Below are 57,671 nucleotides of genomic sequence, written 5' to 3'. Positions count from 1 at the left end.
GCACTTTGAACGCACGATTACTCAAGCAGATATTATCGAAACTTATTCTGGGGTTCGACCCTTATGTGATGATGAGTCAGATCAACCCTCAGCAGTGACCCGAGATTATACTTTGGCAATGACGATGCTGAATGAGACGGTGCCGTTGCTATCGGTATTTGGGGGTAAGTTAACCACCTATCGAAAACTTGCTGAATCTGCACTGGATGAATTAACCCCTTTTTTCCCTGAGTTACAGACTGCGTGGACTGAATATGAGCCATTACCAGGAGGGGAGTATTTTAAAAGTTTAGATGGGTTAATACGAGGGATTCAGCTCAGAATTAAACATATTCCAATCGAAATTGCGACACGTTGGGCGAGTAGTTATGGCACTCGTGTCTGGCAGTTGCTCAGAGAAGTCTATACTTTGGAGGACTTTGGCATATATTTTGGGCACGGGCTCTATCAACTTGAAGTCGATTACTTGACCAAAGTGGAATGGGCACAATCAGTAGATGATATTCTATGGCGGCGTAGTAAACTGGGATTAAAATTTGGTAAAGCTGATATGACATTATTGGATGATTATCTTCAAAGCGTTCTAGGTCATCAGCACAGCAAGATTGCTTAATATCAATAAAAGCTACATAAAGTCAATTTATGCAGCTATAAAACAATTGATCGACGTTTAGATTTCCTTACCGCCTAAACTTTGACAATCTACATTCGGTGCATTCCATCTGACTGCTGTTCCTGTTGCTACAGGACGAACGATACGCCATGGCCAAAAGCCAAAACGTTGACTCGCATTATAATCCACAATCGCATTGGCATTCAGTTTTTGCGCAGCATTGCCTAATTTTGGATAGAGTTCTTCAACACTTCCATAGGTGCCTTTTGCAACTTTTACACGTTTAACGACCACATATTGCTGCGATGGAACACCACTAATAAGACATACCCCGAAATGATTCTTCGCTTTTTCATTTGCTGTTACCTCATTTGCATGGGTGATGTTGCAAAGAACAAGTAAAGACAAAGTACAAAGAACAAGTTTTTTCATTGTTTGTTTCTCTTTGGTTGTAAAAAAATAAAATTTATCAGTATATTAAAGATTATTTGCCGATATTTCTTAGCATATTGCACATAATAAAACAGGCCATTTAAATGGCCTGTTTTATGATGCGATTAACTGATTTAGTGGTTTTTAACCGCATTTAATAACGCTTCTTGGCGTTCTTTTAATGCTTGTGGTAAACGATCACCAAGTTTGGTAAACAATTCTGTGTGACTTTCGATTTCAGTAATCCACTGATCTTTGTCTTGTGCAGTGATCAGATCAAATTCTTCTTTAGAAAAATCTGTACCTGCCCAGTTAAGATCGTCATAAGTTGGAACATAACCAATTGGTGTTTCAACTGCATTGGCACGACCTTCAACACGGTCAATCATCCACTCAAGCACACGCATATTTTGACCAAAACCAGGCCATACAAAGTTACCTTCAGCATCACGACGGAACCAGTTGACGTTGAAGATTTTTGGTAATTTATTGCCCGCAGCTTCAGCTTTTTCACCGACTTGCTGACCCACTTCTAACCAGTGTTGGAAGTAATCTGCCATGTTGTAACCAGTAAACGGCAACATAGCAAATGGGTCACGACGTACTACGCCTTGTTGACCAACAGCCGCCGCAGTAGTTTCAGAACCCATGGTTGCTGCTTTATAAACACCATCAACCCAGTCAAATGCTTCTGATACTAAAGGAACCGTATCGGCACGACGACCACCGAAGATAAATGCAGAAATTGGAACACCTGCTGGATTTTCCCAGTCAGCATCAATAGAAGGACATTGGCCTGCTGAAACAGTAAAACGTGCATTTGGATGTGCTGCTTTTTCACCATTTACATGAGGTTGACCTTTCCAGTTGGTCAAGTTTGCTGGAACTTCTTTAGATAGACCTTCCCACCATACTTCACCGTTATCAGTCACAGCAACGTTAGTATAAATTACGTCTTTGTGTAGGGTTGCCATACAGTTCGGGTTGGTTTTGGTGTTTGTACCAGGCGCAACACCGAAGAAACCAGCTTCAGGGTTGATTGCATACAGACGACCATCTTCACCTGGTTTGATCCAAGCGATATCATCACCAACAGTTTCAATTTTCCAGCCTTCATAGCCTACTGGTGGAATCAACATTGCAAAGTTGGTTTTACCACAAGCAGATGGGAATGCTGCTGCGATGTAGTGCTTTTCACCTTGTGGGTTAGTGACACCTAAAATCAGCATGTGTTCAGCGAGCCAGCCTTGTTCGCGACCCATTGCAGAAGCGATACGAAGGGCTAAACATTTTTTACCGAGTAATGCGTTGCCGCCGTAACCTGAACCGTAAGACCAGATTTCACGCGTTTCTGGGTAGTGAACAATATATTTTTCAGGATTGCATGGCCATGCAACATCTTTTTCGCCTTCAGCAAGAGGCGCACCAACTGTGTGAACACAGGGTACAAATTCGCCATCGGTGCCAAGAACGTCATAAACCGCTTTGCCCATGCGAGCCATTTTACGCATGCTGACAGCAACGTATGGAGAATCAGTTAATTCGATACCAATCTGTGCAATGTGGCTGCCCAAAGGACCCATTGAGAATGGAACCACATACATGGTACGACCTTGCATTGCGCCATCAAACAAACCGTTGAGTTTTGCGCGCATCGCTGCTGGCGCTTCCCAGTTGTTTGTCGCACCCGCATCTTCCTGTTTTTCAGAACAGATGAACGTACGGTCTTCAACACGCGCAACGTCAGAAGGGTCAGAGTTTGCAAGATAAGAACCTGGATGTTTTTCTTGGTTGAGTGTTTGCATTGTGCCGTTGGCGATCATCAAGTCAATCAGACGTTGATATTCTTCTTCGCTACCGTCACACCACTCGATTTTTGCAGGTTTGGTTAATTTTGCAATTTCTTCAACCCATGCAATAAGCTTAGGATGACGAACGAATTCTGGTGCGTTCACTTGGGTCATGGTGAGGCCTATTTAAAAAACGTACTAAAGTACAAATCTAAATGCTGAGATACAGCAAGTAGATGAAGTAAAAAAAAGTGGCGCTATTAAAGCATAAAATGACAAAAAAAATAAGACTAAAGACTAAATTAGAGTAGTAGGTCGAAAAATAGTTTAACTCTATATAAATCATTAATTTAATATAATTATGAGGCATTAAATATATGTATTAAGATATGTAATATATGTTATTTTTTAATTAAATGTTTATAAAAAACAAAGTCTTGATTCTAAAATAAATTTGAGAACAATTATCGATTAAATAAATGATCATCATTTAAATTTTACATAAAGCGTATTTTATTTGTCTAATTCTTGGACAAAAATAGGATAAATCATCAGCTTAGAACGATAAATATGCCAACACTTCGACCTTTATCCCTTATTTATAATGAAAAATCTGGATTCCATGCATCCAATAAAGAAGGCGTATATGAGCAAATCATGACGATTTTTACGCAGCATGATTTTGAGATTCAGGTCTTTGAATTGAGTGTTGAGGATAATTTCGACGATTTTATGCAGCAAGTTCTTGTGCGTCATCATGGCGATGATCATGGTGTGGTGGTTGCAGCAGGTGGGGATGGGACATTAAATGCAGTGGCTTCTAAGCTCAAATACACAGATATTCCGATGGGGATTTTGCCTTTAGGCACGTTTAACTATGTGGCGCGCGTTTTAAATATCCCCCAAGATTTGCTTCAAGCGGCTGAGGTGATTGCAACGGGAACACCTAAAAATGTTCACTTGGGAACGATCAACGACAGAATTTATTTAAATAATGCCAGCTTGGGTCTCTATCCTTTATTTATTCAAAAACGAGAGCAATATAATCAACGTTTGGGTCGACATACTTTAAATGCATATACATCGGGGCTTGATGTCTTAATTCGTGATCATAAAGAATTAAAACTTTCATTAACTGTTGATGGGCAAGTTTATCCTGTTAAAACATCGCTGGTCTTTTTTGGCAATAATAAATTGCAATTACAAGAAATGAATCTAAATATTGCTGAATGTGCTGAAGAAGGTCATGTGGCAGGTATTGTGGTCGCCAAAAGCGATAAATTGAGTTTATTTCGCATGTTATTTCAATTGATCAAAGGGGATCTCGAACATGCCAAAGATGTCTATAGTTTTGCTGCTGATCAGGTAGTGGTTGATTCAAAAAGTAAAACTTTAACGGTTGCTGTAGATGGCGAAATCGAAGAGTTGAAGACGCCTTTGACACTTGCTGTGGCAAAAAATGCATTAAGTATCATGGTGCCTGTCGATGCTACTTCATCTGTCTGATTTGCATTTTGGTACGGAAAAGCCAGAATGTCTGATTGCAATCGAAAAATTTTGTCAGGAACATCAACCTGAACTGATTGTGGTGAGTGGGGACTTAACCCAACGTGCAAAATTTATTCAGTTTTACAATTGTCGGCAGTTTTTGGATTCTCTTAAAATTCCCTATATTGTGGTGCCAGGGAATCATGATATTTCTTTGTATAATTTATGGAATCGTTTTTTTTCTCCATTTGCACGTTATCAGTTCTTTTTTGGTGAATTAGAGCCAACTTTGCAAACTGAACATTTTTTTATTGTTGGAGTGAATAGTATTCGTCGGCGTTACCATACGCGGGGATATATTTCACTGGAGCAAATTCAGAGAACCAATGAAACCTTAAAACACGCGCCTGATGATAAGTTGAAACTGGTGGTATTACATCAACCTTTTTATACTTCTCCAGATGATCCACATGGAATAAAAGATTGTCCAGTACTAGGAAGAATGGCACTTGAGAATTGGAGTCGAAGTGGTCTATTTGGGGTATTGCATGGGCATTTACATAAAACTGCGGTCTATAACTTAACTCAAATCTATAATTTGAAAATTGATCATCCTGTTTATGATATTCATGCGGGTACAGCGACCTCTTATCGTTTACATAAAGGCTTGCCGAATAGTTTTAATACAATTTCAAATGATGGACTGATTCAGCACTTTTGGTTCGATGAAAGGACAAAATCCTTTGTTTTGCACAATTAATCTGAAGCTAAAAACAAGCAAAGTGTTTGAGTGTTTAAAAAAGACACAAAAAATAGCATTTTTTTTGATTTTTCCCCTTGAAGCGTTTTTTTCCATCCCCACAAAAGTGTCATCAAATTCATTTTGGTGCTTGCTAAAGCAATAATCATGGTAAGCATCATTTATCAAATCATAGACTTAGTCTGATGGAGTTATTTATGAGCAACATTCGTCCATTACATGACCGTGTAGTAATTCGTCGTGTTGAAGAAGAAACAAAAACGGCTGGCGGAATTTTATTGCCAGGTTCTGCTGCTGAAAAGCCTGCTCAAGGTGAAGTAATTGCAGTTGGTAATGGTCAAATCACCGACAACGGCGTTCGTGCACTAGACGTTAAAGTGGGTGATAAAGTGTTATTTGGTACTTATGCAGGTACTACTGTCAAAGTAAATGGTGATGAATTCTTAATTATGAAAGAATCTGACATTTTAGCTGTACTTGAAGGCTAAATTTTTACTTAACTCATTGATAAATCAGATCAAGCATATATAAAATTTGGAGTAAATAATGTCAGCTAAAGACGTTAAATTCGGTGATTCAGCGCGTTCAAAAATGATCGCAGGTGTCAATGTTCTTGCAGATGCAGTGAAAGTGACTTTAGGCCCTAAAGGTCGTAATGTCGTGATTGATCGTTCTTTTGGTGCACCGCATATCACTAAAGATGGTGTGACGGTTGCCAAAGAAATCACGCTAAAAGATAAGTTTGAAAACATGGGTGCGCAGCTTGTACGTGAAGTATCAAGCAAGACCAATGATATTGCGGGTGATGGTACTACGACTGCGACTGTACTTGCTCAAGCTATTTTAAATGAAGGGATTAAATCAGTCACTGCTGGTATGAACCCAATGGATCTTAAACGTGGTATAGATATCGCGGTTAAAGCAGCTGTAGAAAACATTCGTGCAACAGCGAAACCTGCTGATGACTTTAAAGCGATTGAGCAAGTCGGTTCAATTTCTGCAAACTCTGACGAAACTGTGGGTAAATTGATCGCTCAAGCCATGGAACGCGTGGGTAAAGAAGGCGTGATTACCGTTGAAGAAGGTTCAGGCTTTGAAGATGCGCTTGATGTTGTAGAAGGTATGCAGTTTGACCGCGGTTATATCTCACCATATTTCGCAAACAAGCAAGATACTTTAACTGCTGAACTTGAAAATCCGTTCATTTTGTTGGTTGATAAAAAAATCAGCAATATTCGTGAATTGATTACAGTTTTAGAAGCGGTTGCAAAAACTGGTAAGCCACTTCTTATTATTGCTGAAGATGTTGAAGGCGAAGCGCTTGCTACACTTGTTGTGAACAACATGCGCGGTATCATCAAAGTATGTGCAGTTAAAGCACCTGGTTTTGGTGATCGTCGTAAAGCAATGCTTCAAGACATCGCGATCTTGACTGGCGCAACAGTGATTTCAGAAGAAGTAGGCATGTCACTTGAACAAGCTTCTCTTCAAGATTTAGGTACAGCGCATAAAATCACAGTTTCTAAAGAAAATACAGTGATTGTCGATGGTGCTGGTGATGCCAATGCGATTGCTGAGCGTGTTCAACAGATCCGTGCTCAAATCGAAGAGTCAACCTCTGAATACGACAAAGAAAAACTTCAAGAGCGCGTTGCTAAATTAGCAGGCGGTGTTGCAGTCATCAAAATTGGTGCAGCAACTGAAGTTGAAATGAAAGAGAAGAAAGACCGTGTTGACGATGCGCTTCATGCAACGCGTGCTGCGGTTGAAGAAGGTGTGGTTGCTGGTGGTGGTGTTGCACTGGTACGTGCTGTAAATGCACTCGACGGTTTAACAGGCGCCAATGATGACCAAACTGTGGGTATCAATATTTTACGCCGTGCAATCGAAGCACCACTTCGTCAAATCGTATCAAACGCGGGTGATGAACCTTCAGTCGTGATCAATGCTGTGAAAGCGGGCGAAGGTAACTATGGTTACAACGCTGCGACAGGTGTATATGGCGACATGCTTGAAATGGGTATTCTTGATCCAGCGAAAGTAACACGTTCTGCACTTGAGCATGCAGCTTCTGTTGCAGGTTTAATGTTGACTACTGAAGCGATGATTACTGATATCCCAGAAGACAAACCAGCTATGCCAGATATGGGCGGCATGGGTGGTATGGGCGGCATGATGTAAACCGCTCAACGATAACTTAAACTTACTCAAATTTGAGTTCGTTGAAAAAGGTCACAAATTTTATTTGTGACCTTTTTTATTGTGGCTGTTATTCTGGCGAAGATATTTATTATTGACTTTCCTAAAACACGTTATTGTCTATACAAATCCTGCGTAAATACACACTATTCGATGTTAGTCAGCTCTTGATAATTCACTCTTATCCATCATCTCTTGTAATTTGAATTACAGATAAAAAATTGATATGAAAAGGGCAAGAGCAATCAGTTGAGTGAGCCACAAAAACTGATGACGCTAAGCAGAATTCAGGTTAAGAAAAAAGCTGCAAAAGCAGCTTTTTTCTTATAACTCTTATAGATTTAGTAACCACGTTTATTTCGACTGAGCTGATGTAAAACCGAGATCATTAAGTCAATTTCTTCAGTGGTGTTATAAAAAGCCAGCGATGGACGTACCGTTTGTTCAACCCCAAAACGGCGTAGAATAGGCTGTGCACAGTGATGTCCAGAACGCACAGCGATGCCATGCTGATTCAGGGCTTTGCCCACTTGTTCCGTAGAATACCCATCCAGAACAAAGGACATCACGCTGGCCTTGTTTTTTGCTGTTCCAATAGGGCTTAAACCAGTTACGCTACTCAAGGCATGTTGACCATATTCAAGTAAATCATGCTCGTAACGGGCAATGTTCTGAATGCCAATGCGTTCTACATACTCAAGTGCAGCTCCAAGACCCACCGCATCTGCAATATTACCTGTACCCGCTTCAAACTTATTTGGCGCAGGTTGATAGATCACTTGTTCAAAAGTCACATCTTCAATCATATTGCCACCGCCTTCCCAGACGGGCATGCTCTCCAGAATTTCAGGCTTGGCATAAACAACGCCAATGCCTGTTGGTCCAAATACCTTATGACCTGAAAATACAAAGAAGTCAGCATCAATGGCTTGAACATTGGTTGGCATATGTGAAACGGACTGTGCGCCATCGACCAATACACGAACCCCTTTGCTGTGCGCAATTTTAATGACTTCAGCAACAGGTGTGACTGTTCCCAAGGCATTGGAAACTTGTGTGATGGAGATGATCTTGGTATGTTCATTGATGAGTTTAGGTAATTCCTCAAGCCGGATCTGACCGCTATCATCAACAGGAATCACCCGTAATTTGGCTCCAGTCTTTTTGGTGAGTTGATACCAGGGCACAATATTGGCATGGTGTTCCAGATGCGACACAATGATTTCATCACCTTCACCAATATTTTGTTCACCCCAGGTTTTGGCAATTAAATTAATGCCTTCCGTGGTTCCACGAACAAAAATGATTTCCTTGGAAGACGATGCGCCAATAAATCTGGCAACGACATTACGGGCATGTTCATAGGCATCTGTTGCACGTGCCGCAAGTTCATGCGCCGCGCGATGGATGTTAGAATTTTCATGCTGATAAAAATAAGCAATCCGATCAATCACTGCTTGTGGCTTTTGAGTCGTGGCTGCATTATCAAACCAGACCAGAGGCCGCCCATTCACCCGTTCCTGAAGAATCGGGAAATCTCGGCGTATCGCTTGTACATCGAGGGGTTGAGCACTGTTGGTCAGAAATGTGGATTGAGAGGGCACATAGTTTTGATAGGGCTGATCAACTTTGGGAATATCAAGAAAGTAAAATCCTGATGACGGCGTATGTGGTTGATTTGCCGCTGCAACCTTTGAATTGTCCTCTCGTAACAGCGCGTTGAGTGTTTCCCCTTGGGGTAACTGAAATGATTGTGGTGTGGTATGACTTGCCACATCAAAATCTGAACTCGAGGTGGTTGGGGCAGAAAAATCATTTAAAAAATAAAAAGGAGAGGATTCACTGTTGGATGGCACACTTGGGCTTAGCAAAGGGACATTTGGCTCCTGATGAATCACTTGTGGAAAATGAGGTTCAATCGGTGGACGTGGTAAATGAGCTCCTCCAATCACAGGAGAAGAGGCGATCGCACGCCGTTCAGGATAATCCGGATAATTAGGGATATGTTCAGGATATTCTGGATTCAGGCTTTTCTGGTAAGCAATATTAGGTGCACGTCCACTCAATGCTGCCACAGGTTCAATGGGCTGCGGCGCATGGGGTGGCGTACCGACATTGGGCAAGTCCAGATTAAGACCTGATGAGTGACCACCAGAACTTGGCAATGCGGCAAAAAATTCGCTTGCCAGACGTGAAAGGGTGGCTTCATCAGGAAAGTGGGCTGGAGGTGAGATTCCAGCCACTTCACTGTTTGGACTACCCGCAATATTATTTGTAGTTAACTGGGTAGTCATGATATTTATCGACCTCCACATCATCCAATACAGCCAAAGCATCTTCGGTTAATACTGCAAGTGAGCAGTACAGAGAAATCAGATAGGATGCAATCGCATTACGGTTAATTCCCATAAAGCGAACGGACAAGCCAGGGGATTGTTCGCCTGCAAGACCCGGCTGAAATAGTCCCACAATCCCTTGACGTTTTTCCCCCACCCTAAGCAGTAAAATTTTGGTTTTACCATCTTCAACTGGGATTTTATTTGAAGGAATCAGTGGAATCCCGCGCCATGTGATGAACTGTGAACCAAACAGGCTGACGGTTGGTGGTGGTACACCACGGCGGGTACATTCACGACCAAATGCTGCAATTGCATCTGGGTGCGCAAGGAAGAATCCAGGTTCTTTCCATACTTTACGCAGCAAATCATCCAGATCATCTGGTGTAGGGGGACCATTCAGTGTTGAAATACGTTGTTCATCTGAAACACTGGCCAATAAACCGTATTCAGGGTTATTGATCAATTCGCTTTCTTGACGTTCTTTAATGGTTTCAATCGTTAAACGCAGTTGTTCTTTAATCTGGTCATGCGGACTACTATAAAGATCAGCGACACGGGTATGAATATCCAGAACAGTAGAAACACCATTCAGAAAATATTCTCTTGGCTGAGGGTCATAATCGACAAAGGTCTGTGGGAGGGTGGCTTCATCGCGTTGTGTACAGGCAACCTGAATATCATCGGTGTTACTGACCCTGTTGACCCGATAGATACCTGCCTCAACAGGAATCCATTGTAGGAGATGAGTCAACCAGCGTGGTGTAATTGTTGAAAGTTGGGGAACAGTTTTAGTGGCATTTGCGAGCTGTCTAGCTGCATGATCCCCAAGTGCAAGTTGCGCTTTGTCGGTGTTTTTTGTCATGGATAAGGTTTCCTAATATGACAGTCATGTTATTAATAAGGTAAATCGTTAAATGTTGAGCTTTTATTTCTTTTCGCAGACTAAGTTGCTTTATAAGTTTTTAAAAATAATAAATTAATATAACCTCCTACTAATATTTCACTTATTCCTCATAAATATATATTTATGAGAAAATATTATAAAAAAGAGATTTAATTTTCTTTACAACCCATGTTATTAATTAAAAACTTCATATTTTAAAAATCAATTGGATGTTAAGCTGTTTTTTGCTGGTGATGTGATTCAGAAGGCGATTGTAAAATCTGACTACCAGCGGGTACGCTATGTGTCAGCCAGACATTTCCGCCAATAACCGATCCTCGACCAATCGTGATTCTGCCCAGTATCGTTGCACCTGCATAAATCACCACTTGATCTTCCACAATCGGATGACGTTGATAATCTTTTTTTAGCGTCCCATCTGCATCTGTTTCAAAACGTTTAGCGCCTAAAGTGACTGCTTGATAAATTCTGACATTCTGACCAATAACGCACGTTTCTCCAATGACAATACCAGTGCCATGATCAATGAAGAAACCTGAACCAATGCTTGCCCCCGGATGAATATCAATACCCGTAGCAGAGTGTGCCAGCTCGGAAATAATTCTTGATAACAGAGGAACATGCGGATAGAGCTGATGAGCCAGACGATGATGTATAATCGCCAATATACCCGGATAACACAGCAAGACTTCATCTACACTATGTGCAGCCGGATCGCCTTCATAGGCGGCGCAAACATCTGCATCCAGTAAGCGCCGTATTTGTGGCAAGGTATTGGCAAAATCCTGAACAATAATTTCTGCTTTTTGGCTGATTTCTACCTGATCATGCCCGTCACTGTGTCTGGATGAAGGTCTGGATTTGGTTTTTAACTCATAGTCCAAGGCCAGTTTTACTTGAGCATATAACCCATTCAAAACACGGTCTAAGGTATAAGAGATATAATAATCCTCAGTTTCCTGACGTAAATCTGCTGGCCCTAGACGCATTGGAAAAAGAATGCCACACAAATCCTCAAGAATTGATTTTAAAATCTCTTTGGATGGTAACTCACGCCCCCCGATTTCCTTGATCCGATTTTGACGTTCACGCCACTCATGACGCGCCTGTTGTAAACCTTGTACAACAGGAGAGATATCCCATTTGGCCACATTGATTCCTTGATTGAGTGATTGAGATGATTGGCTGTATAAATGCTGAGTTAATCCTGTTGCCATGGCAGTTGGTGCGTGCGCCAACCATTATGACTATTACGCTGTTGCTGTTCGTTCAGATCACCTTCAAACCCTTCTAAAATATTATAAATGTGCTGAAAACCTGCATGAAATGCTGCTTCTGCTGCAAGCGCCGAACGTTTGCCACTACGACAAAGTAATAGTATGGTTTTATCTTTACCGACCTTATTTTCAAGCTCTTTTAAGAAGCGCGGATTTCGGTTAAAAGCAGTACCCGTTGCCCAAGCGACATGCACACTTTCTGGAACATAGCCGACAAATTTACGTTCTTCATTGGTGCGAACGTCAACCAGAACGGCCTGTCCCTGTTGAATTAAATGCCATGCATCTACGGGAGAGACACTGCCGGTAAAGTTAAGCTCGTGTTGTTTTGCATATTGTTGCGCCTGTTGAAGGATATGCGCTGAAGATACTTTCTCAGAAGATGGTAAATGGTCTGGTGTGTTGATTTTGGCATTCATGAAACAAACATCCTTATCGCTAATCATCATAGGTATTAATGATATGCTATGCCTAATTCTTTATTCTTAAAAATAAGTAAATATAATTTCTATATATGAAATATGAAAAATAAAATGTTGATCCTTTTAAATGAATCAAGCTAATCCTATGCTCAGGTTTTTAATCTTTTTTGCTGATTGATGAGTAGATTTCTTTCATCAGTTCCTTTTATTTCTCCTTATAGGAAAAATAAAGAGGGTTTAAACCATGATGAAAGAAGTCTAATAAATTCTCAGATCCACTTAGAATATTTTAGATATTTTATTGAAATTAAACTAATACAAGTCGAGCTATTTAAAACTAGGATCCTCTTTATGTTTTATTTTGATATTGATTGCATTAAATCTGATAAAAATTTTAATAATCTATAAAAATCATATCATTAATTCTTATTTTTTTCTTAGTTAATATTTATTTTTACTTTTTAACTAAGTATATGAGGAATCCTTATTTTAAGCAGAAAAAAATTCAACTTATTATTTAACCAAGTTGTTATAACAAGTTGAGCAACATGATAGAACAAGTCGGCAAGCCCCATAGCCAGCGACCGTTGTATGAGCAAGTCAAAGAGCAGTTGTTGGCGCATATTCTGGATGGCACCTATCAGCCTTTGGCACAGCTCCCTTCCGAGCATGAGTTGTCGGAGCAGTTTGGTGTCAGTCGGATCACGGTCAGACAGGCATTGCACAAGCTGTCGCAAGAGAGCGTGATCTTTAAGGTTCATGGCAAGGGGACATTCGTTAGTAAACCCAAAGCCTATCAAAACATTAGCCAATTACAGGGCTTTGCCGAGGCAATGTCCCATTCGGGACATCATATTATCAATGAGGTGTTATCGGTAAAGTTTGTGTCGGCACCTTTAAAAGTTGCGGCAAAGCTTAAGTTGCCTGTCAGTAGTGAAGTCACTGAAATCAAACGAGTTCGTCTATTAAACAACGAACCAGTGTCTTATGAACTGACTTATTTACCCGAAGTCATCGGCAAAAAATTATTCGAGCAACAGGTAGATTTGCGCAGCACGGATATTTTCAAATCTCTGGAAGAGGATTTACAGATTCCACTGGGTTATGCCGATCTCAATATCGATGCGATTACTGCCGACGACGAGTTGGCTGAACTCCTGTCAATCGATGTGCATACACCAATCTTAAGGGTTGAACGCCTGACTCATGATGCCCAAAACCATCCGCTGGATTATGAGTTTTTGTATTTTTCAGGGGAAAGTTTTCAGTACCAGTTACGTATTTATCGTTAGGAAGAATGTCGGATCAATCCATTCCGAACTTTTATTTACAAACATATTTTAAGTGATGACAACGCTTTTGGAATGATCACAGGCTTTGTCATTTTGGAGAGAGATATGGAATCTCAAACGAATCATGTCCAGACCGACTATTCAAGTCTGGAAACTAAATATCTGGAATTTGACATCGTGGTGATTGGTGGAGGAACGGCTGGACCTATGGCGGCGATTAAAGCCAAAAAGGAAAATCCTGCTCTTAATGTCTTGCTGATTGAGAAGGCCAATGTAAAACGCAGTGGTGCAATCTCAATGGGCATGGATGGTCTGAATAATGCCATCATTCCCGGTTATGCCACGCCAGAACAATATACCAAGGAAATTACCATTGCCAATGATGGTGTCGTCAACCAGACCACGATTTATGCCTATGCTCAACATAGTTTTAAAACTATTCAGCAACTGAATGAATGGGGGATTAAGTTTGAGAAAGATGAAACTGGCGAGTTTGCAGTTAAAAAAGTCCACCACATGGGGGCATATGTATTACCGATGCCTGAAGGGCATGATGTAAAGAAAGTGTTGTATCGCCAGCTCAAGCGTGCGCAGGTAAAAATTAATAATCGTATTGTCACTACCAAGCTGTTGAAGAATGAACAGGGGGCGATTAATGGTGTACTCGGTTTTGACTGTCGTACTGGTGAGTTTTATGTGATCAAAACCAAAGCTGCCATTTTATGCTGCGGTGCCGCAGGTCGTCTGGGGTTACCAGCATCAGGCTATCTCATGGGTACCTATGAGAACCCGACCAATGCAGGTGATGGTTATGCCATGGCTTATCATGCTGGTGCGGAATTATCCAATCTGGAATGCTTTCAGATTAATCCACTGATTAAGGATTATAACGGTCCTGCCTGTGCTTATGTTACTGGACCACTAGGCGGTTACACCGCCAATAGTAAAGGTGAACGCTTTATTGAGTGTGATTACTGGAGCGGACAGATGATGTGGGAATTTTATCAGGAACTTGAAAGTGGTAATGGTCCTGTATTCCTTAAAGTTGATCATCTGGCCGAAGAGACTATCCAGACGATTGAGGAGATTTTACATAGCAATGAGCGTCCGAGCCGAGGGCGTTTTCATCAAGGGCGAGGCACAAATTATCGTCAAGATATGGTCGAGATGCATATTTCCGAGATTGGTTTTTGTAGTGGGCACAGTGCATCCGGCGTATGGGTGAACGAGAAAGCGGAAACTTCGGTCAAAGGCTTATATAGTGCGGGTGATATGGCCGCTGTACCGCATAATTATATGTTAGGTGCATTTACCTATGGTTGGTTTGCTGGAGTCAATGCCGCGCAATACGTGATGGATGTCGAAGACAGCAAGCTAAATCAGGCGGAGATTGAACAGGAAAAAGCCAGAATCTATGCGCCGTTATCTCGTCAGGAAGGGTTATCACCTGAACAGGTCGAGTATAAATTACGTCGCTTTGTGAATGATTATTTACAGCCGCCCAAAACACGACAAAAGATGGAAATCGGTTTGCGCCGTTTTGAAGAAATCAAGCAGGATATTTTGCAGATTGCGGTCCACAACCCACATGAGTTGATGCGCGCCGCAGAGGTATCTGTGATTCGGGACTGCGCTGAAATGGCAGCTAGAGCATCACTCTTTCGGACTGAAAGTCGTTGGGGGTTATACCACTACCGTGCAGATTTTCCCGAAAAAAACAACGAAAACTGGTTTTGTCATGCCCATTTGAAAAAAGATGAACAAGGCAATATGGTGAGTTTTAAAAAGGCCATTGAACCCTATGTGGTTCCGATTCATGAAAGTGAAGCACAGTCCTATGATCAGCTTCGTATCCAGAAAACGCATAAAGAAACTGTGACAGGTTAAACAGAAGGATCATGACAAATGGCACTTATTTTTAAAGAAATTAATCATCGTAGCGTCGCTCCAGTTTTGGTCGATGAAGATAAATGTATTGCTGACAAGGGATGTACGGTTTGTGTAGACGTCTGCCCGCTGGATTTACTGGCGATTGATCCGCATACCCAAAAAGCCTTTATGCAGTTTGATGAATGCTGGTACTGCATGCCGTGTGAAAAGGACTGCCCGACAGATGCGATTCAGGTCAATATTCCATATTTATTGAAATAATTTATTGGAAGAATGACCTAGAGGGTTAACAGCTGCATTCATAACATCGAAAAAGGATAATACATGTCTATTCAATATCCACAAGTGCTTGATCTTGATGAAGATGATCAAGAATTTTTTAGGCAGTTGAACACGAATGATGAAAAAATTCGTTTCATTACCCTGATGCACATTGCAGAAGAAGAACGCGAAGAACTTTTACCATGGTTACATTATGCACTACAGCATGATCCCGCAGTGATCGTTCGTCAGGAAGCGGCAAAACGACTAGAGGGTTGGGAGGATTCAGCATCCTTACAGGCATTGGCAAATGCCTTGAATGATGACTCAATGATGGTGGTCGATGCGGCGACACAAAGCCTGAGTGAAGTAAAAAATCCTGAATCTGCCGAGATCCTTACACCTTATCTGGACTCCAATAATAGCATGGTAAAAATTGCCATATTGCGTGCGCTTAAACCATTACGATCAATTGCTTCATATGACCGTATTTTGCAACATACCCAACATCGCGATATTCATGTACGTCGCGAGGCAGTCAGTGCTTTAAGCTGGTTGCAACAACAGCAGGCCGTAGACATTCTGGCTGATATTGCTCAGAACGATATTGATCAAGAAACACGTCGTATTGCGACTGGGGGGCTGAGCTATACTCAGCAGATATCGACGCAAGTCAGCACTGCATTAGAAAGTGCTTTACACGCTCCTGATTGGCAATTGCGGGTCGAAGCAACTTTGACTATCGGTAAACTTAGGGCGACTGCACTTGAGCAAGCCTTATTGCCATTATTGCTGGATCCATACTGGCAGGTCAGAATTGCGGTGACCAGAAGTCTGGGGTTGTTAAAATCCAGATTGGCACTGGACGGTCTGGCAGAAAATTTCAAGCATGAGATCAGTAATTTACGTAAGGAAGTTGCACTGGCACTGGGTGAGATTGGTGGCGAGCAATCTACGCAACTACTCCGCGATCATGAACAGGATCCTGATCCTGAAGTGCGTAAAGCAATTCGTATCGGTCTGGATCAGATTCGGGAATATGCGCATGCAACTTAAACCAAATATCCATGTCGATGTACAGCAACATACCGTTGCATTCAAATGGCCCGATAAGGATCTGCTCATCAGCCATCAACAGCTTCGTGAAATCTGCCCTTGCGGTTTCTGTAAGGCCAAACGTCTACGTCACCAAGCGGTTGTAGATGCACATACTGTGCAAGTTACCGCTATGTTTGATCAGGGATATGGCGCTCAAATCTGTTTTAGTGATGGACATGATCAAGGTATTTTTCCATGGGTATTTTTGAAAAATCTTGATCTATAACTCACTTTTTTTTGCCTAATGGCTAAAAGCTTAGGGTCTCCTTATTTACTTTTTTCCTTTCTAAAATATGGCTTTGATATTGGGATGTTTATATCTTACTTAAATAGGTATAAGCATCTTTGATTTTTCTTTTGCCTTGCCCATTATAAAATTAGAGATATTATTTTTATCCCCATAAAACAATCAACCAAGTGATTGCGATCAGGCTTAAGGCAACAAATTGAGCAGCGCTACCCATATCTTTGGCATTTTTAGACAGTTCATGTTTTTCAAGTGAAATTCGATCCACCACAGCTTCAATCGCAGAATTAAATAATTCAACAATAATGGCAATGAAACCAACGCCAATCAGTAAGATCCGTTCAACTGGGCTAAAATCCAGACTTAGATTCACCAGCAATAACACAATATTCAGCAAAATAATTTGTCTAAATGCGGCTTCGAGTTTAAATGCAGCTTTAAAACCCGAGATGGAATAGCTTGTCGCATTGAGAATGCGCTTGATGCCGTGTTGACCTTTGTATGGAGAAGGAGACGTGGTTTTCATGGACATTTACCGTTATCAAAAGATGCTTTGAAGTTTGAAGAATTTTACTTAAGACTATATGAGGAATGTAGAAATTTTTTGATGATTGTTATCGATCTTCAACAACCTGATTTAAAAAAAGGTTGATTGGGTAGCATGACGATATAATTTGACAAGGTGATGACGTTTTGATGTTTTTTTGATGAAGAAAAGCCCTTAAAATCGCAGTCTTTATACATAATCTCCATGATTTATCCGTTTTTTTTCTGCTCTGAAAATTTATATTAAAAATGCTTGTATTTAAATAAAGACTCATTGATTATCAATAGATTATTCAAGTTGATCATCGTTGCAACTGAACATTTTTATTTGACATTTCGCTCCCTTACATTGGAAGTAAAGCGCTCATGCTCTCCAGATTTTTTATTGATCGTCCCATTTTTGCTTGTGTACTTGCCATTATTATCATGGCAGTGGGTTTGTTTTCAGTTTTAAATTTGCCTGTTGAGCGTTATCCAGATATTGCGCCACCACGGATTACGGTTTCTGCAAGCTATAGCGGTGCCGATGCACAGGCTGTTGAAGATAGCGTGACTCAAGTCTTGGAGCAACAGATCAAGGGAATTGATCATTTACTGTATTTTAGTTCCAGTAGTGATGCCAATGGTAGCAGTCGCATCAGCCTGTATTTTGCGCAAGGGACAGATCCTGATGAAGCACAGGTTCAGGTGCAAAATGCCGTGAATGGTGCGATTAATCGTCTTCCAGATGATGTACAGCGTCAAGGGATTACGGTTCGTAAATCCTTAAGTGATTCATTTATGGTGATTGGATTGGGTGATCGCTCTGGTCGCTCAAGCAATATTGATATTTCTGATTATTTAAGCAATAACTTTGAGCTGAATCTAAGCCGTATCGAAGGTGTCGGTGAGGTTAATGTTTTTGGTTCGCAATACGCGATGCGGATCTGGCTAGATCCGACCAAACTTAGACAATATCAACTTATGGTCAGTGATGTCCGTACTGCAATTGAAAATCAAAATACCCAAGTTGCGGCAGGGGCAATTGGTGAATTACCAGCCAGCCATGATCAATATTTGAATGCCAAAGTGACATCGGGTTCACTGCTGCAAACGCCAGAACAATTTGAAAATATTATTATCAAAGCCAATCAAAATGGCAGTTTTGTCTATCTTAAAGATGTAGCAAGGGTTGAGGTCGGTGCTGAAAACTATCAGGTGTTTAACCGACTTAATGGTTATCCAGGTTCAGGATTATCGATTTCCCTTGCAGTAGGTGCAAATCTGATGCAAACCGCAAAAGCGGTGTACGCCGAAGTCGAAACCCTCAAGAAAAATTTGCCAGACGGTTATTTTGTGATTTATCCACGTGATGACACGCCGTTTGTCAAAGAGTCAATCTCCCAAGTCGTGTCAACATTGATAGAAGCCATCGTGTTGGTGGTCTTGGTCATGTTTTTGTTTTTACAAAATTGGCGCGCCACCTTAATCCCCGCGATCACCGTCCCTGTGGTGATATTAGGGACATTTGCGATTTTGTCCGTTCTGGGGATGAGTATTAATACTTTGACCTTATTTGCCATGGTACTCGCAATAGGTTTATTGGTCGACGATGCCATCGTGGTGGTTGAAAATGTCGAGCGGATTATGCATGAGCAACAGGTCGATGCCAGACAAGCCAGTATTGAGTCCATGCAGGAAATTGGTGGCGCTTTGGTGGGGATTACTTTGGTGCTCACCGCGGTTTTTATTCCGATGTCATTTTTTAGTGGCGCAACGGGAATTATTTATCGACAATTTTCGATTACTCTTGTCGCAGCGATGGCACTGTCTTTAATGGTCGCTTTGATCTTAACGCCTGCTTTATGTGCTGTACTTCTCAAACCCCAAAACAAGCAGTACCGATGGGCACAGTGGTTTAATCGCAGTCTGGATAAACTTAAAAACCATTATTTAACACTTTCTAAAAAATCCATTGATTTTAAATATATTTCTGGTGCTGCTTTTATCCTCTTGATTGTCAGCTTTGTTTTGATTTATCGGGCATTGCCGACGAGTTTCCTGCCACAGGAAGATCAGGGCGCCTTAATGGTTCAATTCACTTTACCTGAAGGGACGCCATTGAGTAAAACTGAAGAAGTTGGTAAACAAATCTCTGATTATTTTCAGACCACTGAAAAGAACAACACCAATGGCATTATGGTGATTAATGGTCGTAATTTTTCAGGAACAGGGCAAAATCTAGGGCAAGCCTATGTATCATTAAAACATTGGGATGATCGTAAGGGTAATCAAAATAGCGCACAACAAATTCGTGCCAGAGCTTCGAAATATTTTTCAAAAAATAATCAGGCACGAATTAATGTCTTAATGCCGTCAGTGATTCGTGGTTTGGGGAATTCAGATAAAGTGGATTTCTGGATACAGGATGTCAAAGGTTTGGGGCGTGACAAACTGATTGCTAGTTTTCAAAATCTACAACAGCAAAGTGCAAAGAGTCAGCAAGTCAGCAATCTTGATAAAAAAGGTAATGATGATCAGGCGGTATTAAACATTAAAATCGATCATCGGATTGCGATGGCCAATGGTGTCAATGTCAATGATATCAATCGAACTTTATCAACCGCATGGAGCGGTACTTATATCAATGACTTTATTGATCGTGGTCGTATCAAACGGGTTTATTTGCAAGGTGATGCCCCTTATCGCTCTAAACCTGAAGACTTAAGTTACTGGTTTGTCAAAAATAGCCAAGGTCAAATGATCCCGTTTAATCAGTTTAGTGCTGTGCAATGGCAAGGTGCGCCGCCCTTGTTGGAGCGGTTTATGGGATATCCTGCGATTGAACTGGAAGCCGATGCTGCCAATGGTTCTAGTACAGGTCAGGCGATGCAGCAGATCAGCCAAATGGTTACTGATATGCCAGATATCGGTTTGGCATGGAGTGGGCTCTCATATCAAGAATTGCAATCGAGTCATCAGGCGATCTGGCTATATATTATTTCGATTGCATTTATCTTTTTATGCTTGGCTGCGCTCTATGAAAGTTGGTCGATTCCAACCGTGGTGATGCTGGCGATTCCATTAGGCATTGGTGGAACCATTCTGTTTAGTTATTGGTTTAACTTTGCCAATGATATTTATTTTCAAATTGCTTTACTGACCACGATTGGCTTGTCTTGTAAAAATGCGATTTTGATGGTGGAATTTGCCGCGAACTTGCAAGAGCAGGGTGCCAGTGCAATTGATGCTGCCTTAAAATCTGCGGGTTTGCGCTTACGTCCTATTCTCATGACTTCACTGGCTTTTGGTGCAGGTGTGGTACCGTTGATGTTTTCTACGGGCGCAGGTGCGCTCAGCCGTCAGGCCATTGGTTATAGTGTTTTTGGTGGGGTGTTATTCGGCACGATTCTGGTTCTTCTATTCATTCCATTGATGTATGTCGTGATTCGCTCTATGTTTAAATACCAGCCAGCTAAACGATGAAATCAAAAAGATTATCTGATGAAAAACAAAACCAAAAATTGAACGGCTGAATCTTGATTGAAAATTTGATAGCCGTTCAAGTCATCGTTACCTTTTTGATATGTATTCGATCGATTAATTCAGGTAAAAAATAAAATTAAGTCAGACAGAATAGTCTAATTTTTATTCGTGTCTAGGCATACTTTATAAGCATAAACAGATGAAGTTTGAAGCACTGCTTCAGTTTTTGAGGGTCGATCATGAATGCTGCGCTTTTGTCTCAAGTCTATGAAGCGATGACTCAATTTGATATTGAGCGAGCTATTACATTGGTTGCGGGCATGAAAAAGGCAGATATTGCCGAAGTGTTAGAACACATGCCAGCACAATTCAGTTGTCAGCTTTTGGAACACTTACCGCGCCGTGCGAAAATCTTTGCCAAAATTGATCCTGCTTATCAAGCCAAGTTGGTACATGAGTTTTCACGAGCGAGTTTAGCTGAAATCGTCTCTGAAATGCCCTCAGATAAGCGTACCGATTTATTCAAACGTCTGGATTCTCAAGAACAACAAGCTTTACTGCCCGCGTTGGCTCAAGCACAACGCGAAGATATACGCCGTCTTTCGACTTATCAGGAGGAAACCGCTGGCGCAATCATGACATCAGAATATGTCACGCTAAATCAGGACATGACTGTTGCAGAGGCGATGCAGACGATCAGGTTACAGGCACCTGATGCGGAAACCATTTATGAATCTTATATTATTGATGAAAAACGTCATCTGATCGGGGTAGTGTCATTGCATGAACTGGTTTTAGCGCCCTTACAACAGTTGATTCGAGAGTTAATGAATACTGATGTGGTTAGTGCCTATGTGGATGATGATCAAGATGAAGTTGCTAAGAAAATCGCGCATTATGACTTAATTGCACTTCCAGTGATTGACCATCAAGGGACTTTGTTGGGTATTGTAACTTATGACGATGCCATGGATGTCGCCAGTGAAGAAGCCAATGAGGACTTTTTAAAAGTGGGTGGGGTAGAGGCTTCAGCACCCAGTTTAAATATCAAGGAAGCATCGCTTTTCTTACTTTATCGTAAAAGAGTATTTTGGCTGGTGATTCTGGTCTTTGGCAGTTTGTTATCAGGCTTAGGGATTTCACATTTTGAATCGGTGATTCAATCTAATATTGTATTGGTTTTTTTCTTGCCATTATTGGTTGGAAGTGGAGGAAATGCAGGCTCGCAATCGGCCACTTTGATGGTTCGTGCTTTAGCCACGGGTGACGTGGTCATGAAAGACTGGTTTAAATTGCTTGGTCGAGAATGTCTGGTCGCCTTAGGGTTAGGAATTACCATGGCCATTGCAGTCGCAATATTAGGCTATATTCGTGGCGATGCGATGGTCGCATTAGTGCTCATTTTAAGCATGATCGGCATTGTCTTGATTGGTAGTATCATTGGAATGAGTTTGCCTTTTATTTTAGATAAACTCGGTTTAGACCCTGCTAGTGCATCAGCTCCATTAGTCACTTCGATTTGTGATGCAACAGGAGTGATCATTTATTTATTTATTGCTGCTCAGTTGTTGAATCAAGTGAACATCTAGAGAATTACGATCTACTGACATTTCATTCCTAGTTGTAATATCTGTGAAAGATCACCAGACCCTTGATGAAAGTCAGAACAAAAATACTGGAATGCATTAAACTACTTCAATCCATTTGATTTAGAGTTTTTATGACGGAACAAAAAAAATTAACAGAACACGAAGTCATTAAGCTAGAGCGCGATTTGGCCAAGTTCGCCAATATGATGGATAGCGTGGTGCGTATTCCTTTTACCAAGCAAGGCGTAGGAGCAGATGCCGCCTTAAGTACAATTCCTTTTGCTGGCGATGCAGCAGGATTTGCGTTGACTTGTTATGCCATTTACAAAGCCAGGCAAATTGGCGTACCGCAACATAAGTTGAATCCAGTAATAAAACTGGCTGCGATGGATGCGGTGGTAGGCTGTATTCCAGTTGCAGGAACATTATTTGATATTTTTATTCGCCCGAGTCGCAAGGCGCTGGATATCGTACATGAACATATTCGTGAAGAATATCAAATTCAAAGTCAATCACATCTGATACACCCGTATCTGCATGAAGCGCTGGAAAGAAAACAGCAACAGTCTGCATTTTGGCGAAATCCTGTGGTGAGCTGGATTTGGTTGCATTTACCAGATTTGATTGGATTGATTTTTCTAATATTCTTAGTCGCCGGTCTGTGGATGGGAACGCATTATCTTTGGTCACTGTATCAAAGTCGTCAGTGATTGTGATCCCATCAATAAAAAATGCCAGTCAATCAGGACTGGCATTTTTTTCATTGCTTCATTAACTTATGGACAATTTAACTGTTGCAACGCAGCAACACGTTGTTCAATGCTCGGATGAGTATGAAACAATGCGGCTAAACTAAAGCCTTGTTCTTTACCTTCAGCAATCGCAAATGCTTTCATTTCTTTTGGCATTTGATCAGGCAGTTCAGATTCAGCTTGTAGGCGTAACAATGCAGAGATCATGGCTTGTTTACCGGCTAAACGTGCACCTGCTTCATCGGCACGGTATTCGCGTTGGCGTGAAAACCATAGCACAATCGTTGAAGCCAAAATACCAAACACGATATCCAGTACAATGGTCACGACAAAATAACCCATGCCTGGCGCTTCGCCGTCTTGGCGACCAAATACGTTACGATCGATAAAATCACCAATCACGCGCGCAAAGAACATCACGAAGGCGTTGACGACACCTTGAATCAGAGCAAGCGTGACCATATCACCATTGGCAACGTGACCAATCTCATGTGCCAGTACTGCACGTAATTCGTCTTTATTCATCCGCTCAAGCAGACCACTTGACACAGATACAAGCGCATCGTTTTTGTTCCAGCCGGTTGCAAATGCATTGGACTGGTAAGAGGGGAAAATTCCCACTTCGGGCATTTGAATGCCTGCACGTTGCGAAAGTTCTGCAACAGTTTGCAATAACCATGCTTCCGCCTGATTACGTGGAGCATTCGGATCGATCAATTCTGTGCCTGTGGTTTTTTTCGCCATCCATTTAGACATGAACAGTGAAACGAGAGAGCCAACCATACCAAACACAAAACAGATGACCAAGAGGTTGCCTAGATTTAAGCCACCCGCGCCATGGTAACTACCGACACCGAAGAGTGACAAAATAATGCCAGCTACAACCAGTACCGCGAGGTTGGTTAGCAAAAACAAACCAATCCGCATCATTGAGTAAATCCTCTTTTAGGGTATTAAAATAAAATACAGCATGATCCTAAAATCATTAGGCTAAATATGAGGGGCTTTTCTTAAAAATTCAAGACCTATTATTTTATTTAAGGAGTTTTTAAGTTAACTATTGTATGTAGTCTAACTCTCTAATTTGAAATATGAATTCTGGCAGATGCTGTCGCATTATCAGTCACATAGGTACCTGGCGCATCGGTAAAACTGTTATTCGACACAGAAATAACCTGACGACTATATTTAGTTGGGTTATCGGTACGCGGATTAGCGGCTGTCGCCGAGCTATAATTGGCAGACTGGGCGATAATTTGAGGCGCTGGTGTGGTCGTCGAACTATTACTCACCCCTGAGGCGTAAAGATTGTTAAAGCGACTGGTCACACGGTGCACATAGTCTTGTGTTTCACGAAAAGGGGGAATGCCACCATATTTATCGACATTACCTTCGCCTGCATTATACGCAGCCAATGCGAGTTGAGTATTACCATTAAAGCGTTTCAGCAACCAGCTTAAATATTTGGCGCCGCCAAAAATATTTTCGTAGGGATCATAAACATTAGACACATTAAAACGCTTCGCTGTCGCAGGCATCAGTTGCATTAAACCTTGTGCACCTACAGGCGAGCGGGCATTGGTATTAAAACCCGACTCAGTATGCATGACGGCTTTAATCAAACCTTCAGAAATACCATGCTGTTGAGCCGCCTGACGAATAATTTGATCAAATGCATTCTTATTTTTACTATAGCTTGGTAAAACGGCGGCTTCAGAGTTGCCCCAGTTGCGATAAGAATGAATATTACTGTCTGGATAATACGTGGCTTTAATTTTTGTCAGTGAGCGATCCGAACTTTTTCGATTGGTCAGTAAGGTGCCGCCCTCTCGATCCTTATAAATGTAAATTTGTCCAGCATGCGTAGCTACAGTCATTATGGCTGTAACGACTGCCCCCAAAATAAAATGTAAAGAAAAATGCACACTCTTTTTCATTGTATATTATTCGCTGTATCAAAATGTGTAACGTCACGTAATCTAGTTTAACAAAAAAAAGTAAATTGGCTAGATTTGATGTTAGTTTTTTTTAAAGCTGTTTGACAAATAAAATCAAGTTTTTTTGTCTGAATCTTCATCAAAAAAAAATTAAAAAATATTTTAGAAAAGTCTGCTTGACATGATTAAATTGTTGAAAAATATAAATAAAAATAATTGATTAAAAAATGATCAATTTAAACAAAAGCCTTATTTTCACATCACAATACTTTGTCAAGCCTAAAGAAATCCACAATTTTATCCACAGGTTTTGTGGAAAACTGTGGAAAAGTCCAAAATATAAGCATCTTGACCAAATCTTACTCAATCAGGCTTAATTTTTTCTTTAAAGCTCACCAGTATAAATCTTAAAAATGACAAAGCAGAGAAATTAAAATTCTTTAGGTGCGCTTCATGGATGAATCGGATAAAATTATGCGGTATTTTTCTTATGGTAACGTGTGTCTATGTACTCGCCAGTTGAGTCCGATCAGGGATTTAATTTTAAACCTGAGCTGCCAACCAGTTCAGCATATTATCGTTTGCTCAAAAAGCTCCGCCGTCAGGTCGGTCATGCGATTCGTGACTTTAAGATGATTGAGGATGGCGATAAAGTCATGGTGTGTGTGTCTGGTGGCAAAGACAGCTACACTTTGCTGGATATTTTATTGCAGTTTAAACGTATCGCGCCGATTAATTTTGATATCGTTGCAGTAAATTTGGACCAGAAACAGCCGGGTTTTCCAGAAGATGTTTTGCCACGTTATATGGAAGAAAATCATATTCCCTATTACATTTTGGAAAAAGACACCTATACCATTACCAAGCGTTTAACCCCTGAGGGTAAAACCTATTGTGCCGTTTGCTCACGGTTACGTCGTGGTTCGCTTTATGGTTTTGCTCAGGAAATTGGGGCGACCAAAGTCGCGCTTGGACATCATCGTGATGATATTATTGCGACTTTCTTTTTAAACCTGTTTCATGGCGGTAGTCTGAAGGCGATGCCACCCAAACTTTTATCTTCAGATAAAAAGAATATTTTGATTCGTCCTTTGGCCTATGTTGAAGAAAAAGACATCATCAAATATGCCGAAATGCGTCAGTTCCCAATTATCCCATGTAATTTGTGTGGTTCTCAGGAAAACCTGCAACGTGCCATGTTGAACGACATGTTACGTGAATGGGACAAACAGTATCCAAAACGCCTACACAGTATCTTTGGTGCTTTGCAAAATGTCTCACCATCACAATTGGCAGATCGTGAATTGTTTGATTTTGAAGTACTTGATTCACAACGTGAATTGGATTTTAAAGACCCTGAAGAAATCAAGAAAAAACTGGATGTTGTTAATCTGAGTTTTGCTGCCGAATAAGCGATTTAAATGCTAACTTACTTATAAGTTAGCATTTTTTTTACACAATGAGTTTGAAAATAATCAGAAATGAATGGTGCGTACAAAAAAGGTTAGCTCAAAATAAAAAGAACGTGCTATAACAATGCACAAGCAAATTGCTTCAAAATGATGTTGTCTATGCTTGATTTAGTCAACACAAGGAATTGAACAAATATATTTGAGGAAAAAACATGCCTGCATTTTTAACTGATGACTGGTTTTCTACTGTCGACCAATTAACTGCTGAGGCAGGTGACTTAAATTTACCACCAGCATTGGCGAATTTGGCAATTAATCTTGTTGTTACCGATTCTACTGGCAACACCGAATTAGCTTTAGATGGCGGAAAAATTCAAAAGGGTTTGTCATCAAATGCAAAAACAACATTGAATATGGATGCTGAAACTCTTCGTAAAGTGTTTCTAGAGTTTGATATGGCTGCGGCTATGCAGGCATTTATGACGGGTAAAATTAAAGTACAGGGTGATATGTCTCAATTGATGGCATTGCAGACTGCTAAACCGAGTCAGGAACAAAAAACTTTGTTCAAAAAAGTGCTTGAACAAACAGCATAATCGTGCGGTATAAAAAAGCTTAGTCTGTTTGGACTAAGCTTTTTTTAACACCAACAGACTTTAAGATAAATCCAAATATTAAACATCAATCCAGCGTTCACTGGTTTTAATGTGCTCTACATAGGCTCGAATGCGAGTGACATACTGTACAGCCTGACGATAACGACCATTACTGGCTTTATTACGATTTAAATAATCATAAAAAACTACCCAGTTATTTGGGTTCTTACCTTGATTTTGTAAACGCTTCTGGATCTGACTAACGGCCCCTGGCCCCATGTTATAAGCCACTAAGGCATACCAGTTACGGTCTGGGTAGGGGATATCCTGATATTGACTGAGCATCAGATCATAATATTTTGCACCACCCTGAATACTTTGTGCTGGATCAACACGATCGGTTACACCCATGGCCCGTGCGGTATTGTTGGTGAGCATCATCAGCCCACGGACACCTGTAGGTGAAACTGAATTAGGTTTCAGATACGATTCCTGATAACCAATTGCAGCCAGTAGTTGCCAATCCAAATCATACTTTTCAGCAGTTTTCTTGAAACTTGCCTTATAGATCGGTAAGCGATTATCTAAATCACGTTTAATGGTGGGCCATGATTCAGGCGTGACCACGTTGCGATTATAAAATGACGCTAATTGGCCGGTAATACCGTTTTGTTTGCTTTGACAAATAAATCCACTGGCCGTTTGTGAAAGTGGATCGTCGGCATATTTAAATACCCAATTCAATTGAGTATTTAGACCATTTTTGGCCAAATTGGCGTCGTCACCGCAACTGGCTGAAAATGAAATCAAATGCTTATTTTCGACCGTTTTAAAAGTTGCAGTAGTCATGGCAAAGTTTGCTTTGCCTTGTGCAACCATATTTAAGGCGGTCGCATTGTCTTTCACAGTTTTAAAATTCAGCTTAACATTTAAACTTTTTGCATACTGTCTGGTAAGGTCATAACCAAAACCATGTAAAAACTGACCTTCTTTGAATACAGTCGTGGGAGATTCAACTGCGACAACGGTGAGTGTACTGCTATTTACGACATCATTATATTGATGTGTTTTACCCGCATTAATACTATGAAAAGGAATGAGGGCGGTGCTTAGCGCTAAGGCTCTAAATGGGATGGAAGGAAATAGTGAATTTAGGCCAAGCCTCGATCCAGTGGTTGAACTACTGTGCATGTTGTCTCCGCTACAGATAATTTACGCCCTAAAAATCCAGACAAAATGCTTCCAGATTTTCAACAAGTTGGTAAATCCAAGAGGGGTGGGCAGTCATGACGTCATTCAAAAAATGACTATGGAAAAACTGACACTATGTAGAAATACTACATAGTTTAAAAAATGACCAAATGTAAGTCAGGGCGAATAATAATCACCTTGAATCTAAATGTCAAATATTTTGCATAAAAAACATACCGAACAATTGCTAAGTTAATGATTTAAAAAAGAGATGTATTTATATAATTTCTACATGTTGAAATCACGGATAAAATGCTAATTCTTGTAAAGACAATGTTGTGTTTTAGTTGGTGGAGATCATGAAATTTCACTTAAAGAGCATCGTCGGCGCAAAACAAAACAAGTTGGCTTTTTTTAAAGGTTGGTATGAGATTCATGCAGATGGATTTGAGTAACTGATCCCAATGATATACCAGTTTTTCTTGCCAGAGGGGGTTAAGACCTGTACTTCATCATCGATGCTTTTCCCTAAACACGCTTTTGCCATAGGTGACTGGAGGGAAATGTAATCTTTGCGACCATAAATTTCTTCATCGCCGACAATACGAAACTGAATGGTTTCTCCGTCATCATTTTCTAACGCCACCCATGCACCAAAATATGCTTTACCGTCTTGTTCGGGACTATATTCAACTTTGTGTGCAATCTCAAAAAGTTTGGTCAAGTATCTGATTCGACGATCAATTTCTCTTAACTTTCTTTTATTATAGTGGTAGTCTGCGTTTTCAGACCGATCGCCGAGACTGGCTGCCCAAGACACAATACTAGTAATTTCAGGTCGTTCTTTACGTACCAGATGATTTAACTCATCTTGCAAACGTTGATAGCCTTCCGCTGTTAATAATTTTCGGTTCATCCAACCCTCCATATTTAAAAAAAGTAACTGATTGTACCAGTCCGCAAACTGGTGGTCATTTTTATCTCCAACAAGTTAAAACTGCATTGTAAAGTTTTGACAAGTTTTTTATGTTTTCAGCACTTTGAATAATGGAATGATCACAACCCGAGGTATCTTAAGCATAGGCTGTCGAGTTAAAGCCTGAGCTATACATCATACTGTATAGCGTTTACTCAAGCCTAAGTCCGCCAAGATACGACGATACATCGTTGAAGAGCGATCGGCTTCAAAATGTGCTTCCATCATCAAATCAAGCGGTAATTCTTCAGGCTTTTGTGCTTCCACCATGTCTTGATCCTCTGCAAAAATTTGTGCATTAAAGTCGTACACAGCTTGTAAATCACCTGTTGTATCAAAATTACGGGTGAGTGGTACAAATAAACGAGTTTTATTATGAGACATTGGACAACAAGCATTTAAAATCTTGAGGATCCCATCATGAGGAAAATGTACAGTTAATATGGCCGAAAATGGTGGATAAACATCAAACACACGTTTCCATAAAAAACCTTCAGGAGCTAAATGCTGCAAACCGTGCGGGTAGTTACTTACATCGCTGACATATTCTGTTTGGAGGCCATAATCTGTTTTGATAGTTGAATATTTAGGAACGACAGGATTTTCACGGCTCGCAAAAGCTTCATGATGTACCCATGCAAAATGTGCCACATCAATAAATCCTTCAAGCTGACGACCACTCGAACCTGCGATATCTACATAAGGTGGTAAAATGGCTTGATGGGTTGGATCTTCCCATGTATCAAGCACTGGGAAATGAGCAGATTCGACATCGTGGTTTTGGATGCTGGTCCAGATCAGACCATATTTTTGCACAACAGGAAATTTGCTTAGACGAAAGCGATCTGAAATCTTGGTGAGCTCTGGCTGTGCAGGTATTTTTGTACATTGGCCTGCTGCGTTATAGCGTAAACCATGATAAGGACACACAATTTCTTCACCTTCCACCCATCCTTTTGTTAAAGGAACACCACGATGTGGGCAAATATCCCGTACCAGATGGATGTCGCCAGATTCAGTTTTATACAATGCCATTTTGACATCTAACAATGTCACTTGTTGCGGTTGAGTTGAAACATCTTCAATGCGAGCCACTGGATACCAATGTTGAGAAAGAATTTCCCAATCCCGATCTTCGAATTGGCTATTGCACGGTTTATTGATTAAATTGATCACTGGGATGGCATTCATGGCTGCACCTTGTAGATAATTTTGCTGAGATTGGATGCAGTATTGAATAGATGCTGTATATTATCTATTAGAATGATTTGTATAAACTGTTCTAAAAAACAGAATGATCTTAAACGTGATGTATTTGCTAGGCCATGACATTGATGAACGTCCCATTTTCACGCTTTGCTGAGTACTTTTTGGTGGTGGCTGAAACCGAAAATTTACACAAAGCGGCAGAACAGCTTTTTATTTCTGTATCAGCTGTGCACCGCCAAATTGCGCTCGCTGAAGAACAATTAGATATTGCACTTTTTGAACGTTTGCCCAATGGTTTAAAACTAACGCTCGCAGGTGAATTACTTTATTCAGATTTGTTACGTTGGAAAAAAGAATTTCAGCAAACCCGTATTCGTTTTGATGAGATACAGGGGCTAAAGCGTGGTTCCATCGAATTAGGATTGATTTCTGCTTTGAGTGATGGCTTTGTGATTGAATCCTTAGCCGATTTACAGCAGCAATATCCGTGGATTAGCTTCAATATTCATACCCATGAAAGTAAAGTGATTATTCAAAAAATTATCAACACCGAAATCGATTTTGGTTTGATTTTAGATCCTATCATTCATACTCAACTTGAGGTTTTATCTTTCATTGAAATTCCAATCGGTTTTGTCATGAGTCCAGATCATGCTCTTGCTACCCAGTCCAAACTCACACTGGCGGATACCTTTGAAAGTCGTCATATCATGGCAGATGCTCCTTTAATTATTCATGAGCGAGTGATGGCTATGTATAAAAAGCAGCATATCGTGCCTATACATCAAACCCTGACCAATGATATTCGTCTTATGATTTCCATGTTAAAAAGAAATATGGGCATTGCAATTTTAAGTTATCTGGATGTTTACACAGCGGTTGCAAATAAAGAGTTAGTGTTTGTTCCGATTCATGAAAAGGGCATTCAACCTTTAACACTGGCGCTTTGTGCAGGGCAACGTCGTCAACTTTCCAGAATTTCTCAAATCTTGATACAACAATTGAGTCGAAAGATGGAAACATTAAAAGTCCATGTTAACGACCAAAAATAGTTTGTAAGCCTACTAAAGGCTTCACATGAATTAAAAATATCGGTTACTTATGGCTGATTTTGCTTAATGGCTTGCAAACCAGCTAGAGAGAACGTCATGAGATGTTGAAGTAATTGCTGTGAGTCCATCTGAGAAATATTTTGTAGCGGTGTTGGAACATTGTTGCTGGCAATAATCAGCATCATACATGGTGCAACGACACTTAGCACACAAGGCAAAATTGAGGGATGGTTTTCATCTAGTCCTGAGACCTGACTGATAATTTGGCGAATATAATGAAATTTTCTGGCACCATCATGTGCCATGAATTGTTCTAAATAAGGGGAAGGGGCAAATAACTCACGAATAAAAACTTTACTATGCCAAAGATCTTTTTCAACCAATTTCTGAATGAGTGTTTCAAAAAAAACTTCCAGTTTTCGAGTAGGAGAGAGTGAGCTTTGTACTAACTCCGCCAATTGCTGTTCGTCGATATAATGTCGATGGGCTTCTACCAAAACTGCTTTATATAAGCCATCTCGTCCTTCAAAATGATAATTAATTGCGGCAAGATCGACCTGAGCCAGTTGGGCAATTGCTTTATTGGTGGTTTGAGCTAAACCTTCTTGCGCAATTAAATGACCTGCTGCTTCAATAATTTTCGCTTTTGTTAAATCACCATCGCGGCGACGAGATCTGGACATAAGATAACCTAAATCAAATTTTGCTTTTTAAGTATATATTTTTTTGTCAAGTTGAGGTAATTTAAATTTAAATTGAATTTAAACTTTAATAATTTTATTCAAGGCGACTCACATGAAGAAAAGTGTCATTTTGACTATATTGGTCGTTCTGATCATTGCCCTAGCATTTGTAGCCTATTGGTATTGGAATAAAGATAAATCTTCAGAACAGGAGTTGACCTTGTATGGCAATGTTGATATTCGACAAGTGTCATTGGCGTTTGAACAGGCGGGGCGTATTCAGCGCTTAAATGTTCAGGAAGGTGATCAAGTTCATCAAGGGCAAATATTGGCAGAGCTTAATACCGATGCACTTGATATACAAAAACAACAAGCACAAGCGCAATTGAATGTACAAAAACAAGCCGTTATTGCACAGCAAGTAGGCACTCGACCTGAACAAATTACCCAAGCTCAAGCACAGTTGGCTTCTGCACAAGCACAGCTTGAAAAAGCCACTAAAGATGTTCAGCGTTTACAGTCATTGAGTAATAGTACCGCAGGGCAAGCCATGAGTCAGCAGGAACTCGATTTTGCTAGAGCCAGCCAGAAGACTGCTGCTGCCACGGTCAAAGAACAACAAGCCAATCTTGTTTTGTTAGAAAAAGGGGCAAGGGCTGAAGATCGGGCTGCCACCAAAGCACAATTTGACGTCAGTCAGGCGAATCTGAATTTGATTGAATATCAATTAAGCCAAAGTGTATTACGTTCACCAGTCAATGCTGTAGTACGCGCTAGATTACAAGAAGTAGGGGATATGACCACTGCTCAAAAAGTCGTTTATACACTGGCACTCACAGATCCTAAATGGGTACGTGTCTATGCCAATGAACAGCAATTGGGTTTAATTAAAATGGGAAATCAGGCGCAAATTTTTCGTGATTCACAACCAAACCAGCCGATTTCAGGCAAGATTGGTTACATCTCTTCTGTAGCAGAATTTACACCAAAAACAGTGCAAACCGAGGATATTCGAACCACTTTGGTTTATGAGGTTCGAGTTTATGTAAATGATCCTCACGACCAATTAAAAATGGGTCAACCTGTGACTGTTAAAATTGCCAAGACGCAGTGAGTAATTATTTATGAATGACTTGCTAAACCATACATCTGATGTGGTGATTACGCAAAATTTGCGACAGGTCTTTCGCGCAGAAAATAAAAAAATGCCTGATATTTGTGCTCTTCAGGATTTAAATATACAAATAAGATCAGGGCAACTGACTGCTTTGGTCGGACCAGATGGTGCAGGGAAAACCACATTTTTGCGTTTAATCGCGGGGTTGTATCAACCCACTTCAGGTTCTTTACAGGTACTAGGGATTGATATTTGCCAAAATCCGCAAGCCGTACAGAATCGTATTAGTTATATGCCACAACGATTTGGTTTATATGAAGATTTAACTGTTCAGGAAAATTTAGACCTCTACGCAGATTTGCATGGCGTTCCTCTTGAAATACGCAAACAACGTTTTGCTCGATTATTAGAGATTACAGATCTTAGTAAGTTTACCCAAAGACCCGCGGGCAATCTATCTGGTGGTATGAAACAAAAACTGGGTTTAGCTTGTACTTTGGTCCGATCACCCGAGTTATTACTTTTGGATGAACCCAGTGTAGGGGTTGATCCTTTGTCCAGACGTGATTTATGGCTGATTATTGAACAACTAGTGAAAGAAGAAAATTTAAGCGTAATTATCAGTACCGCATATATGGATGAAGCCGAACGCTGCGCTGAAGTTTATGTGATGTATGACGGGAAAATACTGCAACAAGGAACGCCACAGTATTTAAGCGAGCAGGTCCGAGGACTAACGTGGCAGGTCAAGCCGCCCGAGCAAATGAAAGCACGAGAACTACAAGCCCATTTATTGGATAATCATTCACATATTACGGACGCGGTACCTAAGGGAGATGAGGTTCGATTTATTACCCGTCCTGATCATCCTAAATTACCCGATGAACAATTACCAAAGGGCGCGGTAGTTTCAGCTCGAGAACCTGAACTTGAAGATGCTTTTATGTGGTTTTTACATCAGGCACAGCAACATGCTCCTACCACGCTTCAGTCCGCACATGATTTGGTTTCTACGGTGCAAATGACGGATGTTCAAGTGGCTAAGATACTAGTTGAGTCTGTAATTGTTGTTAAAGATTTAGTACGAAAGTTTGGGGATTTTACCGCTGTGGCTAGCACTTCTTTTGATGTCAAACGAGGAGAAATTTTTGGTTTGCTTGGCCCAAATGGTGCGGGTAAAACCACGACATTTAGAATGCTATGCGGGTTGTTACCTGCAACAAGCGGGACACTTGAAGTTGCTGGATTAAATTTGCGTCATGCTCGAGCAAAAGCACGGGCGCGTATTGGTTATGTTTCCCAAAAATTTGCACTCTATGGAAATTTAACAGTTCTGGAAAACTTAAAATTTTTTGGTGGAGCTTATGGTTTATCGGGCAATAAGCTCAAACAACAAATTGAAAAAGCCTTACAACAATTTGAACTTCAGCCACAAGCCAGAAGTGGTGATTTACCCAATGGATTTAAGCAGCGCTTGTCGATGGCAGCCGCTTTATTACATCAACCAGAAATTGTCTTTCTGGACGAACCGACAAGTGGCATTGATCCTTTAGCTAGACGAGCCTTTTGGTACACCATTGGGAAGCTAGCTGATCAGGGTATGACGATTATTATTACCACGCACTTTATGGAAGAAGCAGAATATTGTGACCGTATTGCGATACAGGATGCTGGCAAGATGCTGGCTTTGGGTTCTCCAAAACAAGTTCGTCAACAAGCAGGCACAGGCAGTAGTAGTGATATGAATCGCGCGTTTATTGCAATTGTAGAGCAATCTCGTGCCCATCAGCAGGAGCCGGTCTGATGAAATGGTCAGCTTCCATTTTACGTGTGGCTGCTTTAACGCGAAAGGAAATCCAGCAATTACTCAGAGATAAAAGTAGTTTAGCAATTGGTTTGATTTTACCGCTAATTTTGATTCTATTATTTGGTTATGGCTTATCTTTCGACTTAAATAACGGTCGGGTAGGCGTGGTCGCACAAAATATTACGCCTCAAAGTCAGCAATTACTTGCAGGTTTAAATGGAACGCCCTATATCACCGCAACGCCTTATAGCAGTTTTTATCAAGCTGAACAGGCGATGGGACGCGCTGAAATAGATGCTATTGTCAATTTACCTTCTGATTTTGCACAGCAAAGCGCACAAGATACTGTAACCATACAAGTCATTACTAATGGTCGATCAACCACCATTGCCTCTGCTTTACAGGGATATATTTCAGGTGCATTGCAAACAGCGCAAATCATTCAGTCTGATCGAAATAATATGGGCTCAATGCTGGGCCTGATCAGCGTCGAACAGCGTATGTGGTTTAATGAGTCAGCAAATAGTACTTGGTTTTTAGTTCCTGGATTAATGGTATTGGTATTGACCTTGATTGGTGCATTTCTCACTGGATTATTAATCGCGAGGGAGCGAGAGCGAGGAACGCTCGAAGCTTTATTTGTGACACCAGTTCGACCATTGGAAATTGTTTTATCCAAATTGATTCCTTATATCGTGATTGGCATGATCGATATTGTGATGTGTTTATTGGCTGCCAGTTTAATTTTTGATGTTCCCATTCGTGGCTCATTACTTTCGATTATGAGTGCTTCATTTTTATATTTATTGGTTTCATTGTTATTGGGATTGACGATTTCAGGTTTTTCTAGCAGCCAGTTTCAAGCTAGTCAAATCGCTTTATTGGTCAGTTTTATGCCAGCAATGATGTTATCGGGATTTGTTTTTGATACACGAAATTTACCTTGGTTGGTGCAAACGATTAGCCAAATTTTGCCTGCGACTCATTTTATGTCTTTAATTAAAACGCTATTTTTAGGCGGAGATGACTGGGGACTTTGGCTAAAAGAATGTGGCATTTTGATGGTGTATGTCGTGATTTTAATGACAGCATCCTGTCGATCACTCAAAAAACGTCTGGAGTAACAGCCATGATACATAATTTCGTGATGTGGTTGAATTACTTGATGGTGTTAGTCAAAAAGGAATTCCTGACCATTTTTAGTGATCCTGCCAATCGGGTCATTTTATTTGCACCTGCCTTGATTCAGGCTTTATTGTTTGGATATGCCGCAAATTATGATGTAAACCGAGTGGATTATGCGGTCTTAGATCAAAGTAAGACGCAAGCTTCTCAACAGTTATTATCACGTCTGGATGGCTCTGGTATTTTTCATCGAACAGCTACTCTTCAGAATCATTCACAGATTCAAGAAGTAATTGATCAGCGAACAGCTTTAGCTGTGATCAGTATCCCTTCTGATTTCGAAGATAAGCTCAATCGTGCTCAATCCTCGCCTATACAGGTAATTTTAGATGGACGTAATTCCTCGACCGCAGGAATGGCAGGCACTTATATCGCTAATGTTGTGAATTCTTTGAATCAGGAGCGTTTGGGGAATATAACACCTTTTCAACTGGAAATACGCACATGGTATAACCCAAATCAGGAGTCCAGATGGGGAATTATGCCTTCATTAATTGCTGCTTTGAGTATGATGCAAACTTTATTATTGTCCTCACTTTCAGTTGCGCGAGAACGCGAACAAGGGACATTTGACCAGCTTTTAGTGACTCCTTATACCCCGCTTCACATCATGATTGGTAAAGCATTACCCCCTATTTTTATTGGTTTAATACAATCGACTATTATTTTATTGATTATTATGTTCTGGTTCGATATTCCCATGAATGGTTCTTTGGGGCTTTTATATTTTGGTTTGTTGTGTTTTAACATTGCGGTAGTGGGTGTGGGTTTATCAATTTCTGCAATTTCACTCAATATGCAACAGGCGATGTTATTTACTTTCTTTTTGATCATGCCTTTAATGTTGTTATCCGGATTGCTAACTCCTATACAGAATATGCCACATGTTCTACAAATTGCGACGTATGCCAATCCTTTACGTTTTGGAATTGATTTGGTGCAAAGGGTTTATCTGGAAGGAGCAACTTTTAAACAGGTAAAAAATGATTTTGTACCTATGTTTGTCTTAGCAATTATTACTTTGCCATTGGCTGCGTGGCTATTTAGAAATCGTTTATCTTAAATAATGTTTGGATAGTTTTATTATTTTTCATATTGTATTTATTAGATACTGCATTTTGCTAGCTGAGAATAAGGATTAAACACGTTTTGTAAAAACCGACTTCATAGTTTAGCCATTGTTCATTGAGTTGAATTTCTTCATTTTTACATGAGTTTAAACAAGGATGTAAAACTATGAAGAGGACACTTCTTTTTTTAGGATCAATAGGGCTTTTTAGTAGTATGCCGATGTATGCCGCGGATTTAAGTATTGGCGATCCAAGCACAGATACAGGTCAATTGAAACTTTCTGGTGCAATTCGCACTCGATATATTCATAAGGATTATGTGGTTGAAGCAAATGAAGGCTCAAAAAATGATGACTGGCAACTTGCTGATATTAAAACAGTTTTAGTCTATGAAAATCCAGATTGGATTGCATCATTAGATTTGCGTTGCTATCAATATCATCGATTATGTGACGCATTATTTTTAAAAGATGCATGGGCAGGTTATAAAATTTCAAATCAGCAGCGCATCTCAGTTGGTTTTCAATCAGTCGATTTTGGATTTGGACGACTATGGGGCAATAGCTATTATGAAACTTTGCTCAATACTGTAGGGCTAGAAGATATTCAAAATTTAGGGATGAAGTATCAATTTAAGGATGATCAATACAATTTTATTTTAGGTTTTTATCCTACTGATGGTGGAAATTATAAAGGGACTTCTAAAGATTCCAGTCGTTATAGTGGTAACTTCGTTGAAGCTGATGATTTGACTCAAGGTACTGATATTAATGAGAAAAATATGTGGATCACACGTTTTTCACGGAAATTTGAATTGAATGCTACAGAAAACTTTTCGACTGAAATTGGAGGATCGTACTGGTATTCAGAACTGCAAAATCATCGCACTGATCAACATGGAAATCGTCGTACATGGAGCATTTTTAGCACCACTAATTATCAGGCGTGGCAATGGTTATTTTTATTTGGAGAGCAAAATATCAAAAATGGAGATGATTTGCTGCCAAACACTTCAACGATTGGGGCATTTGATTATCCTTATCAAGTCGCCAATAAAGGCCAATATATGGCTAATGAGATTAATTATACTTTTGCCAAGCCCTTCCATCAGTTAGAAAATATTAAGCCATATGTATCTTATAGTCGTTTCTATAAAGATGAATCTGGATATCAAGATTCTGATCGTTTAATTGCGGGTTTATATTTTAACTATAAAAAAGTGGGAATACAGGGAGAATATATCTTGAGTCGTAATGATCCCATGACAGGTAGTGGTGCAGATGGACTTGCTCAAGGTGATAGTAATCAATGGAATAAGTTATTTTATTTATCGATTGGCTATTATTTCTAAAGCCGTCAATCCCATGTATAAGGCCAGCCAAATTTAATCATGAGGCTGGCTTCTTTGCTACAAAAAGACTTTTTCTGTCTGTTGGGTGATTGGTTCAATCGGTTGGATCAACTGACCACGACTTAGATTCTGAATATGTTGTAAACGGTTGATCAGTTCATTTTGAATAAATAGGATACAGGTCTGTAGTTTAGATGAACTTTTTAAACGTGAAGGATACACCGCCCAAACATCAGCATCTTGCCAGTACTGAGGCAAGATATGCTGTAACTGACCGCTAATCAATTCATCAGCCACATCCCAGATTGAACGTAGGATAATACCATGCCCCTCGGTTGCTAATTGGTGAATAATTTCACCGTTATTAGATACGAAACGTGGAGTAACGTGTACTGACCGATCTTCTGACCAATGACGAAGTTTCCACAGCACTGAGGATTGGTCACGTTCACTAATAGTTAAACAATCATGAGTCCGCAGATCTTCTAGACTTTCAGGTATTCCATTTTTCATTAGATAGCTAGGTGATGCACAGAAAATCCGAAAATTAGATGCTAATTTTTTAGCGATCATATTGGGGGCAATATCATTGCCAATGCGAATATCCAGATCAATGCTGTGTTGAATCAGGTCTTTGGTGTTATCGATGGTATCAAACTGAATTTCGAGTTTGGGATACATGGTCATCAATTTAGATAAGATCGGCGCAATATGCTTTCTCCCAAAACCGAAGCTGCTGACAATGTCGAGATGACCTGTGGGCGTGCTTAAGGGGTTATTCACCAGTTCACTGATTTCATCAAATTCATCCAGAATATTTGATACACGATCCAAAATGAGTTTGCCATCTTCAGTTAAGCTCACGTGTCGAGTACTACGATGAAACAGTTTGCAGTTCAGGTTGGTTTCTAAAATATTGATGCGTTTACTGATAAATGCAGGTGAAGCACCCAGCTCCTCAGCTGAATCGACAAAACTCTTGCGTTTGGCGACTGTGCAAAAAACCTTTAAATCCGATAGGTTAGGTAGATTATTCACGATCCGTGTCCATTGGGGTGATAGTTTTCTTATTGATCATTTTTGCTGAAAACAGCATGTTTACAGCTAAGGATATTAACCAAAGGTGTAAGGGAGCGTTATGGCAAAAAAGTATAAAGTTGCCACGATTGCGGGTGATGGGATTGGTTTAGAAGTTCTACCAGAAGGCATCAAGGTTGTAAAGGCGGCAGTAGACAAATATGGCATTCAAGTTCAAATGGATAGCTTCGATTGGGCCAGCTGCGATTATTACCTTGAACACGGCAAAATGATGCCAGATAACTGGTTCGAAGTCTTACAGGAATATGATGCTATCTTCTTTGGTGCGGTGGGTTGGCCTGAAAAGGTGCCTGATCACATTTCACTATGGGGATCATTACTCCAGTTCCGTCGTCGTTTTGATCAGTATGTGAATTTACGTCCTGTTCGGTTAATGCCTGGGGTGAAATGTCCACTGGCTGGCAAGCAACCGGGCGATATCGATTTTTATGTGGTGCGTGAAAACAGCGAAGGTGAGTATTCTGCCATTGGTGGTAAAGCCTTTGAAGGTACTGATCGTGAGTTTGTCTTGCAGGAAGCGGTGTTTACCCGTCATGGTGTTGACCGTATTTTAAAATATGCATTTGAATTTGCTGATCAGCGTGAGGCTAAAAAAATCACGGCTGCGACCAAATCCAATGGCATTGCAGTCAGCATGCCGTACTGGGACGAACGTGTCGATGAAATGGCAAAACGCTATCCACAGATCAAGGCAGATAAACAGCATGTCGATATTTTAGCGGCACGTTTTGTTCTACAGCCTGAGCGTTTTGATGTGGTGGTGGCATCGAATTTATTTGGTGACATCTTGTCGGATTTAGGCCCTGCATGCACGGGTACCATTGGTTTGGCGGCTTCGGCAAACCTCAACCCTGAACGTAAATTCCCGTCATTGTTTGAGCCTGTACATGGTTCAGCACCTGATATTTACGGTCAGAAAATTGCCAATCCGATTGCGGCGATCTGGTCGGGTGCGATGATGTTGGATTTCTTGGCAGATGGAGATGAGCAGGTCATTCAGGCAGGACAGGAAATCATGCAGGCAATTGAGCATGTGTTGATGCATGGCCCGAAAACGCCTGATGTCGGTGGAACTGCCAAGACCTATGAAGTGGGTGATGCGATTGCATCCTGTTTGACTCAGCAAAAAATGGATTTATTCGCAATGGAGTAAGTACCCCTGAGGGAATAGTCACTATCCGAGATGGATTGAATAGATATGGATAATCAAATTACAAAACCTTATACAGATAAGACGCTTGCGATCACCAGTCTTGCCGTTGTATTTACATCGGTGGCTGGTTTGGCAATCTACTCATCTGAATCAATACAACTGGCTGCAAAATGGATGCAGTGGACCACGTCGGTGTTTACCACGCCAGTGCTTTTATTTACGTTTTTATCAATTATTTTTACCTTCGGTTTGGCCTTTAGCAAATACGGCAAAATCAAGCTTGGTGAAGGTAAGCCCCAATACAGCACCATGTCATGGATTTTCATGTTCATTTTGTCGGGGATTGGATCTTCTACCTTGTACTGGGGATTTCTAGACTGGGCCTATTACTACCAAACTCCGGGTTTGAATTTAGCCCCTGAATCGGCTGAAGCACTGAAATACAGTGTGGCTTATTCCTTCTTTCACTCCGGTTTGAGTGCATGGTCGATCTATGCTTTGGCATCGATTTCACTGTGTTACAGCTACCATGTCAGAAAGAATAAAGGCCTGAGCTTAGCGTCAATGGTGGAAGCGGTCACTGGCTTTAAAGCGACAGGACCTGTTGGACGTGTCGTTGATCTGATGTTCTTGCTGTGTATGTTTGGTGCCTTGACCATTTCACTGGTTTTGACTGCGGTCACTTTTACCAACATTCTGTCGCAACTCACGGGTATTCCCAATACCTTCATGACCAAAGTCATCATTATATTGGCGGTGTCGGTGTTATTTGCACTCAGCTCCTATGTCGGTATGGATAAAGGCATGCAGCGTTTGAGTCATATGGTGTGCTTGGGTGTGGTGCTGTTCGCGATCTACGTGCTCTGCTTTGGGCCAACCCAATTCATTATGAATAATTCATTGATGAGTTTTGGTTTGATGGCGACTAACTTTGTCGATATGAGTCTGTTTACCGACCCGATGGGCGATGGAAAATTCACCCGTGAATGGACGGTGTTCTATTGGTTATGGTGGATTTCTTATGCACCAGGTGTCGCGCTATTCGTAACACGTGTCTCAAAAGGCCGTACCATTAAAGAAGTGATTCTTGCCATGGTCATCGGCGGTAGCGTTGGTTTATGGTTCATCTTTGGCGTATTTGAAAATTACAGCGTTCATAGCTTTATTCACGGCATGGTCAATGTGCCGCAAATCTTGAGTCAGCAAGGCGGTGAAGTGGCAATTGGGCAGCTACTCGGTTTATTGCCAGCAGGCAAGCTGATGATGTGGTTGTTCCTTGGCATTATGGTGATTTTCCTTGCAGCACATATGGATGCGGTGGGCTATGCGGTTTCTGCAACCTGTACCCGCGGTTTAAGTGAAGGGCAAGATCCATCTCCGAATGCGCGTTTGTTTTGGTGTCTGATGTTAACCCTAGTGCCGATTGCGATGATCTTCTCTAAGGCGCCGTTAGACACCATGAAAACTGCGACGATTGTGACTGCCTTGCCGTTTATTGTGATTATTCTGGTGCAGACTTATGGTTTGGTGAAGTGGCTGATTGAGGATTATTCCAAGGTGCCATCACATTTGATCGAGCAGAGTAGCTTTAGTGAGCTGGAAGCCCTTGAGCATACTGATTCAAATCAACAGATGCAGATTGATATTGCTGCAACACCACTTGCACATAAAAGTAGTCAAAAGGAATTGTTATGACACAGCAACCGAACACGCGCTATGAGTTAAGCGAAGAAATGCAAAGTCTGGTGTATTGGAGCAGCATTTATTCAGCAGCGGATAACGATATTGATTCAATTCGTGCAGCCTACGATGCCATGTGCCTGCATTACACCTTGCCACGCGATGGTGCGGTCAATATTGAAGATAAAACCGTTGCGCATGCCACTCATCCCGTCAATGTTCGGTTGTATTCCCCACTGGGTGAGGCACCTGAAGCGGGTTGGCCTTGTATTCTGTTTATCCATGGTGGTGGCTGGATGGTGGGGAATCTAGATTCACATGAATTTATTACTCGCTATTTATGTCGTGATCTGAATGTTGCAGTACTGAGTGTGGATTATCGTTTGGTACCAGAACATCATTTTCCCGCTGCTTATGAAGACTGTGAAACGGTCTATCACTGGCTCCGCGCGCATGGCGCAGACTGGAACATTGATCCAACGCAGATTGTGTTAGCTGGCGACAGTGCAGGAGGCAATTTAGCTGCGGCATTGGCGGTTCAGTTACAACATACAGGTGTGCAGGCTTGTGGTTTGGCTTTGATCTATCCATGTTTGGGCAGCAGTTTTGATACTGCGTCTTGTCAGCAACATGCACGGGCGCCGTTACTGACACTCGAGGAAATGCATTATTACTTAAGTGAATATGCACTGAATGCAAGCGACTGGCAGGACACTCGTTTAACACCACTTTTGGCAGAAGATTTGAGTGACATGCCACGTAGCTTTGTTGCGGTGGCTGAATACGATCCACTGAGTGACGATGGGCGTATTTTTGTGGACAAGTTAAAACAAGCCAATATTGCCGCCGAGTTTTATCTCGGCAAAGGATTACTACATGGCAGTTTACGTTTAGTACGGGATTGTCCTGTGGTGCAGGATTTATATCAGCAGATGCTGAGTTCGTTAAAGCAAATGTTCAAGTGATTTGAACATCAGCCAATTTTGATAAAACGGTCTTTAGGACAAAACATTTTAATGGAGTAAAACCATGAATGCAGTTGAAAAATTACCAGAAGATTTCTGTTCAAACCCAGATGTGGCATGGACATTTCCAAAAGTGTTCTATACCTCATCTCAGGTGTTTGAGCGTGAAAAAGAAGAAATTTTTGCGAAAAGTTGGATTTGCGTGGCACATGGCAGTGAAGTCGCCCAAGCCAATGACTATATTACCCGTAAGGTAATTGGTGAAAATATTATCGTGATTCGCGGCAAAGACAGCGTATTACGTGCATTTTATAATGTCTGCCCGCATCGTGGCCATGAGTTGTTAAATGGCAGTGGCAAAGCCAAAAACGTGATTACCTGTCCCTACCATGCATGGACCTTTAAGTTAGATGGTAGCTTGGCATTGGCGCGTAACTGTGATCATGTTGAATCTTTTGATAAGCAAAACTCCAGCATGGTGCCATTAAAAGTTGAAGAATATGGCGGTTTTGTCTTTATCAATATGGATGAAAATGCCACTTGTGTTGAAGATCAGTTGCCTGAATTTGCACAAAAACTGAATGAAGCTTGTGCTGTAATTAAAGACTTGAAGCTGGCTGCACGGTTTGTGACGGAAACACCTGCGAACTGGAAAGTGATCGTGGATAACTATTTAGAATGTTATCACTGTGGTCCAGCGCATCCTGGTTTTGCAGACTCTGTACAGGTGGATAAATATTGGCATACCACGCATCAAAACTGGACACTGCAATATGGTTATGCACGTTCTTCAGAAAAGTCATTCAAGCTTGATCCATCAGTAAAAGATCCGACATTTAGTGGTTTCTGGACGTGGCCGTGCACCATGTTTAACGTACCGCCGGGTGCAAACTTTATGACCGTGATCTATGAGTTTCCGATGGATGCGGAAACCACTTTGCAGCACTACGATATTTTCTTCACCAATGAAGAGTTGACTCAAGATCAGAAAGATTTGATCGAATGGTATCGCAATGTCTTCCGTCCTGAAGATCTGGAACTGGTTGAAAGCGTACAACGTGGCTTGAAATCACGGGGTTATCGTGGTCAGGGCCGGATTATGACCGACAAGCAACGTTCAGGAATCAGTGAGCACGGTATTGCGTATTTCCAGAATCTTGTTGCGCAACACCATCAATAATTTTGTCTCAGGTATTAGATAAGGAAGGTGTGGCAAACGATAAAGCCACACCTTGCTTCAATCGATAGGAACATGACATGTCAAGTTTGCAAGCAAGTCCGTTATTTCAACAACACGGACTGATCAATGGTCAATGGGTGAGTGCACAATCTAATGCCACCATTGCTGTGACCAATCCTGCAACAGGAGAAGAAATTGGCGTCATTCCAAATATGGGTGCAGCAGAAGCTACCGAGGCAGTCGAAGTCGCGTATCAGGCTTTAGCTGCATGGAAAGGATTAACCGCACAAAAACGTGCAGACCTGTTATTGGCTTGGTATCAACTGGTTTTGAGTCATGCTGATGAACTGGCACGCATTATGACCATTGAGCAGGGTAAACCTTTAGCCGAAGCATTGGGTGAAGTGAAATATGCGGCTTCATTTATTCAATGGTTTGCTGAAGAAGGCAAACGCGTTTATGGCGATGTGATTCCGACCACCAACAGTCAGCAGCGTTTTATTGTGACCAAAGAGCCTGTCGGCGTGGTTGCAGCCATTACGCCGTGGAATTTCCCGATTGCGATGATTACCCGTAAAGCAGCACCTGCTTTGGCAGCGGGCTGTAGCATTGTGATCAAACCTGCCAATGAAACGCCGTATTGCGCATTTGCGCTTGCCAAGCTGGCAGAGATGGCAGGTATCCCAGCGGGTGTCATTAATGTGGTGACAGGCAAATCACAAGAGATTGGTTCGGTCTTTACTAGCCATGAAAAAGTCAAAAAACTGACCTTTACCGGTTCTACACCTGTGGGTCGTTTATTGATGCAGCAATGTTCAGGCACCATTAAAAAGTTAGCTTTGGAATTGGGCGGCAATGCACCATTAATCATCTTTGATGATGCCGATCTGGATAAAGCGGTACAAGGTGCAATCTTTGCCAAGTTCCGTAATGCAGGGCAAACCTGTGTTTGTGCCAATCGAATCTACGTACACGACAAGGTTTATCAGGCCTTTACCGAGAAATTTGTGCAAGAAGTACAAAAATTCAAAATCGGCAATGGTTTGGAAGCGAATGTGCAGATTGGGCCATTAATCAATGACAAAGCGGTGTTGAAAGCAAAACAGTTGATTGATGATGCCTGTGGCAAAGGTGCCCAAGTGGCGTGCGGTGGTCAACAACATGCACTTGGACAAACTTTCTTCGAACCAACGGTTCTAACCGATGTTTCGCGTGATATGGACATTGTTCAGGAAGAAATTTTTGGCCCTGTAGCCCCTTTAATTCGCTTTACAGATGAAGCGGATGTGGTGGCGCAAGCCAACGATACCATTTTTGGTTTAGCGGCTTATGTGTATAGCGAAAATATTTCACGGATTTGGCGTGTCGCTGAACAGCTGGAATATGGCATGGTTGGAATGAACTCAACGGCTATTTCCAATGAAGTTGTACCATTTGGTGGTGTCAAACAGTCAGGTGTGGGGCGTGAAGGTTCTAAATACGGTTTAGAAGAATTTATGACTATTAAATATATGTGTTTAGGATTGTAGAGACACAGTGGATTGGGCTGTTTTCGAGGACAGCCCAATCTACAATATGTGCTTAAAACTAGAGAATGCTTAGATGAGCAGAATGTGGTAAAGAGGATTTAGACATGGCTAGTCATTATGAAATGTTTGCATCAGTGGTCACACGGGTAGAGCAACTGACTCCACTAATCAAACGGTTTACATTTAAACGTCAGGACGGACAAAATTTCCCTCAATTCAATGGTGGTAGTCATATTATTGTGAAAATGAATGACCAGCTATCCAATGCCTATTCATTGATGAGCTGTGCTCAAGATCTATCGACTTACCAAGTCTGTGTCCGTAAAGATATTGAAGGTAAAGGTGGTTCAGTTTTTATGCATGATCAATGCAATGAAGGCTGTGAGATTCTTATTTCTGAACCGAAGAATTTGTTTCCATTGGCGGCAGATGGTGAGAAACATATTTTAATTGCGGGAGGTATCGGGATTACTCCGTTTGTACCGCAAATGGATGAGTTGGCTGTACGCGGTGCTGATTATGAATTGCATTATGCCTATCGTTCGTCAGAGCATGCTGCACTCTTAGAAGAGCTCAAACAAAAACATGCTGAACATATTTTCAGCTATATCGATTCGGATGGAAAATGTCTTGATCTGAATCAATTGATTGGGTCTCAACCCAAAGGTACGCATGTGTATGTGTGTGGGCCTAAGCCAATGATTGATGCGGTGATCGATCGTTGTAATTATCATCGTTACCGCGATGAATATATTCATTGGGAACAGTTTGCATCTACTGTACCAGAAGAAGGTGAAGCATTCACAGTGGTACTTGCGAAATCCAATCAACAAGTCGAAGTTCAAGCTAATCAAACCATTTTACAGGCAATTGAACTCCTCAACATTGATGTGGAGTGTTTATGTCGTGAAGGGGTGTGTGGGACTTGTGAAACCATGATTCTGGAAGGTGAGGCAGAGCATTTCGATCAGTATCTGAGTGATGATGAAAAAGCATCACAGCAGTCCATGATGATCTGCGTGTCACGTGCTAAAGGGAAAAAATTAGTATTGAATTTATAAGTTGTATGGATTAGAAAGATAGCTTGATCAAGAATGATTTCTTTTAAAAGTATAATTCAAAGTGAGAATACTTGGTCTAAAGTTGTTTTACTCAAAGACATTAGACTTCTTTCATAATTGTTTAGACCCTCTTTATTTTTCTCCTCTATGGGAGAATAATCAAGAGGATTTAAACAATGATCAAAGCGGTCTCCTGCATAATTAAAATAAAATATTTAGAGTTCATCTGCTTTCACTACTACATATGTAATCCTTTCAAGTAATGCTGTTAAATCTTGTGTGAAACACTATGCCTTTGTCCTGATTCATTCCATGATAAATGTGAATAAACGATTGAGTATTTATAATGAAATACTGTAAAGATAAGGCGTCAATTTTTTTTAAATTATCATTAATTGTATGTAGTGTTGTTGCAGGAATAACGCATGCAAGTTCAGATCAGGCATGGAAACAGCACGATCAGGCGATTAAAACTGCATGTGCGAAAGCCAGTACCTTAAAAAATGTAAAAGCAGTCAGCGATATTATGTTATTTGATGATCGTGTGGGTTATTCGGCTGTAGTCCTAGAAGGAAATTATCCGCAGAAACATATGAAGAATCAAAAAGGACGTGAACTTTGCTTGTATCAAAGACAACAGAAAAGAGCAGTCGTCACACCAGCTGATAGTCTTTTAACAATAAAAAAATAAAACCGAATCATGTCTAACTCGGTTTTATTCATATTTGCGGAAAAGAAGGATATAAAGATTCAGTTATTGTTTCATAGCCGACTTATCTGAATCATTTAAAATTTGACTGTGGGTTTTAGGTTTGATCAGTGGTGAAGTTGGACGAGGTTGATGTTCAGTGTTTGAAAATTGAAAACCTATACCTGCATCTATGTCATCCGCTGCAATTTCAGTTTCAAAACGCTCTTTATCCAATTCTCGTATTTCTTTGGTGATCGCGTGGATTTCACTACTCTCTACTCCCAAAGCATCAAGTGTGGCACCGCCAAACAGCAATGCTGATTCAAAGGTTTCACGAATTTGGTAATCGACATCTTTTTTGACCAATGATAATGAATGTTCACGGTCATAAGAGCGCACTAACAATTTGGCCAGTGGAAATTCATGTTTGACTAATTCAACGATACGGTTGGTCGTTTCTTTATCATCCACACATACCATAATTGCCTGAGCATTTGCGGCTCCAGATGCATGCAAAATATCTAAACGAGTCCCATCACCATAATAAATTTTGAAACCAAATTTTGTGGCATTTTGAATCATGTTGATATCAGTGTCGATCAATGTGACATCCACGCCACGCGCCAGTAAAAGCTGACTGGCAACTTGCCCAAAACGTCCAAATCCGATGAGTAGTACACGTCCATGTAAATTATTGGCGACTTCGATATGGTCAAGAGAGGCAGAACTCTTTGGACTGATGAAACGTTTGGCCAAAATACCAAGCAGGGGGGTAAAAATCATGGACAAAACCACAATCGCCGTGAGATTGGATTTGATCGTTTCATCAATCACTTGCGCACTTGCGGCGGCTGTAAAAAGCACAAATGCAAACTCACCCCCTTGTGCCATCAGTACCGCACGATCTAGAGCAACTGCATGACTACTTTTCGTGAGACGCGCGACAAAATAAATGAGGACAGCTTTGGTGAACATCAACGCAATGACGCTACTGAGAATAAGGAGCCAGTTATTTTGTACAACCGATAGATTAAGTGACATTCCTACACTAAGGAAAAATAGACCTAATAAAATACCGCGAAATGGTTCAATATCAGCTTCAATCTGATGACGAAAAGTCGATTGAGAGAGTAAAACACCTGCAAGGAATGCGCCCATTGCCATAGACAAACCACTAACTTGCATGAGTAATGCTGCGCCTAAAACGACCAACAATGCTGCGGCTGTCATGACTTCACGCGCTTTGGCAGCCGCCAGAACTTTAAATAATGGATTGAGCAGCCAACAGCCAGCCGCAATGAGACCTGCGATAGCTACCAGTGCAATCCCGATATCTTTTAAACGATCTGGTGTACTTTCAACCACTTGATTCGGAGACATAAAGGCAACAATGGCGAGCAATGGCACAATCAGTAGATCTTCAAACAATAAAATAGCGACAATTTTTTGGCCATTGGGCTGACTTAAATCACCACGATCTCCCAAAATTTGCATCACGATGGCCGTTGAAGTGAGAACAAAACCTGCCGCACCAATAAAGGCAATTTGCCATGCAAAACCATACAGTAAACCAATTGCAGTGAGTCCTATTGTACAAAACGTAATTTGTAGTGTGCCTAGACCAAAAATATCACGTCGCATATTCCATAAATGAGAAGGCTGCATCTCCATCCCAATGATAAAGAGATACATGACAATGCCGAGTTCAGCGATATGTAAAATAGAAGCGGGATCATGGATAAACGCAAAACCAAATGGACCAATAATTAAGCCTGCAATAAGATAACCAAGGACTGATCCAAGCCCTAAGCGTTTAAAAATTGGGACTGCGATCACAGCCGCAGCCAGTAAAATAACAGGGCTGAGTAGTCCTAGAGAATGTGCTTCTGCTGCCATGAAAATGTGTCCAAAGAACAAAATGGTGTTAAAAAAGAAATCATCATTGTTTATATGTCAGATAGATCATAACAATCTTTTACTGTTATATAGAGAAAACTTGAGTTTTTAACTCAAGTTTTTCTGAAAATTTGCTTAAATTTATTGATAAATTAGTGAAAATCATAAAAAGACTTTGAAAGATTTGAAATTAAAATGATTAAAAAATCATAAAACGTTCAAAATATTGTACTAATACAGCTTGATCTAATCATCTTACTTTATTCATTTATCATTATAAAAATTAGAGATTGATGGCGGTATTGCTTGATTGAATTACCCGTTAGATCGATCTGTAATAATAAAATTTATTCTAAACTGATATCTGTGGGACAAAGAGAATTTGATCAATATGAAAGTGATTTTATGATTGATTTAAAGCGAATAGTGATAATCGAAAATTAAAATAATTTTTGTCTTAAAGGATAAATATACACGACATTTTATGACGTTTAACAGAAAAAATGATGTAAAACAAAAACGGACGTATGTTAATTTAGTTAATAACATCAAAGCAATACGATGATAAAAATGGAACAACTTTCACCATCAGACTTAAAAGCGATATTACATTCTAAGCGAGCCAATCTTTATTATCTTGAACATTGCAGAGTCATGCAAAAAGATGGTCGCGTTTTATATTTAACTGAGGCCAAAAACGAAAACCAATACTGGAATATTCCGATTGCCAATACCACAGTAATTTTATTAGGAACGGGGACATCGATTACCCAAGCAGCCATGCGAATGCTTGCCAGTGCAGGGGTATTGGTGGGGTTTACAGGTGGAGGTGGGACGCCACTGTTTATGGGATCTGAAATTGAATGGATGATGCCACAAAGTGAATATCGACCCACGGAGTACATGCAAGGCTGGATGAGTTTTTGGTTTGACGATGCTAAACGTTTGGAAGTGGCAAAAGCTTTTCAAATAGCCCGTATCGAGTTTATCCGCAGAATCTGGGCAAAAGACAAAGACCTCAAAGATGAGGGCTTCTATCTTGATGATGCAGATATCGAACAAGCTTTAACTAGTTTTGAAAAGAAAATTCCACATCAAAGCAAAGTCGGTGATTTGTTGCTTGCTGAAGCGCAGACGACCAAGCAACTTTATAAAATCGCAGCGACGCGTTGCAAACTCAGTTTTGAACGAAATCCTGAACAAGGGGATTTAGCGAATGACTTTTTGAATCATGGCAATTATCTGGCTTATGGACTGGCAGCAACCACACTTTGGGTATTAGGTATTTCACACAGTTTTGCAGTCATGCATGGCAAAACCCGTCGTGGTGCATTAGTGTTTGATGTGGCTGATTTAATAAAGGATGCAGTGGTTTTACCGTGGGCTTTTATTTGTGCAAAAGAGGGGATGTCTGAGCAGGAGTTTCGTCAGCAGCTTTTGCAGAAATTTACAGAATATCGGTGTCTGGACTGGATGTTTGAACAGGTGAAATTACAGGCGTGTCGAAACTTTCCAAATTTGGAGAGCGAATTATGATTGTCACCTTTATTTCCCAATGCGAAAAGAAAGCGATTCCTCGAACTCGTCGTGTGTTAGATGCATTTGCTGATCGTATTGGGGATAACACATGGCAAACAGTCATTACGGAAGATGGTTTGATTGCTGTTAAAAAATTGTTGAGAAAGACTGTCACTAAAAGTACGGCAGTCAGTTGCCACTGGATTCGTGGTCGTCGTAGAAGTGAGTTGCTATGGGTCGTTGGAAATCGGAATAAGTTTAATATACAGGGGATTGTGCCTGTGAATAGTACACAAAAAGAAGTATTTATGGATGTAATGACAATGAAAGCGAAGAAAGATGAGTTTTATGCAAATACTCAATTACAACCTTTAGCAGAGCATTCATTTGCAATTGGTTATTTAGCACAGCAATTGTTTAAAAAAGTCGTCGATAATAATGAATATGAAAACCTCTCTAAAGTTGCATTTCTAGCAGGTTGTTTACATGACTTAGGTAAGTTAGATCCTCATTTTCAGGATTGGGTGAAAAAAGGTAAGCAAAAAGATCCTGAAGAAGATGGTCAGCATATTGATGTAAAATTCACCTTTGAAAAACATCCTCGTCATAATGAAATTTCATTGATATTGTTTAACTTTTTTGAAAAACAATGCAAAGGATTGAACAATAGGCAAAAAGAGTGTTTACAGCATGTGATCTATTGGCATCATGCGAAACCATATCGTTCTAATGATGAGTTTTCAGGTGTACATAAAGCATATGATTTTTTGGCTAAGAATATTTCGAATGAACAATTTGAAAATATCATTAAACAAACAACATCATTACTCAAGCGAATAAATTCAGTCGCTAAACATTATGAAGATATTGATGTTATTGAGAAAAATTTAAATTGGGAAATAGAATCTTTTGCGGATCAATTGGAAGACTTTAACTATATTTATAAAGGTAAGGAATTCCCTGAGTTTAAGCTATACAGCAATAACGATGAAACTTCTCAACTCAGAAATAAAATAGATAACAATGCACAGCATAATTTATTACGTGCTTGTGTGATTAGTGCAGACCGAATTGTATCAAAGCAGACAGCCCAAGATTTAATGGATTATATTGTTGAAAAACGCTTAGATGAATTGTTAGATGATCAAGAAATTTTATCTGATTTATCGGTTCACTTAAAAAATGCCTCAACAAAATTTCCTGATAGTGAACGTACACAAAAGCAAAATGAAGTTGCAAGGCAACTGGCAGATTTAAAAGATATTGCTGTGCTTGCAGGTCCTGCGGGATGTGGTAAAACTAAAATTGCTTTGGAATGGGCAAGACTTAAAGATGCTAAGAAAATTATTTGGGTTTGCCCACGTGTGCAAGTCTGCCAAGGAATTTTTGAGGAATTAACACAGGATTATTTACCTGATGCAAAAGTTGAAATTTTGACAGGCGAATTTAAATACATAAATGAAAATGGAAAAATTAAAAAAGAGCCAGAACCTTTTTCAGGTGATGTCGTTGTCACCACAATTGACCAAATTTTAGGTTCAATTGTCACGCATACCAATGTGAATAGTCTATTACCTTTTATGGATGCACATGTGGTATTTGATGAATACCATGAATATATTGGAATGGAGATTTTTAATCTACTATTTGCAGAGTTGATTGCCAATAAGAACATGCGTAAACAATATGAAAAAAATACCTTACTGGTATCTGCAACGCCACATTACTATTATTTGGAAAACATTTTAAATGTGCATGAAGATGATGTGGTTGAAATGTCATCCTTTAATCAAAGTCATTATAAAATTGATTTTATTGAATATGATGAATCTGTGATTGAGGGAAACCCATTTTATAAAACTTACTCAGATCAAACTTTTATTATTTCCAATACAGCACAAACAGCACAACTTGGCTTTGTTTATCAGAAAGATCATGAAAATAGTGTCTTATTCCACTCCAAATATAAGCGCAGTGATAAAAAGAGATGGTTTGATGAAGTCTTTGATTCATTTAAAAAGAAAGGTTCACAAAAATATGATGTTTTAAGGAGTGGACCTATTGTTCAAGCTTCATTAAATATTACAAGTAAACATATGTTAAGTGAAATGACTTCACCTGAAAATATGTTACAGCGTATGGGGCGCTTAGATCGTTTTGGTGAAAATCAAGCGGTTAATATCTTACAAGTTGCAATTACTGAAAATTTGAAAAATGGCAGTTGTAAAGGTTCATTGGCTTATTTTTTAAATCAATTAAATAGTTTACAAACAACCAAAGCATGGTATGACTTTTTACAAGATCGTTTAAATGAAAAGGTATTTAAGCTTGCTGAACTCTATAAGCTTTATCGTGAATTTTATAAAAAGCAAGTACAGTTAGATGATAGGTCTGCTGTTATCCAAGATATGGATAAAGCATTAAAGAAAAGCATTGATTTAATGAATAAAAAAGTGACTGAACCCACCAAAGTGATGAAATCTAAAATGGCTGAAAGAAAGTCGAAGATCAGTAAAAACTCATTACGGGGTGATAGTCGTTTTGTGCAATTGGCAGTTTTAAATTTGAATGATTTTAAACAGCCGATTTTTGAAAATAAATATGCTTATACACCACCTGTGGATGATACAACTGAATATGACAATCTGACAGAATCTTTAAATATTATCAAAGATTTAGGTTTGATCAATTTTATTGCACAAAAGCATGGCAATGTTGATTCAACCCATCCTGTCAAAGGGATTCCTGAGAAAAAACAGCAAGCTCGTTGTGCAGTCTTGGAAAACTATGCAAGAGATGCAGATTTTCCTTTGTATCTAAGCTATATCGAAGATGATCTCAATAAAGTGGGTGGAACAGGCGTTCGTCATCCTGAGGCAATTTATTACGCAATTACAGATAAACAGCCAATCGGTTCTATATCTTTGGATAAATTAAACTTTTTAACAACAGAACAAGAGGAAAAATAACATGGCTAAAGTAACTGGCATAAAAAGCGTTGACTTTAAAATCACGGCATATGGTTATGGTGTGGTGAATTGGAATGGTCCAACATCATTGACGGGAAATGATGGTAAGACTGTTGATAATCATACTTTACCTAAGTTGCGTGGATTTAGTAACTTATCAGGTAAGATCAAAGAAGAGACAGGATATAAATATCGAAAAGAAGCATCTGATATTAATTTTGATGAAACTCCATTGTACATTAGTCAAAACTGTATACGTCATCATCTATTCCGTGATCAGTCATTTGATTTACATTACGCCAAAGATAAAAATTTGATTGATGTTTTAGCATCAGTTACAGGTTTAATCCGTGGTTATGTTGTACCTTCAAGCCAATGTAAACGTACAAGTCCGCTATTGATTACAGATTTCGTTGATCAATTGGGTAATGGGAACTTTGAACAGCTTTCTAATGCGAGTTCAAGTGAAGAAATTATACAAGCAGATGGTACAAAAACGTATAAACGTGGTGAAAATTCAATTTTCTCTAAAACAACTTTTGGTGATACAGAGTATGAAGCTTATGGCTCAATCAGTATTGAACAGCTTCAATTTATTTCATTAGATAAAAAATTCGATCGTGCATCGATGCTGATTAAAGAAGGTGAAGGTGAGAAAATTGCTGAAACTGTACAAAACTTTATTAAAAGTTTAGATCCAACTAAAGAACCAAAAGCTGTTTTCCATAAAAATTATGTGCGTAAAGGTACGATTTTTAATGAGGGTGAAGTTGGAATTCTATTAGATAATATAGCGATTGATATACTCGTCAATGAAACTTTAAGCATGCTTCAAGAATTAGTGATCAAACAAGCCAAGGGTTATATGTGTGTTGATACTTTGGAGATAGATTATAACGATAGCAATAAAATGATGCGGATTAAACGTCATCCCGATCAAGTAAACTCTGAACCTCAATCGGATTATGCGGTTTATTTTGAAGCGCAATAATGAGGTGAGTGATGCAGATTATTATTGAATATGATTCCTCGTGGCGTAACTCGTTTTTAGATGGGGAAGATAATACAACTAAACGAAACTTTATTGGATCGATGACTGCATTGGGCGATAAAAAAGTAGACAATTATAAATATAGGGCTATTACGAAAAATACTGTAATGGGGGTTTTGAATAGACTTATTGGAGAACAAAGAAAACTCTATGATGTTAGAAATTCTTCAAATTATTATTTCAAGGAAATTGAAAAGGTTTTAAATGAAGAAGATATTATTGATAGGTCTATTCTCAGTCAGGAAACGGTTTATCTTAGAAATATCTCAGGTAGTACAGATCAGAATTCTTTTACAGGAATGATTAAGTTAAGTGATCCTTGGCTTACTGTAAGTTATGCAAAGGAATTCTGGGATGTGTTATGGATGAATTTAGATGAATTATGTCAATTTATTAAAGACAATAAAATTTCATCTGCAAAAGATTCTATTCTTGATCCACTCGGTATTTTAGACAGACTAGAAGAAGTTAAAAAGATTAAAGTTCCTGTAAGTGATGAAATTAATTATTTGGCAGAAACTTTATCGAGCCGTTATCCAAACTTCGCTCTGAAAGAATCTGCTAATAAAATCAGTGTTCTCCCACTTTACTGTTCAGCTTTATATTTAAAATTAGATAGATTGACTGAACAGTACGATACTACTGTTATTCGAGCGTCTAGAGGTGGATTAACAGGTATTTCACATAATGGTTTTACACCTAAAAATCTAATGGAAAGATTTACGACTGGGCAGCAGAAGATTGTTTGGGGAAACCCTTATATCAGTTCTAAGTTCTTAAAAGGTGAGGGTGAAGTAAAAAAACTACTTCATAAAGCTAGTGGTCAACTCATTATAAATCTTGATATTTCTAAAGATCAGGCTAGGGATTTGGAAGAAAAGATTGAAAATGCGGGTGTATCGGCTTTTTACCTTGGTAAAAAAGGTCTAGCTTATGTTAAAAACATACGACTTTAAAGGGATGATCATGACTTATTATATTGAATTAACACTGATTGATAATCCTGATTTTTCATCCTTTGAGCTTTGGTCAAAAGTTTATACTCAGCTCCATATTGCTTTTGCTGAACAAGCCGATGAACAAGGAAAGATTGCCTATGGTGTATCTTTTCCTAAATATCGCTTAATTCAGCAGAAAAAATTGGGTTATTTAGGCGATAAAATTCGTATTTTTGCGGATTCAGTCGAAGCATTAGAGCAACTGAATCTAACTCATTGGTTAGCAAGGCTGCAAGATTATGTACATATCTTATCTGCTCGTAAAGTTCCTGAGGATAAGATCAACGGCTATGCTACTTATTTTAAAGTTAATCCAAAATTGACGGTTGAGCAGCGTGTTGTTCATCAGGCAGAACGCCGTGGAATTTCAATTGAAGAAGCACAGGAACACTTTAAAGCATTGGATCTGATGGAGACCTTTGAACCTTATATCAATATGAAAAGTCAAACCAATGATATGAACTTCCGTTTGATTATTGGAAAAAAACGTGTTGATGAAGCAAATATTGGAAAATTTGGAAGCTATGGATTAAGTCGTACATCCACAGTACCTGAGTTTTAACCCAATATTTTTTACACTCTTTAACAGCTTAATAAAATCAATAAGTTATAACTTTGCTTTAAAACTTTGGGTATTTTATACTTTTTAGGGATAAAGCACTGTTATAACTTTATTTTTTGCTTTATTCTTACTGTTCATGGCGGCATACGCCATTTAGAAACACCATCCAGTGAGCGTTTGAGGGAAAGAAATAGTTCATGGCGGCATACGCCATTTAGAAAAACATTTGCAGCATTGGCAAACATAGGTGTATGTTCATGGCGGCATACGCCATTTAGAAAGAAGCTGAAAAAGCAAATGAAGCACAGGGTCAGTTCATGGCGGCATACGCCATTTAGAAATAAATCAGTCATCACATAAATTTTTGTGA

At 40.1% G+C, this 57,671-nt stretch carries 50 protein-coding genes (1 of these 50 running past the window's edge); 33 read left to right on the top strand and 17 right to left on the bottom strand.

Translation table 11 applies throughout. The features are described from left to right. A protein-coding gene (gene glpD, locus F944_RS10275; RefSeq protein WP_004990192.1) for a glycerol-3-phosphate dehydrogenase crosses the window boundary here: on the top strand, positions 1 to 613 show its end. It extends 908 nt beyond the left edge of the window; the window shows 613 of its 1,521 coding nt (coding positions 909-1,521); its start codon lies off the left edge, out of view; it ends in the stop codon at positions 611 to 613. 57 nt (positions 614 to 670) lie between these two features. Here glpD and F944_RS10270 read toward each other — a convergent pair whose 3' ends face one another. Next, positions 671 to 1,045: a hypothetical protein gene (locus F944_RS10270; RefSeq protein ID WP_004990189.1), complete on the bottom strand. Its 375-nt coding sequence runs from the start codon at positions 1,043 to 1,045 to the stop codon at positions 671 to 673. 134 nt (positions 1,046 to 1,179) lie between these two features. Then, the gene (locus F944_RS10265; RefSeq protein ID WP_004990187.1) at positions 1,180 to 3,009 is read right to left on the bottom strand and encodes a phosphoenolpyruvate carboxykinase (GTP); all 1,830 of its coding nucleotides are present in this window, start codon (positions 3,007 to 3,009) and stop codon (positions 1,180 to 1,182) included. A 396-nt stretch (positions 3,010 to 3,405) separates the two neighbouring features. Between F944_RS10265 and F944_RS10260 the strand changes: the two genes are divergently transcribed. After that, the gene (locus tag F944_RS10260) at positions 3,406 to 4,341 is read left to right on the top strand and encodes a diacylglycerol/lipid kinase family protein (RefSeq protein WP_004990181.1); all 936 of its coding nucleotides are present in this window, start codon (positions 3,406 to 3,408) and stop codon (positions 4,339 to 4,341) included. Further along, positions 4,322 to 5,083 carry a metallophosphoesterase family protein gene (locus F944_RS10255; RefSeq protein WP_004990178.1) on the top strand — a complete coding sequence of 254 codons (762 nt, stop codon included), beginning with the start codon at positions 4,322 to 4,324 and terminating at the stop codon, positions 5,081 to 5,083. Before F944_RS10260 ends, F944_RS10255 begins: the two co-directional genes overlap by 20 nt. Here the strand turns inward: F944_RS10255 and F944_RS16980 are convergent. Then, positions 5,080 to 5,232 carry a hypothetical protein gene (locus tag F944_RS16980; RefSeq protein WP_154647390.1) on the bottom strand — a complete coding sequence of 51 codons (153 nt, stop codon included), beginning with the start codon at positions 5,230 to 5,232 and terminating at the stop codon, positions 5,080 to 5,082. The genes F944_RS10255 and F944_RS16980 overlap by 4 nt on opposite strands. Positions 5,233 to 5,280: 48 nt before the next feature. On the opposite strand from F944_RS16980, the gene groES reads away from it, so the two are divergent. Together groES and groL are read left to right on the top strand one after the other, a co-directional pair. After that, a complete protein-coding gene (gene groES, locus F944_RS10250) occupies positions 5,281 to 5,571 on the top strand; it encodes a co-chaperone GroES (RefSeq protein ID WP_004939735.1) in 291 nt (96 codons plus the stop codon). A gap of 58 nt (positions 5,572 to 5,629) precedes the next feature. Beyond that, positions 5,630 to 7,264 carry a chaperonin GroEL gene (gene groL / locus F944_RS10245; protein WP_004990175.1) on the top strand — a complete coding sequence of 545 codons (1,635 nt, stop codon included), beginning with the start codon at positions 5,630 to 5,632 and terminating at the stop codon, positions 7,262 to 7,264. Positions 7,265 to 7,623: 359 nt separating this feature from the next. On the opposite strand, the gene F944_RS10240 is transcribed toward groL, so the two are convergent. From F944_RS10240 to F944_RS10225, 4 genes are all read right to left on the bottom strand, one after another. After that, entirely contained in the window at positions 7,624 to 9,576 is a 1,953-nt protein-coding gene (locus tag F944_RS10240) for a family 2A encapsulin nanocompartment cargo protein cysteine desulfurase (RefSeq protein WP_004990174.1), read from the bottom strand. Next, positions 9,551 to 10,483: a family 2A encapsulin nanocompartment shell protein gene (locus F944_RS10235; protein ID WP_004990172.1), complete on the bottom strand. Its 933-nt coding sequence runs from the start codon at positions 10,481 to 10,483 to the stop codon at positions 9,551 to 9,553. Before F944_RS10235 ends, F944_RS10240 begins: the two co-directional genes overlap by 26 nt. 254 nt (positions 10,484 to 10,737) lie before the next feature. After that, positions 10,738 to 11,676 (bottom strand): serine O-acetyltransferase EpsC, encoded by a 939-nt coding sequence (gene epsC / locus F944_RS10230; RefSeq protein WP_010588742.1) that lies wholly within the window; start codon positions 11,674 to 11,676, stop codon positions 10,738 to 10,740. 50 nt (positions 11,677 to 11,726) lie between these two features. Beyond that, positions 11,727 to 12,221, bottom strand: a complete 495-nt coding sequence (locus tag F944_RS10225) for a rhodanese-like domain-containing protein (RefSeq protein ID WP_004990168.1) — start codon at positions 12,219 to 12,221, stop codon at positions 11,727 to 11,729. 551 nt (positions 12,222 to 12,772) lie between these two features. On the opposite strand from F944_RS10225, the gene F944_RS10215 reads away from it, so the two are divergent. The 5 genes from F944_RS10215 (at position 12,773) to F944_RS10195 (ending at position 16,991) form a co-directional block, all read left to right on the top strand. Then, positions 12,773 to 13,516, top strand: coding sequence for a GntR family transcriptional regulator (locus F944_RS10215; protein WP_004990167.1), 744 nt, complete (start codon positions 12,773 to 12,775; stop codon positions 13,514 to 13,516). 147 nt (positions 13,517 to 13,663) lie between these two features. Beyond that, complete coding sequence (locus F944_RS10210; protein WP_026039922.1) at positions 13,664 to 15,403, top strand: fumarate reductase/succinate dehydrogenase flavoprotein subunit; 1,740 nt, start codon at positions 13,664 to 13,666, stop codon at positions 15,401 to 15,403. 18 nt (positions 15,404 to 15,421) lie between these two features. Then, positions 15,422 to 15,667: a 4Fe-4S dicluster domain-containing protein gene (locus tag F944_RS10205; protein WP_004990164.1), complete on the top strand. Its 246-nt coding sequence runs from the start codon at positions 15,422 to 15,424 to the stop codon at positions 15,665 to 15,667. Between the two features lie 63 nt (positions 15,668 to 15,730). Next, positions 15,731 to 16,723 carry a HEAT repeat domain-containing protein gene (locus F944_RS10200; RefSeq protein WP_004990159.1) on the top strand — a complete coding sequence of 331 codons (993 nt, stop codon included), beginning with the start codon at positions 15,731 to 15,733 and terminating at the stop codon, positions 16,721 to 16,723. Next, positions 16,713 to 16,991, top strand: coding sequence for a gamma-butyrobetaine hydroxylase-like domain-containing protein (locus tag F944_RS10195; RefSeq protein ID WP_004990154.1), 279 nt, complete (start codon positions 16,713 to 16,715; stop codon positions 16,989 to 16,991). The genes F944_RS10200 and F944_RS10195 overlap by 11 nt, the downstream gene beginning before the upstream one ends. Positions 16,992 to 17,157: 166 nt before the next feature. On the opposite strand, the gene F944_RS10190 is transcribed toward F944_RS10195, so the two are convergent. Beyond that, positions 17,158 to 17,538: a diacylglycerol kinase gene (locus F944_RS10190; RefSeq protein ID WP_004990149.1), complete on the bottom strand. Its 381-nt coding sequence runs from the start codon at positions 17,536 to 17,538 to the stop codon at positions 17,158 to 17,160. 386 nt (positions 17,539 to 17,924) lie between these two features. Here F944_RS10190 and F944_RS10185 point away from each other — a divergent pair, with 386 nt between their 5' ends. From F944_RS10185 to F944_RS10175, 3 genes are all read left to right on the top strand, one after another. Beyond that, complete coding sequence (locus F944_RS10185) at positions 17,925 to 21,023, top strand: efflux RND transporter permease subunit (RefSeq protein ID WP_004990146.1); 3,099 nt, start codon at positions 17,925 to 17,927, stop codon at positions 21,021 to 21,023. A gap of 239 nt (positions 21,024 to 21,262) precedes the next feature. Further along, a complete protein-coding gene (gene mgtE / locus F944_RS10180) occupies positions 21,263 to 22,612 on the top strand; it encodes a magnesium transporter (protein ID WP_004990145.1) in 1,350 nt (449 codons plus the stop codon). A 131-nt stretch (positions 22,613 to 22,743) separates the two neighbouring features. Further along, a complete protein-coding gene (locus tag F944_RS10175; RefSeq protein ID WP_004990144.1) occupies positions 22,744 to 23,322 on the top strand; it encodes a DUF4112 domain-containing protein in 579 nt (192 codons plus the stop codon). A 66-nt stretch (positions 23,323 to 23,388) separates the two neighbouring features. Here F944_RS10175 and htpX read toward each other — a convergent pair whose 3' ends face one another. Next, positions 23,389 to 24,294: a protease HtpX gene (gene htpX, locus F944_RS10170; protein ID WP_004990141.1), complete on the bottom strand. Its 906-nt coding sequence runs from the start codon at positions 24,292 to 24,294 to the stop codon at positions 23,389 to 23,391. 149 nt (positions 24,295 to 24,443) lie between these two features. Next, the gene (locus F944_RS10165; RefSeq protein ID WP_004990140.1) at positions 24,444 to 25,301 is read right to left on the bottom strand and encodes a lytic transglycosylase domain-containing protein; all 858 of its coding nucleotides are present in this window, start codon (positions 25,299 to 25,301) and stop codon (positions 24,444 to 24,446) included. 506 nt (positions 25,302 to 25,807) lie between these two features. Here F944_RS10165 and ttcA point away from each other — a divergent pair. Next, entirely contained in the window at positions 25,808 to 26,713 is a 906-nt protein-coding gene (ttcA, locus tag F944_RS10160) for a tRNA 2-thiocytidine(32) synthetase TtcA (protein WP_004990137.1), read from the top strand. A gap of 212 nt (positions 26,714 to 26,925) precedes the next feature. Next, positions 26,926 to 27,309: an SCP2 sterol-binding domain-containing protein gene (locus F944_RS10155; RefSeq protein ID WP_004990135.1), complete on the top strand. Its 384-nt coding sequence runs from the start codon at positions 26,926 to 26,928 to the stop codon at positions 27,307 to 27,309. A gap of 78 nt (positions 27,310 to 27,387) precedes the next feature. Here the strand turns inward: F944_RS10155 and F944_RS10150 are convergent, their stop codons facing one another. The 3 genes from F944_RS10150 to F944_RS10140 form a co-directional block, all read right to left on the bottom strand. Next, entirely contained in the window at positions 27,388 to 28,500 is a 1,113-nt protein-coding gene (locus F944_RS10150; RefSeq protein ID WP_004990131.1) for an MltF family protein, read from the bottom strand. A gap of 433 nt (positions 28,501 to 28,933) precedes the next feature. Then, positions 28,934 to 29,416, bottom strand: a complete 483-nt coding sequence (gene greB / locus F944_RS10145; protein ID WP_004990130.1) for a transcription elongation factor GreB — start codon at positions 29,414 to 29,416, stop codon at positions 28,934 to 28,936. 195 nt (positions 29,417 to 29,611) lie between these two features. Then, complete coding sequence (locus F944_RS10140) at positions 29,612 to 30,667, bottom strand: aromatic ring-hydroxylating oxygenase subunit alpha (protein ID WP_004990128.1); 1,056 nt, start codon at positions 30,665 to 30,667, stop codon at positions 29,612 to 29,614. Positions 30,668 to 30,810: 143 nt separating this feature from the next. Here F944_RS10140 and F944_RS10135 point away from each other — a divergent pair, with 143 nt between their 5' ends. Beyond that, positions 30,811 to 31,737, top strand: a complete 927-nt coding sequence (locus tag F944_RS10135; protein ID WP_004990125.1) for a LysR family transcriptional regulator — start codon at positions 30,811 to 30,813, stop codon at positions 31,735 to 31,737. Positions 31,738 to 31,784: 47 nt separating this feature from the next. Here F944_RS10135 and F944_RS10130 read toward each other — a convergent pair whose 3' ends face one another. Beyond that, entirely contained in the window at positions 31,785 to 32,420 is a 636-nt protein-coding gene (locus tag F944_RS10130; protein ID WP_004990122.1) for a TetR/AcrR family transcriptional regulator, read from the bottom strand. Positions 32,421 to 32,532: 112 nt separating this feature from the next. On the opposite strand from F944_RS10130, the gene F944_RS10125 reads away from it, so the two are divergent. The 5 genes from F944_RS10125 (at position 32,533) to F944_RS10105 (ending at position 38,950) form a co-directional block, all read left to right on the top strand. Further along, positions 32,533 to 33,534: an HlyD family secretion protein gene (locus F944_RS10125; RefSeq protein WP_004990120.1), complete on the top strand. Its 1,002-nt coding sequence runs from the start codon at positions 32,533 to 32,535 to the stop codon at positions 33,532 to 33,534. A gap of 10 nt (positions 33,535 to 33,544) precedes the next feature. After that, positions 33,545 to 35,341, top strand: coding sequence for an ATP-binding cassette domain-containing protein (locus F944_RS10120; protein WP_004990118.1), 1,797 nt, complete (start codon positions 33,545 to 33,547; stop codon positions 35,339 to 35,341). After that, positions 35,341 to 36,468, top strand: a complete 1,128-nt coding sequence (locus F944_RS10115; RefSeq protein WP_004990117.1) for an ABC transporter permease — start codon at positions 35,341 to 35,343, stop codon at positions 36,466 to 36,468. Before F944_RS10120 ends, F944_RS10115 begins: the two co-directional genes overlap by 1 nt. Positions 36,469 to 36,473: 5 nt before the next feature. Then, positions 36,474 to 37,592 carry an ABC transporter permease gene (locus tag F944_RS10110; protein WP_004990116.1) on the top strand — a complete coding sequence of 373 codons (1,119 nt, stop codon included), beginning with the start codon at positions 36,474 to 36,476 and terminating at the stop codon, positions 37,590 to 37,592. A gap of 173 nt (positions 37,593 to 37,765) precedes the next feature. Continuing rightward, complete coding sequence (locus tag F944_RS10105; RefSeq protein WP_004990114.1) at positions 37,766 to 38,950, top strand: hypothetical protein; 1,185 nt, start codon at positions 37,766 to 37,768, stop codon at positions 38,948 to 38,950. 57 nt (positions 38,951 to 39,007) lie between these two features. Here the strand turns inward: F944_RS10105 and F944_RS10100 are convergent, their stop codons facing one another. Continuing rightward, positions 39,008 to 39,988 carry a LysR family transcriptional regulator gene (locus F944_RS10100; RefSeq protein ID WP_004990112.1) on the bottom strand — a complete coding sequence of 327 codons (981 nt, stop codon included), beginning with the start codon at positions 39,986 to 39,988 and terminating at the stop codon, positions 39,008 to 39,010. Between the two features lie 100 nt (positions 39,989 to 40,088). On the opposite strand from F944_RS10100, the gene F944_RS10095 reads away from it, so the two are divergent. From F944_RS10095 to F944_RS10065, 7 genes are all read left to right on the top strand, one after another. Beyond that, positions 40,089 to 41,201, top strand: coding sequence for a tartrate dehydrogenase (locus F944_RS10095; protein ID WP_004990110.1), 1,113 nt, complete (start codon positions 40,089 to 40,091; stop codon positions 41,199 to 41,201). A 39-nt stretch (positions 41,202 to 41,240) separates the two neighbouring features. Continuing rightward, positions 41,241 to 42,896, top strand: a complete 1,656-nt coding sequence (locus F944_RS10090; RefSeq protein ID WP_162897688.1) for a BCCT family transporter — start codon at positions 41,241 to 41,243, stop codon at positions 42,894 to 42,896. Next, positions 42,893 to 43,846, top strand: a complete 954-nt coding sequence (locus tag F944_RS10085) for an alpha/beta hydrolase (protein WP_004990106.1) — start codon at positions 42,893 to 42,895, stop codon at positions 43,844 to 43,846. The genes F944_RS10090 and F944_RS10085 overlap by 4 nt, the downstream gene beginning before the upstream one ends. Positions 43,847 to 43,910: 64 nt before the next feature. After that, on the top strand, positions 43,911 to 45,026 hold the full coding sequence (cntA, locus tag F944_RS10080; protein ID WP_004990105.1) for a carnitine monooxygenase subunit alpha: 1,116 nt from the start codon (positions 43,911 to 43,913) through the stop codon (positions 45,024 to 45,026). Between the two features lie 77 nt (positions 45,027 to 45,103). Beyond that, entirely contained in the window at positions 45,104 to 46,555 is a 1,452-nt protein-coding gene (locus F944_RS10075; protein ID WP_004990103.1) for an NAD-dependent succinate-semialdehyde dehydrogenase, read from the top strand. A 104-nt stretch (positions 46,556 to 46,659) separates the two neighbouring features. Continuing rightward, positions 46,660 to 47,616, top strand: a complete 957-nt coding sequence (cntB, locus tag F944_RS10070) for a carnitine monooxygenase, reductase subunit CntB (RefSeq protein ID WP_004990099.1) — start codon at positions 46,660 to 46,662, stop codon at positions 47,614 to 47,616. Positions 47,617 to 47,962: 346 nt separating this feature from the next. Next, a complete protein-coding gene (locus F944_RS10065) occupies positions 47,963 to 48,307 on the top strand; it encodes a hypothetical protein (RefSeq protein WP_004990097.1) in 345 nt (114 codons plus the stop codon). A gap of 63 nt (positions 48,308 to 48,370) precedes the next feature. Here F944_RS10065 and F944_RS10060 read toward each other — a convergent pair whose 3' ends face one another. Beyond that, on the bottom strand, positions 48,371 to 50,203 hold the full coding sequence (locus tag F944_RS10060; protein ID WP_004990095.1) for a monovalent cation:proton antiporter-2 (CPA2) family protein: 1,833 nt from the start codon (positions 50,201 to 50,203) through the stop codon (positions 48,371 to 48,373). A 570-nt stretch (positions 50,204 to 50,773) separates the two neighbouring features. Here F944_RS10060 and cas1f point away from each other — a divergent pair. The 5 genes from cas1f to cas6f are packed head-to-tail and all read left to right on the top strand — an operon-like array spanning position 50,774 to position 57,301. After that, positions 50,774 to 51,739: a type I-F CRISPR-associated endonuclease Cas1f gene (gene cas1f, locus F944_RS10055; RefSeq protein WP_004990093.1), complete on the top strand. Its 966-nt coding sequence runs from the start codon at positions 50,774 to 50,776 to the stop codon at positions 51,737 to 51,739. Beyond that, positions 51,736 to 54,690 (top strand): CRISPR-associated endonuclease Cas3'', encoded by a 2,955-nt coding sequence (locus F944_RS10050; RefSeq protein WP_004990091.1) that lies wholly within the window; start codon positions 51,736 to 51,738, stop codon positions 54,688 to 54,690. Before cas1f ends, F944_RS10050 begins: the two co-directional genes overlap by 4 nt. A 1-nt stretch (position 54,691) precedes the next feature. Then, entirely contained in the window at positions 54,692 to 55,681 is a 990-nt protein-coding gene (gene cas7fv / locus F944_RS10045) for a type I-Fv CRISPR-associated protein Cas7fv (RefSeq protein ID WP_004990089.1), read from the top strand. Between the two features lie 11 nt (positions 55,682 to 55,692). Then, positions 55,693 to 56,697, top strand: a complete 1,005-nt coding sequence (cas5fv, locus tag F944_RS10040) for a type I-Fv CRISPR-associated protein Cas5fv (RefSeq protein ID WP_004990087.1) — start codon at positions 55,693 to 55,695, stop codon at positions 56,695 to 56,697. Between the two features lie 10 nt (positions 56,698 to 56,707). Further along, positions 56,708 to 57,301 (top strand): type I-F CRISPR-associated endoribonuclease Cas6/Csy4, encoded by a 594-nt coding sequence (gene cas6f, locus F944_RS10035; RefSeq protein WP_004990085.1) that lies wholly within the window; start codon positions 56,708 to 56,710, stop codon positions 57,299 to 57,301. Between the two features lie 134 nt (positions 57,302 to 57,435). Here cas6f and F944_RS17475 read toward each other — a convergent pair. Continuing rightward, positions 57,436 to 57,671 (bottom strand): hypothetical protein (locus tag F944_RS17475; protein ID WP_410468268.1); only part of this gene is annotated, 236 nt, incomplete at its 5' end.

The sequence above is a fragment of the Acinetobacter ursingii DSM 16037 = CIP 107286 genome (assembly GCF_000368825.1).
In the GTDB taxonomy this organism is placed as follows: Bacteria; Pseudomonadota; Gammaproteobacteria; order Pseudomonadales; family Moraxellaceae; genus Acinetobacter; species Acinetobacter ursingii.
This window is presented reverse-complemented; position numbering and strand designations above follow the sequence as displayed.

Excerpts from the sequence above, each read along its gene's own strand:
- F944_RS10050 (WP_004990091.1), top strand. The coding sequence starts at position 51,736 with ATGATTGTCACCTTTATTTCCCAATGCGAAAAGAAAGCGATTCCTCGA.
- F944_RS10120 (WP_004990118.1), top strand. The coding sequence starts at position 33,545 with ATGAATGACTTGCTAAACCATACATCTGATGTGGTGATTACGCAAAAT.
- F944_RS10155 (WP_004990135.1), top strand. The coding sequence starts at position 26,926 with ATGCCTGCATTTTTAACTGATGACTGGTTTTCTACTGTCGACCAATTA.
- groL (WP_004990175.1), top strand. The coding sequence starts at position 5,630 with ATGTCAGCTAAAGACGTTAAATTCGGTGATTCAGCGCGTTCAAAAATG.
- F944_RS10060 (WP_004990095.1), bottom strand. The coding sequence starts at position 50,203 with ATGGCAGCAGAAGCACATTCTCTAGGACTACTCAGCCCTGTTATTTTA.
- F944_RS10235 (WP_004990172.1), bottom strand. The coding sequence starts at position 10,483 with ATGACAAAAAACACCGACAAAGCGCAACTTGCACTTGGGGATCATGCA.
- F944_RS10150 (WP_004990131.1), bottom strand. The coding sequence starts at position 28,500 with ATGCACAGTAGTTCAACCACTGGATCGAGGCTTGGCCTAAATTCACTA.
- F944_RS10125 (WP_004990120.1), top strand. The coding sequence starts at position 32,533 with ATGAAGAAAAGTGTCATTTTGACTATATTGGTCGTTCTGATCATTGCC.
- F944_RS10265 (WP_004990187.1), bottom strand. The coding sequence starts at position 3,009 with ATGACCCAAGTGAACGCACCAGAATTCGTTCGTCATCCTAAGCTTATT.
- cas1f (WP_004990093.1), top strand. The coding sequence starts at position 50,774 with ATGGAACAACTTTCACCATCAGACTTAAAAGCGATATTACATTCTAAG.
- F944_RS10270 (WP_004990189.1), bottom strand. The coding sequence starts at position 1,045 with ATGAAAAAACTTGTTCTTTGTACTTTGTCTTTACTTGTTCTTTGCAAC.
- F944_RS10095 (WP_004990110.1), top strand. The coding sequence starts at position 40,089 with ATGGCAAAAAAGTATAAAGTTGCCACGATTGCGGGTGATGGGATTGGT.
- F944_RS10200 (WP_004990159.1), top strand. The coding sequence starts at position 15,731 with ATGTCTATTCAATATCCACAAGTGCTTGATCTTGATGAAGATGATCAA.
- F944_RS10065 (WP_004990097.1), top strand. The coding sequence starts at position 47,963 with ATGAAATACTGTAAAGATAAGGCGTCAATTTTTTTTAAATTATCATTA.
- cas6f (WP_004990085.1), top strand. The coding sequence starts at position 56,708 with ATGACTTATTATATTGAATTAACACTGATTGATAATCCTGATTTTTCA.
- F944_RS10240 (WP_004990174.1), bottom strand. The coding sequence starts at position 9,576 with ATGACTACCCAGTTAACTACAAATAATATTGCGGGTAGTCCAAACAGT.
- cntB (WP_004990099.1), top strand. The coding sequence starts at position 46,660 with ATGGCTAGTCATTATGAAATGTTTGCATCAGTGGTCACACGGGTAGAG.
- F944_RS10185 (WP_004990146.1), top strand. The coding sequence starts at position 17,925 with ATGCTCTCCAGATTTTTTATTGATCGTCCCATTTTTGCTTGTGTACTT.
- cntA (WP_004990105.1), top strand. The coding sequence starts at position 43,911 with ATGAATGCAGTTGAAAAATTACCAGAAGATTTCTGTTCAAACCCAGAT.
- F944_RS10165 (WP_004990140.1), bottom strand. The coding sequence starts at position 25,301 with ATGAAAAAGAGTGTGCATTTTTCTTTACATTTTATTTTGGGGGCAGTC.
- F944_RS10260 (WP_004990181.1), top strand. The coding sequence starts at position 3,406 with ATGCCAACACTTCGACCTTTATCCCTTATTTATAATGAAAAATCTGGA.
- F944_RS10225 (WP_004990168.1), bottom strand. The coding sequence starts at position 12,221 with ATGAATGCCAAAATCAACACACCAGACCATTTACCATCTTCTGAGAAA.
- greB (WP_004990130.1), bottom strand. The coding sequence starts at position 29,416 with ATGAACCGAAAATTATTAACAGCGGAAGGCTATCAACGTTTGCAAGAT.
- F944_RS10255 (WP_004990178.1), top strand. The coding sequence starts at position 4,322 with ATGCTACTTCATCTGTCTGATTTGCATTTTGGTACGGAAAAGCCAGAA.
- F944_RS10135 (WP_004990125.1), top strand. The coding sequence starts at position 30,811 with ATGAACGTCCCATTTTCACGCTTTGCTGAGTACTTTTTGGTGGTGGCT.
- F944_RS10085 (WP_004990106.1), top strand. The coding sequence starts at position 42,893 with ATGACACAGCAACCGAACACGCGCTATGAGTTAAGCGAAGAAATGCAA.
- ttcA (WP_004990137.1), top strand. The coding sequence starts at position 25,808 with ATGTACTCGCCAGTTGAGTCCGATCAGGGATTTAATTTTAAACCTGAG.
- F944_RS10195 (WP_004990154.1), top strand. The coding sequence starts at position 16,713 with ATGCAACTTAAACCAAATATCCATGTCGATGTACAGCAACATACCGTT.
- F944_RS10205 (WP_004990164.1), top strand. The coding sequence starts at position 15,422 with ATGGCACTTATTTTTAAAGAAATTAATCATCGTAGCGTCGCTCCAGTT.
- F944_RS10175 (WP_004990144.1), top strand. The coding sequence starts at position 22,744 with ATGACGGAACAAAAAAAATTAACAGAACACGAAGTCATTAAGCTAGAG.
- F944_RS10140 (WP_004990128.1), bottom strand. The coding sequence starts at position 30,667 with ATGAATGCCATCCCAGTGATCAATTTAATCAATAAACCGTGCAATAGC.
- mgtE (WP_004990145.1), top strand. The coding sequence starts at position 21,263 with ATGAATGCTGCGCTTTTGTCTCAAGTCTATGAAGCGATGACTCAATTT.
- F944_RS10105 (WP_004990114.1), top strand. The coding sequence starts at position 37,766 with ATGAAGAGGACACTTCTTTTTTTAGGATCAATAGGGCTTTTTAGTAGT.
- F944_RS10075 (WP_004990103.1), top strand. The coding sequence starts at position 45,104 with ATGTCAAGTTTGCAAGCAAGTCCGTTATTTCAACAACACGGACTGATC.
- F944_RS10115 (WP_004990117.1), top strand. The coding sequence starts at position 35,341 with ATGAAATGGTCAGCTTCCATTTTACGTGTGGCTGCTTTAACGCGAAAG.
- cas5fv (WP_004990087.1), top strand. The coding sequence starts at position 55,693 with ATGCAGATTATTATTGAATATGATTCCTCGTGGCGTAACTCGTTTTTA.
- groES (WP_004939735.1), top strand. The coding sequence starts at position 5,281 with ATGAGCAACATTCGTCCATTACATGACCGTGTAGTAATTCGTCGTGTT.
- cas7fv (WP_004990089.1), top strand. The coding sequence starts at position 54,692 with ATGGCTAAAGTAACTGGCATAAAAAGCGTTGACTTTAAAATCACGGCA.
- htpX (WP_004990141.1), bottom strand. The coding sequence starts at position 24,294 with ATGATGCGGATTGGTTTGTTTTTGCTAACCAACCTCGCGGTACTGGTT.
- F944_RS10130 (WP_004990122.1), bottom strand. The coding sequence starts at position 32,420 with ATGTCCAGATCTCGTCGCCGCGATGGTGATTTAACAAAAGCGAAAATT.
- F944_RS10110 (WP_004990116.1), top strand. The coding sequence starts at position 36,474 with ATGATACATAATTTCGTGATGTGGTTGAATTACTTGATGGTGTTAGTC.
- F944_RS10190 (WP_004990149.1), bottom strand. The coding sequence starts at position 17,538 with ATGAAAACCACGTCTCCTTCTCCATACAAAGGTCAACACGGCATCAAG.
- F944_RS10215 (WP_004990167.1), top strand. The coding sequence starts at position 12,773 with ATGATAGAACAAGTCGGCAAGCCCCATAGCCAGCGACCGTTGTATGAG.
- F944_RS16980 (WP_154647390.1), bottom strand. The coding sequence starts at position 5,232 with ATGATTATTGCTTTAGCAAGCACCAAAATGAATTTGATGACACTTTTG.